The 57,671-nt window shown below is 35.8% G+C and carries 58 protein-coding genes and 1 pseudogene (2 of these 59 running past the window's edge); 11 read left to right on the forward strand and 48 right to left on the reverse strand.

Going from position 1 to position 57,671, the window contains the following annotated elements; genetic code table 11:
* On the forward strand, nucleotides 1-173 hold the 3' end of the coding sequence (locus tag LN736_RS00800; RefSeq protein WP_150357279.1) for a hypothetical protein. Its footprint begins 1,087 nt before the window's first position; only the last 173 of its 1,260 coding nucleotides appear in the window; its start codon lies off the left edge, out of view; its stop codon occupies nucleotides 171-173.
* 72 nt (nucleotides 174-245) lie between these two features.
* Here LN736_RS00800 and LN736_RS00805 read toward each other — a convergent pair whose 3' ends face one another.
* The 10 genes from LN736_RS00805 to LN736_RS00850 form a co-directional block, all read right to left on the reverse strand.
* Complete coding sequence (locus LN736_RS00805; protein WP_229980443.1) at nucleotides 246-2,804, reverse strand: Ryanodine receptor Ryr; 2,559 nt, start codon at nucleotides 2,802-2,804, stop codon at nucleotides 246-248.
* Between the two features lie 88 nt (nucleotides 2,805-2,892).
* On the reverse strand, nucleotides 2,893-4,041 hold the full coding sequence (locus LN736_RS00810) for a restriction endonuclease subunit S (protein WP_150357277.1): 1,149 nt from the start codon (nucleotides 4,039-4,041) through the stop codon (nucleotides 2,893-2,895).
* Between the two features lie 108 nt (nucleotides 4,042-4,149).
* On the reverse strand, nucleotides 4,150-4,806 hold the full coding sequence (locus tag LN736_RS00815) for a potassium channel family protein (RefSeq protein WP_150357276.1): 657 nt from the start codon (nucleotides 4,804-4,806) through the stop codon (nucleotides 4,150-4,152).
* A gap of 24 nt (nucleotides 4,807-4,830) precedes the next feature.
* Nucleotides 4,831-6,186, reverse strand: coding sequence for a TrkH family potassium uptake protein (locus LN736_RS00820; protein ID WP_150357275.1), 1,356 nt, complete (start codon nucleotides 6,184-6,186; stop codon nucleotides 4,831-4,833).
* 216 nt (nucleotides 6,187-6,402) lie between these two features.
* Complete coding sequence (locus LN736_RS00825) at nucleotides 6,403-6,591, reverse strand: hypothetical protein (protein ID WP_150357274.1); 189 nt, start codon at nucleotides 6,589-6,591, stop codon at nucleotides 6,403-6,405.
* A 571-nt stretch (nucleotides 6,592-7,162) separates the two neighbouring features.
* Nucleotides 7,163-7,735, reverse strand: a complete 573-nt coding sequence (pdxT, locus tag LN736_RS00830) for a pyridoxal 5'-phosphate synthase glutaminase subunit PdxT (RefSeq protein ID WP_229980747.1) — start codon at nucleotides 7,733-7,735, stop codon at nucleotides 7,163-7,165.
* Nucleotide 7,736: 1 nt separating this feature from the next.
* On the reverse strand, nucleotides 7,737-8,606 hold the full coding sequence (pdxS, locus tag LN736_RS00835; protein WP_179977934.1) for a pyridoxal 5'-phosphate synthase lyase subunit PdxS: 870 nt from the start codon (nucleotides 8,604-8,606) through the stop codon (nucleotides 7,737-7,739).
* A 202-nt stretch (nucleotides 8,607-8,808) separates the two neighbouring features.
* Nucleotides 8,809-9,258, reverse strand: a complete 450-nt coding sequence (locus LN736_RS00840; RefSeq protein ID WP_150357272.1) for a pyridoxamine 5'-phosphate oxidase family protein — start codon at nucleotides 9,256-9,258, stop codon at nucleotides 8,809-8,811.
* A gap of 132 nt (nucleotides 9,259-9,390) precedes the next feature.
* Complete coding sequence (locus LN736_RS00845) at nucleotides 9,391-10,203, reverse strand: glycosyltransferase family 8 protein (protein ID WP_229980445.1); 813 nt, start codon at nucleotides 10,201-10,203, stop codon at nucleotides 9,391-9,393.
* A 217-nt stretch (nucleotides 10,204-10,420) separates the two neighbouring features.
* On the reverse strand, nucleotides 10,421-11,338 hold the full coding sequence (locus LN736_RS00850; RefSeq protein WP_150356852.1) for a choline kinase family protein: 918 nt from the start codon (nucleotides 11,336-11,338) through the stop codon (nucleotides 10,421-10,423).
* Between the two features lie 730 nt (nucleotides 11,339-12,068).
* Here LN736_RS00850 and LN736_RS00855 point away from each other — a divergent pair.
* The 3 genes from LN736_RS00855 to LN736_RS00865 all read left to right on the forward strand — a co-directional run bounded on the left by LN736_RS00855 (nucleotide 12,069) and on the right by LN736_RS00865 (nucleotide 16,336).
* The gene (locus LN736_RS00855; RefSeq protein WP_150356853.1) at nucleotides 12,069-13,259 is read left to right on the forward strand and encodes a histidine kinase; all 1,191 of its coding nucleotides are present in this window, start codon (nucleotides 12,069-12,071) and stop codon (nucleotides 13,257-13,259) included.
* A 5-nt stretch (nucleotides 13,260-13,264) separates the two neighbouring features.
* Nucleotides 13,265-14,035: a response regulator transcription factor gene (locus LN736_RS00860; RefSeq protein ID WP_229980447.1), complete on the forward strand. Its 771-nt coding sequence runs from the start codon at nucleotides 13,265-13,267 to the stop codon at nucleotides 14,033-14,035.
* A 192-nt stretch (nucleotides 14,036-14,227) separates the two neighbouring features.
* On the forward strand, nucleotides 14,228-16,336 hold the full coding sequence (locus tag LN736_RS00865; protein ID WP_150356855.1) for a methyl-accepting chemotaxis protein: 2,109 nt from the start codon (nucleotides 14,228-14,230) through the stop codon (nucleotides 16,334-16,336).
* A gap of 96 nt (nucleotides 16,337-16,432) precedes the next feature.
* Here LN736_RS00865 and LN736_RS00870 read toward each other — a convergent pair whose 3' ends face one another.
* The 25 genes from LN736_RS00870 to LN736_RS00990 form a co-directional block, all read right to left on the reverse strand.
* Nucleotides 16,433-16,756 (reverse strand): DMT family transporter, encoded by a 324-nt coding sequence (locus LN736_RS00870; RefSeq protein WP_150356884.1) that lies wholly within the window; start codon nucleotides 16,754-16,756, stop codon nucleotides 16,433-16,435.
* Nucleotides 16,757-16,952: 196 nt separating this feature from the next.
* Nucleotides 16,953-17,249 (reverse strand): BMC domain-containing protein, encoded by a 297-nt coding sequence (locus LN736_RS00875; RefSeq protein WP_150356856.1) that lies wholly within the window; start codon nucleotides 17,247-17,249, stop codon nucleotides 16,953-16,955.
* Nucleotides 17,250-17,288: 39 nt separating this feature from the next.
* Nucleotides 17,289-17,582: an ethanolamine utilization microcompartment protein EutM gene (gene eutM, locus LN736_RS00880; RefSeq protein WP_150356857.1), complete on the reverse strand. Its 294-nt coding sequence runs from the start codon at nucleotides 17,580-17,582 to the stop codon at nucleotides 17,289-17,291.
* 26 nt (nucleotides 17,583-17,608) lie between these two features.
* Nucleotides 17,609-18,262, reverse strand: a complete 654-nt coding sequence (locus tag LN736_RS00885; RefSeq protein ID WP_150356858.1) for a phosphate propanoyltransferase — start codon at nucleotides 18,260-18,262, stop codon at nucleotides 17,609-17,611.
* Nucleotide 18,263: 1 nt separating this feature from the next.
* Nucleotides 18,264-19,856: an acetaldehyde dehydrogenase (acetylating) gene (locus LN736_RS00890; RefSeq protein WP_150356859.1), complete on the reverse strand. Its 1,593-nt coding sequence runs from the start codon at nucleotides 19,854-19,856 to the stop codon at nucleotides 18,264-18,266.
* Nucleotides 19,857-19,918: 62 nt separating this feature from the next.
* Nucleotides 19,919-20,593, reverse strand: a complete 675-nt coding sequence (locus LN736_RS00895; protein WP_229980449.1) for a BMC domain-containing protein — start codon at nucleotides 20,591-20,593, stop codon at nucleotides 19,919-19,921.
* Nucleotides 20,594-20,614: 21 nt separating this feature from the next.
* Entirely contained in the window at nucleotides 20,615-21,325 is a 711-nt protein-coding gene (locus LN736_RS00900; RefSeq protein ID WP_150356861.1) for a cupin domain-containing protein, read from the reverse strand.
* Between the two features lie 71 nt (nucleotides 21,326-21,396).
* A complete protein-coding gene (locus LN736_RS00905) occupies nucleotides 21,397-21,945 on the reverse strand; it encodes a BMC domain-containing protein (RefSeq protein ID WP_150356862.1) in 549 nt (182 codons plus the stop codon).
* 1 nt (nucleotide 21,946) lies between these two features.
* A complete protein-coding gene (locus LN736_RS00910; RefSeq protein WP_150356863.1) occupies nucleotides 21,947-23,275 on the reverse strand; it encodes a 4Fe-4S dicluster domain-containing protein in 1,329 nt (442 codons plus the stop codon).
* Nucleotides 23,276-23,292: 17 nt separating this feature from the next.
* On the reverse strand, nucleotides 23,293-23,556 hold the full coding sequence (locus LN736_RS00915; RefSeq protein ID WP_150356864.1) for a EutN/CcmL family microcompartment protein: 264 nt from the start codon (nucleotides 23,554-23,556) through the stop codon (nucleotides 23,293-23,295).
* A complete protein-coding gene (locus tag LN736_RS00920; RefSeq protein ID WP_150356865.1) occupies nucleotides 23,550-23,858 on the reverse strand; it encodes a BMC domain-containing protein in 309 nt (102 codons plus the stop codon). Before LN736_RS00920 ends, LN736_RS00915 begins: the two co-directional genes overlap by 7 nt.
* Before the next feature lie 16 nt (nucleotides 23,859-23,874).
* The gene (eutJ, locus tag LN736_RS00925) at nucleotides 23,875-24,717 is read right to left on the reverse strand and encodes an ethanolamine utilization protein EutJ (protein ID WP_150356866.1); all 843 of its coding nucleotides are present in this window, start codon (nucleotides 24,715-24,717) and stop codon (nucleotides 23,875-23,877) included.
* Entirely contained in the window at nucleotides 24,699-25,382 is a 684-nt protein-coding gene (locus LN736_RS00930) for an ethanolamine utilization protein (protein ID WP_229980451.1), read from the reverse strand. The genes eutJ and LN736_RS00930 overlap by 19 nt, the downstream gene beginning before the upstream one ends.
* 12 nt (nucleotides 25,383-25,394) lie before the next feature.
* The gene (locus LN736_RS00935) at nucleotides 25,395-25,838 is read right to left on the reverse strand and encodes a EutP/PduV family microcompartment system protein (protein ID WP_150356868.1); all 444 of its coding nucleotides are present in this window, start codon (nucleotides 25,836-25,838) and stop codon (nucleotides 25,395-25,397) included.
* Nucleotides 25,839-25,899: 61 nt separating this feature from the next.
* Nucleotides 25,900-26,850: a choline TMA-lyase-activating enzyme gene (gene cutD / locus LN736_RS00940; RefSeq protein ID WP_150356869.1), complete on the reverse strand. Its 951-nt coding sequence runs from the start codon at nucleotides 26,848-26,850 to the stop codon at nucleotides 25,900-25,902.
* 131 nt (nucleotides 26,851-26,981) lie between these two features.
* Complete coding sequence (gene cutC, locus LN736_RS00945) at nucleotides 26,982-29,531, reverse strand: choline trimethylamine-lyase (RefSeq protein ID WP_150356870.1); 2,550 nt, start codon at nucleotides 29,529-29,531, stop codon at nucleotides 26,982-26,984.
* Nucleotides 29,532-29,616: 85 nt separating this feature from the next.
* Nucleotides 29,617-31,107, reverse strand: a complete 1,491-nt coding sequence (locus tag LN736_RS00950) for an aldehyde dehydrogenase family protein (RefSeq protein ID WP_150356871.1) — start codon at nucleotides 31,105-31,107, stop codon at nucleotides 29,617-29,619.
* 86 nt (nucleotides 31,108-31,193) lie between these two features.
* Nucleotides 31,194-31,499, reverse strand: a complete 306-nt coding sequence (locus tag LN736_RS00955) for a BMC domain-containing protein (RefSeq protein ID WP_150356872.1) — start codon at nucleotides 31,497-31,499, stop codon at nucleotides 31,194-31,196.
* 27 nt (nucleotides 31,500-31,526) lie between these two features.
* The gene (locus LN736_RS00960; protein ID WP_150356873.1) at nucleotides 31,527-31,823 is read right to left on the reverse strand and encodes a BMC domain-containing protein; all 297 of its coding nucleotides are present in this window, start codon (nucleotides 31,821-31,823) and stop codon (nucleotides 31,527-31,529) included.
* Between the two features lie 31 nt (nucleotides 31,824-31,854).
* Nucleotides 31,855-32,124 carry a hypothetical protein gene (locus LN736_RS00965; RefSeq protein WP_150356874.1) on the reverse strand — a complete coding sequence of 90 codons (270 nt, stop codon included), beginning with the start codon at nucleotides 32,122-32,124 and terminating at the stop codon, nucleotides 31,855-31,857.
* A gap of 1 nt (nucleotide 32,125) precedes the next feature.
* Nucleotides 32,126-33,217, reverse strand: a complete 1,092-nt coding sequence (locus tag LN736_RS00970; RefSeq protein ID WP_150356875.1) for a hypothetical protein — start codon at nucleotides 33,215-33,217, stop codon at nucleotides 32,126-32,128.
* Nucleotides 33,218-33,507: 290 nt separating this feature from the next.
* On the reverse strand, nucleotides 33,508-34,707 hold the full coding sequence (locus LN736_RS00975; protein ID WP_150356876.1) for an FprA family A-type flavoprotein: 1,200 nt from the start codon (nucleotides 34,705-34,707) through the stop codon (nucleotides 33,508-33,510).
* 37 nt (nucleotides 34,708-34,744) lie between these two features.
* The gene (locus LN736_RS00980) at nucleotides 34,745-36,652 is read right to left on the reverse strand and encodes an acyl-CoA dehydrogenase family protein (RefSeq protein WP_150356877.1); all 1,908 of its coding nucleotides are present in this window, start codon (nucleotides 36,650-36,652) and stop codon (nucleotides 34,745-34,747) included.
* A 340-nt stretch (nucleotides 36,653-36,992) separates the two neighbouring features.
* Entirely contained in the window at nucleotides 36,993-38,192 is a 1,200-nt protein-coding gene (locus tag LN736_RS00985; RefSeq protein WP_150356878.1) for an FprA family A-type flavoprotein, read from the reverse strand.
* Nucleotides 38,193-38,582: 390 nt separating this feature from the next.
* On the reverse strand, nucleotides 38,583-39,209 hold the full coding sequence (locus tag LN736_RS00990; protein WP_150356879.1) for a flavodoxin family protein: 627 nt from the start codon (nucleotides 39,207-39,209) through the stop codon (nucleotides 38,583-38,585).
* A gap of 216 nt (nucleotides 39,210-39,425) precedes the next feature.
* Here LN736_RS00990 and LN736_RS00995 point away from each other — a divergent pair, with 216 nt between their 5' ends.
* On the forward strand, nucleotides 39,426-39,845 hold the full coding sequence (locus LN736_RS00995; protein ID WP_150356880.1) for a MerR family transcriptional regulator: 420 nt from the start codon (nucleotides 39,426-39,428) through the stop codon (nucleotides 39,843-39,845).
* A 23-nt stretch (nucleotides 39,846-39,868) separates the two neighbouring features.
* Here the strand turns inward: LN736_RS00995 and LN736_RS01000 are convergent, their stop codons facing one another.
* Nucleotides 39,869-40,594: a DUF1287 domain-containing protein gene (locus LN736_RS01000; RefSeq protein WP_150356881.1), complete on the reverse strand. Its 726-nt coding sequence runs from the start codon at nucleotides 40,592-40,594 to the stop codon at nucleotides 39,869-39,871.
* Nucleotides 40,591-40,965 (reverse strand): MerR family transcriptional regulator, encoded by a 375-nt coding sequence (locus LN736_RS01005; RefSeq protein ID WP_179977938.1) that lies wholly within the window; start codon nucleotides 40,963-40,965, stop codon nucleotides 40,591-40,593. Before LN736_RS01005 ends, LN736_RS01000 begins: the two co-directional genes overlap by 4 nt.
* 81 nt (nucleotides 40,966-41,046) lie before the next feature.
* Here LN736_RS01005 and LN736_RS01010 point away from each other — a divergent pair, with 81 nt between their 5' ends.
* On the forward strand, nucleotides 41,047-41,421 hold the full coding sequence (locus LN736_RS01010) for a carboxymuconolactone decarboxylase family protein (protein ID WP_179977939.1): 375 nt from the start codon (nucleotides 41,047-41,049) through the stop codon (nucleotides 41,419-41,421).
* 65 nt (nucleotides 41,422-41,486) lie between these two features.
* Here LN736_RS01010 and LN736_RS01015 read toward each other — a convergent pair whose 3' ends face one another.
* The 4 genes from LN736_RS01015 to LN736_RS01030 all read right to left on the reverse strand — a co-directional run bounded on the left by LN736_RS01015 (nucleotide 41,487) and on the right by LN736_RS01030 (nucleotide 46,184).
* A complete protein-coding gene (locus LN736_RS01015) occupies nucleotides 41,487-43,016 on the reverse strand; it encodes a methyl-accepting chemotaxis protein (protein WP_229980453.1) in 1,530 nt (509 codons plus the stop codon).
* Between the two features lie 561 nt (nucleotides 43,017-43,577).
* On the reverse strand, nucleotides 43,578-44,426 hold the full coding sequence (locus tag LN736_RS01020; protein ID WP_179977941.1) for a DUF1129 family protein: 849 nt from the start codon (nucleotides 44,424-44,426) through the stop codon (nucleotides 43,578-43,580).
* The gene (locus LN736_RS01025; protein ID WP_179977942.1) at nucleotides 44,419-44,757 is read right to left on the reverse strand and encodes a PadR family transcriptional regulator; all 339 of its coding nucleotides are present in this window, start codon (nucleotides 44,755-44,757) and stop codon (nucleotides 44,419-44,421) included. The genes LN736_RS01020 and LN736_RS01025 overlap by 8 nt, the downstream gene beginning before the upstream one ends.
* A 185-nt stretch (nucleotides 44,758-44,942) precedes the next feature.
* Complete coding sequence (locus LN736_RS01030; protein WP_229980455.1) at nucleotides 44,943-46,184, reverse strand: APC family permease; 1,242 nt, start codon at nucleotides 46,182-46,184, stop codon at nucleotides 44,943-44,945.
* Between the two features lie 224 nt (nucleotides 46,185-46,408).
* On the opposite strand from LN736_RS01030, the gene LN736_RS01035 reads away from it, so the two are divergent.
* Nucleotides 46,409-47,284 carry a LysR family transcriptional regulator gene (locus tag LN736_RS01035; RefSeq protein ID WP_229980457.1) on the forward strand — a complete coding sequence of 292 codons (876 nt, stop codon included), beginning with the start codon at nucleotides 46,409-46,411 and terminating at the stop codon, nucleotides 47,282-47,284.
* Nucleotides 47,285-47,381: 97 nt separating this feature from the next.
* Here the strand turns inward: LN736_RS01035 and fumC are convergent, their stop codons facing one another.
* Nucleotides 47,382-48,746: a class II fumarate hydratase gene (gene fumC / locus LN736_RS01040; protein WP_229980459.1), complete on the reverse strand. Its 1,365-nt coding sequence runs from the start codon at nucleotides 48,744-48,746 to the stop codon at nucleotides 47,382-47,384.
* Nucleotides 48,747-49,353: 607 nt separating this feature from the next.
* Here fumC and LN736_RS01045 point away from each other — a divergent pair.
* Nucleotides 49,354-50,274: a carbon-nitrogen hydrolase family protein gene (locus LN736_RS01045; RefSeq protein ID WP_229980461.1), complete on the forward strand. Its 921-nt coding sequence runs from the start codon at nucleotides 49,354-49,356 to the stop codon at nucleotides 50,272-50,274.
* Nucleotides 50,275-50,507: 233 nt separating this feature from the next.
* Here the strand turns inward: LN736_RS01045 and LN736_RS01050 are convergent.
* Both LN736_RS01050 and LN736_RS01055 read right to left on the reverse strand, forming a co-directional pair.
* Nucleotides 50,508-50,738: pseudogene (locus LN736_RS01050) on the reverse strand (hypothetical protein); the annotation flags it as partial.
* Between the two features lie 33 nt (nucleotides 50,739-50,771).
* Entirely contained in the window at nucleotides 50,772-50,975 is a 204-nt protein-coding gene (locus tag LN736_RS01055; protein WP_150356578.1) for a helix-turn-helix transcriptional regulator, read from the reverse strand.
* Between the two features lie 118 nt (nucleotides 50,976-51,093).
* Here LN736_RS01055 and LN736_RS18870 point away from each other — a divergent pair, with 118 nt between their 5' ends.
* From LN736_RS18870 to LN736_RS01065, 3 genes are all read left to right on the forward strand, one after another.
* Entirely contained in the window at nucleotides 51,094-51,228 is a 135-nt protein-coding gene (locus tag LN736_RS18870; protein WP_268253718.1) for a hypothetical protein, read from the forward strand.
* Between the two features lie 291 nt (nucleotides 51,229-51,519).
* The gene (locus tag LN736_RS01060) at nucleotides 51,520-51,939 is read left to right on the forward strand and encodes a winged helix-turn-helix transcriptional regulator (RefSeq protein ID WP_150356577.1); all 420 of its coding nucleotides are present in this window, start codon (nucleotides 51,520-51,522) and stop codon (nucleotides 51,937-51,939) included.
* Nucleotides 51,940-52,148: 209 nt separating this feature from the next.
* Nucleotides 52,149-54,116 (forward strand): NAD(P)/FAD-dependent oxidoreductase, encoded by a 1,968-nt coding sequence (locus LN736_RS01065; RefSeq protein ID WP_229980463.1) that lies wholly within the window; start codon nucleotides 52,149-52,151, stop codon nucleotides 54,114-54,116.
* Nucleotides 54,117-54,618: 502 nt separating this feature from the next.
* On the opposite strand, the gene LN736_RS01070 is transcribed toward LN736_RS01065, so the two are convergent.
* The 4 genes in view from LN736_RS01070 to nadB are tightly spaced (at most 54 nt apart) and all read right to left on the reverse strand, a layout consistent with a single transcriptional unit that may run on beyond the window.
* Nucleotides 54,619-55,656: an alpha/beta fold hydrolase gene (locus tag LN736_RS01070; protein ID WP_229980465.1), complete on the reverse strand. Its 1,038-nt coding sequence runs from the start codon at nucleotides 55,654-55,656 to the stop codon at nucleotides 54,619-54,621.
* Nucleotides 55,657-55,664: 8 nt separating this feature from the next.
* A complete protein-coding gene (locus tag LN736_RS01075; protein WP_229980467.1) occupies nucleotides 55,665-56,129 on the reverse strand; it encodes a pyridoxamine 5'-phosphate oxidase family protein in 465 nt (154 codons plus the stop codon).
* Between the two features lie 54 nt (nucleotides 56,130-56,183).
* Nucleotides 56,184-57,014 carry a carboxylating nicotinate-nucleotide diphosphorylase gene (gene nadC, locus LN736_RS01080; protein ID WP_229980469.1) on the reverse strand — a complete coding sequence of 277 codons (831 nt, stop codon included), beginning with the start codon at nucleotides 57,012-57,014 and terminating at the stop codon, nucleotides 56,184-56,186.
* A 5-nt stretch (nucleotides 57,015-57,019) separates the two neighbouring features.
* Nucleotides 57,020-57,671 carry the end of an L-aspartate oxidase gene (nadB, locus tag LN736_RS01085; protein ID WP_229980471.1) on the reverse strand. It continues 917 nt past the right edge of the window, so the window shows 652 of its 1,569 coding nt (coding positions 918-1,569); the start codon falls outside the window, past its right edge; it ends in the stop codon at nucleotides 57,020-57,022.

Consider the following 57,671-nt stretch of genomic DNA (forward strand, 5'->3'; position numbering starts at 1 on the left):
TGAACCACGATATCAACTCAGTGGCAAGTCATATGGTAATTGAACAGCATCAGAGACAGAAAGGCGAGGACTACCGTGACGAATCCCAACCCAATCCAGTGCCGGATCTGTCAGACAGAAAACAGGACAATACCAGCATAGCAAGAACAAATAAATCCATGTCAATGGCTTAATTAAAAAAACAACATGCAGGTAACATCTTAAAAAATATTTCCTGCATGTTGTTTTATATTTATATTCTGCTGCTACTGATGTATGAATTTAAGTTGAGCTTCACAATAACAGGCAAATTTAAGCCTCTCTATTTTAAAATTTGCATCTGCAAATATCCTGGGCCAGCATTTAACATACTCTATTATTTTATTCTTTTCATCTTTCTCCAATTCATCCCAGGACACCATTGAAGAATTGGCATTTCCTTTTTCAGAGAGTCTATATTCATACTCACATTTTCCCAAAATATTCAACTCTTTTTCCGTAAAATCAATAATTTTTGGTTTTTCACTTTCAGACATTGAAATCAAATCATAATAAACTTTATAGAGCATATCAGGTATGTGCCTTGCATAATCTCTAATAGAATCTTTTTGTTCTTCACTTAGATTTTTCCAACATTCATCAGATTTCATGACAATTTCATCTTTGTCATAGTAAATCATCACATGGCTGTAATTAAGTGCCCTGGAAATCTGATCAATTTTCTCATTGAAAAATTCGTCTTTCATTAAATAACGGAAAAATTCATCCTCATCCACATGCAGCTTCAATTGATCCCTGGAAGGCAGATAGGATTGTTCCCATTTCTTTGCACTACTCAACCTGCTCATCTCCAATATAGCTTCCATAGATCTTGACTCATGTTTGTACCTGCCGACTTTTAAAAGTGCCCTCAACACACCCTTGTCTATCTGAACCTCCTGCCTTTCATTTATAAGATGCGGTGCCTTGCGTTCCAAAAGAGATCTCAGCAGCATCGCTCTGCGAATAATAAACAACTGATCTCCCTCATTAGTTTGATTTGGTCCTAAAATATTTACATATCCCCTCAATCTGCTCACAAAATCAGGGCCTTTTGCATTTTGAAATTCCTTAAAAAATTCTCCATATTCAGCCCTGTCCTTAATATCTTCTCCACAAAATTCCTCAAATGTACTGCTTGTACCCCCTGCAAATACAAAGATGGCCTTTCCGATAGGATGGATTGAATTGTCCTCTCTGAATATACCATCCTGCATAGGTGCCAGAAAATATTTCAGCCATCCCAGTTTTCTTTCAAAAGTAGAATCAAATTCATCAAAAAATACCAGAGGAATTTTACCTATCAAAGAAACATCTCTTATTTTATGAAAACTTATAATGAGATCCGATAATGTCCTAAACTGAGATAAATTAAAATCCAATTTTTCAATTAAGTTTGGAGCCACACACGAGGCAACTTCTGTTACTCCAAAAGATTTTCCGGAACCAGGTGTTCCAAATACAGCAATAGAAAGAGGACGAACTGAATTTTTAGAAAGAACATATTCAGACATGAGGTTTTTAATACTCTTATAAGCTTCAAATTCATCCCTGTCAACAGTTTTCAACTTTCCAAATTGCGCTATTGGTATATATTTAAGAGCACTTTCCTCCCCTTTTTTAACAATATTGTAAGCTATTTCTGCTAGATTGGTAGAACTTTTATCCTTAATAATATACCAGCATGACTGACATTTAGAATTATTTGAATTGGGCACTTCAATATCCTGTATGTATTCTTTATATATAAAATCATTTTCTCCTTCACTGAAAATTGAAGGATTAGGGAAAATGCTTTCCACAATATTTTTACCGAATCCATACATAAAGTATTTTTGTGTAGCTACAATCCCCTCTCGTATACCGTCGTCAACGGATTCATCAATGGATTTATTATTAAGTTTTCCCAAAACCAAAGACTTGGTCAATCCAGCAACAAAACAGGAAGTAAGTCCATACATTTTACCCTGAGCCTCCTTTATTAAATCCCCCTCAAAGGCATAGGTTAAAAAATAAAGTTGTGACCTAGGTTCTCCATTATTTCTATAGTATATAGCACCTTCTAAACCCAATGGTATAACCAGGCGGCTACATTTTGATAAAAAGGCAAGAATTGGATTATTTTTTATTTGCCAGACAAAATCAAGTGCCGTCTTTTCCCAGGAAAGATTTTTACTTATGTTAACCTCTTTGGAGCGCAGATCCTCTCCATTTATAACTATTAAAGTATTTTCCATATGAAACTGCTCCAAATGTTTCCAAAGTTTAGTTGAGTTAGAAGGGTTGTCCATTTTATATACAATCATCGGATGTTTATTATGCTCTTTTAAAGCTAAAGGCCAAAATTTTTCATTGTTGTTAAATCCATTGTTTTCATCATCCAATATAATTAGATCCGCATTTTCATTATCATCTATAATGGGAAACAATTTTGGATCTTTAAAAGGCATTTCTGTAAAACCCAAAAACTCTTTCACTCTGTATACTCTATTCCCATCTTTATCCTTGGATATTGCAGGGAAAAGGCTTAATCGTATAGTAGAATTAAGAATTCCCTCCGGCAAATTCCCCTTATCATAATCCATTTTAGGAGAAATAACATTGGCTCCTGTAGATAAAGTTACAAATTTAGCTAGAAGCAGGGCTTCTCCCTCACTTAATCTGCTGCATATATGTGGATACTGATGCCAATTTAAATCACTGATGTGCTCGTCGTTAATTTGCCAAAATAACAAGTTTACACATACATCACCAGATACAATGACATTAAAATCCTTGATTTCCACAGCTACAATCCCTTCTTTCTATTTATTGATATTTATTTTAACAGCTTCTTGATATTAGAATCTATGATACAATTTTAGAGCACTTTTCCTAATTAAACAGTTTTCCATCAAAAGCTCTTTGTATCAGTGAATTAAAGCTTTCCTGCAGTTCTTTCAGACTTCGCTGCAGCTTTTTTTTCTGATTTTCTATATTTCTCACTATTGTTGTAAACTTATTTTGTAGTTCTATTGGTGGAAGAGGCAATTTCAAGTTGTTGATGATTTTAAGATTTAAAAATGTTTGCGCTCCACCTATGCAATACTTATTTACAATGTAGTCTTTTAAATAGTTTAATTCATATTCTATAAATATAGAATTTACCCTATTCCTATTTAATTTCAACAAAGCCACATTTTTCATGCTAAATTCTTCATGTAATGGATTAAAAGCGGCATTTCCCGCACCAGAACCTATATTAGTGTATAAAACATCACCATATTCTGGATTACATCTCTTATATATTTCTCGATGATCTTCCTCAGAAACAAATTCTAAATCAGATAAATCTAATTTAAAAGCTTTTACATTCTTACCGGTAATAAATTTAACTCCCTTTGCAACTCTTTTTGGAGCATTGTGGGTTCCATCGGTGATTTTATTACAAATATCCTTTAAGCTGATCTTCTCCCATTTATATTCGTTAAATTTCAAATCTCCAAACATATTGTAAAAAACACTCTTTATCAGCTCCTCCAGAAGCTCTATCTGAGTTTTCCTTTTATTCACTAACTCCTGAATTTTGCTTAATACCTTCACTATTTTAAGCTGGGAATCCATATTTAATATCGGTATCAACTGTTCTCCTATAATTCGATGCCCTAGATGTTTTTGAACTCCGCCTTTCATCCGATGTTGAATCATACGTTGAAATCTATTTGACGATAAATAATAAAATAGATAATCCCTGTTTAACAGTTTTTCATTAAAGTCTATCCTAAATAAATTATTACTCAACACTCCATGCTTCCCTCTAAATACAACCCCGGGTGATCCCGTATTAGCCATAACCAGATCCCTATTATCCACTACCTTTTCCGGATATACGTCTTCAACATACTTCTTTTTACTGGTTTTCTTAAAATCTGCAATATATAAATACCTAATATATCCTTGAACTTTACTGTCAATCTGCTTACTTTTAGGTATCTGTACTCCCTGCGTTATAGAACATATTTTCTTAAATTTAGTAAACTTCATAATTAATTACCTCTTACGTTTTAAAAACATATAAATCATGCGGCTAATTCAGAATATTTATCAAATTTATATATATAAAAAGTCAAATATCCCTCAGTACAGTAATAATTAAATAATATCCTCTAGTTTTTCAATCTCTTTCTCTTTTCCAATAGCTACAATTATATCTTTTCTCATAAATACGAAATCTGATGTAGGTAATACGCTTATATCGTCTCCCCTCTTTATAACTATAATATTCACTCCATATTTAGCCCTTATATCCAAATTACCCAGGCTTTTACCAACCCATTCTTCCGCACATAGTATTTCGGCTACCCTGTACTCAGGAGACAATTCTATAAAATCTAATATATTATTTGATACAAGATTATGAGCAACTCTTATAGCTGTATCTTTTTCAGGTAACACAACTTTATCAGCTCCTATTTTATAGAGGATTTTTACATGTAATTCAGTACTTGCTTTAGCAAGTACAAATTTCATACCCATTTCTTTCAACAATAGTGTGACTATAACACTGCTTTGAATATCAGTACCTATCCCTATTACAGCCACATCAAAACTATTTATACCAAGTGCTTTTAGATTTTCCTCTTCAGTTGCATCCGCGCAGACCGCCTGTGTCACATATGGGGCTATATCCTGAACATTTTCTTCTCGCAAATCCACTGCCAATACATCATTTCCAAGTTCATAGAGGGTTTTTGCTATTGACTTTCCGAATCTCCCCAGTCCCACAATTAAATATTGTTTTCTTTTCACAAAATCACCTCAAATCTTAAAATTTTATCCAATCAATATTTTACCTTCAGGGTACTTTATAGATTTAGGTATTTTTCTGTTTACCATGGATAATATTATTGTAAGTCCTCCTAGTCTTCCAAAAAACATACTTATGACTATAATAATTTTACCTATAATGCTTAAATTAGGTGTAATTCCCAAACTCAACCCTGCAGTTCCAAAAGCTGACACACATTCAAAAAATATAGCTTCTAAAGATTGCTCACTCTCGGTTACACCCAATATCATGGAAAAAATCAATATCAATATCATATAAATTACCAATATTACAATGGCTTTATATACAAGATCTTTTTTTATGGTTTTTTTATAAATTTCAGTTTCCCGTCTGCCCATTATTACGGATACAGCTGTCATTATAATTAAAGCTGCAGTAGTTGTTTTTATTCCCCCTGCTGTAGAACCCGGAGCTCCACCTATAAACATGAATACAATTGTTAAAAGTTTACTGCTCTCGCTCATGTCAGAAATAGAAATTGAATTAAAACCTGCAGTTCTTAAAGAAACCGAAGCAAAAAATGAAGATAACATCTTGTCCCCTAAAGTCATATTTTTCATAGTCGCAGGATTGTTAAATTCAAACAGAAGAAAAAATATGGTTCCCAAAATCAAAAGTACAATAGCCATTGTTATACAAACTTTTGAATGCAGTGATATTCTTCTTACATCCCTAAAGCTCTTTAAATTATATATCTCCTGCCATACATAAAACCCAAGCCCCCCAATCATAATTAAAACGCTTATAGTAAGTATTACCATTTCATTATTATAATAGGGAACTAAACTCTTGCCTTTCCCCACTAGATCTATTCCCGCATTGCAAAATGCTGAAATAGAGTGAAAAATCGAATAAAAAAGGCCTTTGCGAAATCCAAATTGTGGAACAAACTGAAACGACAAAATAGCCGCACCTATAGATTCCACTGAAAAAGTAAATATCAATATGTATTTAGACATTTTTACAAGTCCCTGTATATTAAATGAGTTAAGCGATTCATGAATCAATAGTCTTTCTTTTAAAGTTATTTTTCTTCCTGAAACCAGTGCAATAAGCGTCGAAAATGCCATAAATCCTAGTCCACCTACCTGGATCAGAATTAAAATAACAGTCTTTCCAAAATAACTCCAATGTGTTCCTGTATCCACCGTTACAAGTCCAGTTACACAGGTGGCTGATGTAGCTACAAATAATGAATCTATAAAATTCGTATGAATATGATTTTGAGATGATATAGGAAGCCATAATAAGATAGTACCTATAAAAATTATAATCAAAAAACCCCATATTAAAATCTGAAGTTCATTTATCTTGAATAATTTTTTATTTCTAAATTTCATTAAAAATCACCCTTTATCACCTCTAAATACGACATATAATTCCATATTTTTTAAATTTTACTGTCTCAAACTTATTTACTGTCATTATATTATAACCCTATTTTTTTATTTCTCCTATGTTTTTCAGTAAAAACCATTTCCTCTTTATAATAATATTTATTCTATTTTAAATCATAAATTTCTATATAAACTACTTGAGTTCTCGATAATATCTTGTCAACTTATTCCCTTATCATAAATAATCAATGCCGTATAATCATTTTGTGCATGGGCATATTTTATATCGATTACCACCTTGCCCTTTAGATCAATTTCAAGAGTATCTTTAATTTTACTCTCTAGATTCTCCAATGTGTTTTCATGTAATCCTTTAATTCCAATAGCATTACTTCTGTATGTTGACATATTTAACCATTCCCCCTATTGACTTTTTGTAGTCACTCTTTATTCAATATTTCTACAACAGGGACTGGCATCCTTTAACTTTCGTTCACCATTATTTGACTTATTTATATGTTTTTCTCACGCAAAATAAGCACCCCACATGACGGATGCTCATTTTGGTATTATACTTTCAAGGATGACACTTTTTTATTTTTCGCTAAGGGTATTTCCTTAGGACATATATAATTATACATAGTATTTATTACAACTTAATGCTATATTTATAAACTTTCTGTAAACATTATGAAAATAATCTTCTATTTAGCAATAATACATTTCATTGGTTATATTATTGGTGTTCATTTATCCTTAAATTACCAGAATAATAATTTGAACTTTGCATATTCTATTCATGTAAGGATATCAATGTGTTCTGAGTTATTAAAATATTGAAGTTTCCTATAAACTTAGGATATTTGTAATTGAATACATTGAATGCTTAATTTATGCTGGGGATAATAAATCCCCAGTATTTAAATACTGAAGGCATAATAGGAATGCAAAATTCCAAGCTCATAAATTGAATTTTATTTCAGCCATTACTGCACATATTGACAAAATATCTGTGAAATTGAAGATTATCTGTTAATTCAGGATGGAAGGAAGTGGCCAGCATATTATCCTGTCTTACAGCTACAATATTTTCATCAACTTTGCACAATACATCCACATCATTTCCTACTTTGGTGATATAAGGAGCCCTTACGAAAATCAAAGGTACTTCACCATTATAAACTTTATTTATCCTCTCATAGGTTAAAAAGCTGTTAATCTGACTTCCATAGGCATTTCTTTTAACAGTTATGTCCATTACCTGCAGGTGATTTTTTTTATCATTTTCAATATTTTTTGCAAGAAGTATCATACCTGCGCAGGTTCCCCACACCGGAAAACCATTCATTATTTTTTCTTTAAGCTTGTAAAAAATATCCGTTTCCCTTAATAGTCTTCCAATAGTCGTACTTTCTCCACCTGGAAGAATAATTCCCTGTAATCCATCTAATTCTTTAGGCTTTCTTACTTCAACCGTTTCACAGTGAAGGGCTTTTAAGTGATGAATATGCTCTATTACCCCACCCTGAAGTGCAAGTACCCCTATTTTCATCTTACCAGCCTCTTTCTTCAAATCTGCTGTCCAATTCACTGCAGTTTATACCCACCATTGGTTCCCCGAGATCTTCAGATACTTCAGCAATGCACTTGGGATCATTATAATTTGTTGTTGCCATAACTATTGCCTTAGCTCTTTTTTCCGGATTTCCCGATTTAAATATTCCCGAACCCACAAACACCCCTTCAGCTCCTAGTTTCATCATAAGTGCTGCATCGGCAGGCGTAGCTATTCCACCCGCAGCAAAATTAACTACGGGAAGCTTTCCATTTTTCCAAACAAATTCTAATAAGTCAAAAGGAGCCCCAAATTCCTTAGCTAATGTCATCAACTCCTCCTTTGACGAATTTTTAACTCTTCCTATATCATCCATTATGCTTCTCATGTGAGTAACAGCTTGAACTACATCTCCAGTACCAGCTTCTCCTTTTGTCCTTATCATAGCCGCACCTTCGCCAATTCTTCTTAAAGCCTCCCCTAAATTCCTTGCACCGCATACAAAAGGAACGCTAAATCTTTTTTTATCTATATGATATCTATTGTCTGCAGGGGTTAGTACTTCACTTTCATCTATAAAATCAATTCCTATAGCCTCCAGTATCTCAGCCTCAACAAAATGTCCTATTCTAACCTTGGCCATAACCGGTATGGATACCGATGCTTTTATCTTCTTTATCATTTTGGGGTCGGACATTCTTGCAACTCCACCCTGTGTCCTTATATCCGCAGGTACCTTCTCAAGTGCCATAACCGCACATGCCCCTGACGTTTCAGCAATTATAGCTTGTTCGGCATTCACCACATCCATAATCACTCCGCCTTTAAGCATTTGAGCCAAATTTTTATTAAGTTCATACTTTGCCATAAATAAAACAACTCCTCACTTACTTTTTGAAGTTAATTATAATATGTACACCGTATAATTCAAATGTATCGTCACAATTTGGAAAACACTTTATTTATCCCTTTATAAGTTAAAAATAGAGTGCTGTAAAATTATTTTAAAGAACAGTTTTGCAGTACTCCACTTTGAATTTGATGTTTTTGTCTGATATTAAACATTCTGTTTACACTAATTCTTTTACTTCCTTTGGATCTTTAGTATAATCAGCCATCTTCACAAATTTTGTCTTTATCCTGTATATGACGGAATCTCCAATATTACCTTTATCTACATTTTCCTTTAATACCGGATACCTGACACTTATTCCATCCACTGCGCTCTTAAAGTCATCATCGCTCTGAAGTACTTCCGATGCCTCTCCAGTTACAGAAACACTTTTAAAGGTATTATAGGATTGATTCTCATTTTGGAAATAAAAAGTAACTATTGGATTTTTCTTTATATGGCTGACCTTATTTGATTTTCTCCCCGTTTCAAAATACAGATTGGCTCTGGCATTTGAAAATGCTCCCATAACTCTCGCATATGGTGCACCGTCCTCACCTACGGTAATCAGCAATCCTGTCCTGGATTGTTCTATATATTTGATGGCCTCGTCTAATACTTTACTCATATGTAAAATCCTCCTTTTTTTATAATTATAGTTCAACAACTTTAATTTTACTATTTTTATTTTAATCACTTAGTATATATATTATATCTTCTCTATCCTTAAACAATAGCATGAACAATTTAAAATATTTTTTTATGTGTGAGATAATGCCATTTTTTCATAATGTTTATACAGTGAATAAAATTCACCTACATAATTTTTTTGCCAGGGCTTTTTCTTTCCACAAAAATGAATTATGGAAGTATTATTAATTACATAATCCATATCAATATTACCTTTACTTAAAATTTTATTATATTTATAATATCTAGGATCATAATTAAATAATATTTCATCAAATTTTTTTATATATTTGGAATACAGTGCATTAATTATATCCTGATCCGGCAAAATTAATTTATTTTTATTTTTCTTCACAAAATCATAAATCTCTTTTTCTTTTACAATTTCTCTTTGCAGATCAATATTCATTAAAAGAACCCCGGAATTATAATATGTTTCGATTTGATAAGGTTTTAATCGCAACTTATTGATTTCTTTAACTGTCAATATATTATGACATGCTGCAGCATAAAGATATTTAGAAATACAAATATCATATAATTTTCTTATTGGATTTATAACCAGAATATCGGGATCAAGATATAATATTTTATCCACATTTAAAGGTAGAAACTCAAATGCCAATAATCTATAGTACATTTCTTTAGTATAATACATAGTCAAAGGTGAATCTTTAAAATGTTCATTCTCCACTTTTATTATAAAAAGCTTATGGTTTTCCTTTTTTACAAATTTATTTACATTATAAATCTCATCTTCTTCCATATTTGAATACATCATATAAATATAAAATCTTTCTTCAGGATTATTCATAAATAAAGATTTCAGCATAACCTTTAATGGTTTTAAATAATTTGAATCCAGTGTAACAAGAATATTCATTTATATTTTCTCCTCACATATAATTAATTGAACTTCTACATTATTCTCATACTTATGAATTACCCACAATCAATAAATATTAAACAAAAATAACTCCAACCCCAAAAAAGTTAGAGTCATTATCCTTTCTATAACTAATAGTCATAAAAATATGATAATCAATATACTTACTTATTTTATCATAGTAAGCATAAAAATTTCAATGTTTCCTTCTCTATTAACATTTCTTTACCATATCAGCAATGGAATAATCTGATGAAACTGTTATTGTCTTGACATTTCTTTGAAAACGCTCATACCTAAAACAGCAGTAATCGAGAAAATCATCACCGCTGTAGTGCCTAATCATGGCCCATACCATCCACAGCAAATCCTGTGCCATCATATAGCATTTTATTTTTAATATTTCTGAAGGCATGGGAAACTTACCATAATAGTCTAAAAGGAGATATTTAATTGCATCTTCAGTTAGTCTGGATTCAAGAATATACGCAGCTACATCCCAACTCGGATCATTCATCCCGGAATATTCCCAATCTACAAGGTAGGTTCTTCCTTTATTATCCACCACAAAGTTTTCGGGCACCGTATCATTGTGACAGGGGACAGAAATTGTATTTTTAATATTCTTTTGCATAAAATCCAGCAGTCGTTTTTTTAATGCAGCATAGTCGAAGAAAAAATCTCCATTAAGTTCTTTAATAATATGCTCATATTTGTTTAACTCTTTTTCCCAATTAAAAGAATTGGGAAAATGTTTTTGGCTGGAGTGAATCTTTTTCATAAGAGCAGAAACAGCTTTTATATTAGCTGAAGAGCAAGGATCTATTTGGGCAATATTTTTACTATTTTCAATATATACACTGATTTTAATCCCACTTACCTCATCAAAATAAATGCACTCAGAGCTCAGGCCTAGCTCTGAAACAATTTTATTATTAAGCTTTTCAATTTTTCGGTCAATCATTAAATTGGTCATACCGCCTGGCTGCCGGACAACATACTCTGTTCCATTTATATTCATAATATAGTTGTAATTAGTAAGTCCACCTGCAAAACGAGTTTTGTCAAATATTATACTGTCGTCACTAAAAACAAGACGCAGTTTTTTTTGTACTAATTCTTCCATTTCCATAAATAATCCACCACACATATTCAATCTATTGTTTTGTTAATTAAGAAGACATAAGCAACCAAATAAATGCGCCAATTTATAATTTCCTGAAATCCATTACAAGGATCATTATAACAATAATATGCCTAAAAATCAACATATTACCTTATATGTCTCTTCTAGCTGATACCAGTATATAGAAGTCAGAAATCTAGAATTATATAGACATAGTTCTAGATTCCATTACAAATATTCCATTACAATAACTTCTATTGTAATAGTTCCACTTTTCAAAATAAAAGTGGATATTATTCAAAAAAAACGATATTATACAATATAATATTTTAACTAGATACAATAATACTAATAATATACATTAATTCTACAATAAATCAGTTATCTTATATGGTATCATAAATGATGGTAATTATTAAAGTTCAGTAGAAAATAGGAGAGGAAATCATGGAAGGTAAGTTTAAACTGAAATCCAATATTTATTTTAATAAGCAATCCATACAGCTTTTAGAACAAATTGAGGAACTTATATATATTTGTAGAAAATGCTATTTATAAAATGTTCAAAATCACAGAAAATAACTTATAAAATATTAACTTTGGTTTCTTTTTGACGAAACTCAAAGAGTAAGGTAAATTACTAGTTTACTTTCATATTCTTATGTATTACAATGAAGTTTAGATAATTTCTTCCTTCACGTACAATTATAAGGTCATAAGAGGTGCATTTACAGGTATGAATAAAACTAATAATCCACTTGAAAAATTAATATCCTCAAATTTATACGATCGTTATAGTGGTATTTTATCCTTATCAGATATTCCTCTGTTTCTGGCAGATACAAATGGTAATATTTTGCTTGAATTTATTCCATCTCCTGATTTTTGTACACATGTATGTCAGGAAAAGGGCGGAGAAGTATGCCCTGACTACAGATGTCGATTAAATCCCAAGGGCGAGGGTAGATTTGTATGTCGATATGGCCTTGAAAATATACTTTTTCCCATCAGAGTAGAAAATGAAACCTTAGGATACGTAGCCGGTATGCAGGTATATTTGAAGGATAATGAATATAAAAAATACATGATTAATATAAATCCCTCCAAAGAGAGCAAAGCTGAAGAATTAGAATTTGTTGCTAAATCGATTTCCTCACTGAAAACCGTGGAATCCAATAAAATTAAAATACATGAACGTTTATGCGGTCAAATTGCTAAAAATATTTCTCTTGACTTATCTGAAAATATAAGTTATTTTCATCAAGATGTGAAAAGGTTATCAATTGAAAAAGAGATACTGGAAAAAAAGATCATTGATCTAGAGGCAAAAAACATGTCTTTAGCAGTTAATCCTCATTTTTTGTTTAATACTTTAAACTGCATCGCCCGTGTGGCTTATTTTGAGCATTCTCACACAACAGAAAAACTCATTTATTGCCTTTCTGACTTGCTGCGATACAACTTAAAACAGGAAAACCAACTTCACACTATTGGCGCTGAAATCAATAATATTGAAAAATACCTGTATATTCAGAAAGTGAGATTTAAAAACCGCCTTGAATACAGCATAGATATTCCTGAAAATATTAAATCTTACACAATTCCCAATATGGTTATCCAGCCAATTGTTGAAAACTCCTTAATCCACGGAATTACACCAAAACGAGAAGGAGGTAAAATAATTATTTGTGCAGAGGAATGTAAAAGGGAAATTATTATTTCCATTATGGATAACGGAAATGGCTTTCCAAAGGACATTTTGCTAAACATGAAAAAATTTGAAAATAAATCGGGTTTAGGGCTTTGGAATACAGACAAACGCTTAAAACAATACTATGGGAAACAGTACGGATTGGAAATTGTAAAGTCTGATTATAGTGGTAGTACCGTTACTATCACAATTCCTACCCAGCCTATTGTGAGGTGATAGCAATGAGCGTGGTTTTGATTGTAGAAGATGAAATGCTTGAGCAAGAATTTCTTAGATCAGTTATGCTTGAAGAGCTTTTTCCAGAAGATAAGCTGCTGACCTGCGAAAGCGGAATACAGGCCATCAATCTAGCAAAGCAATATCAACCCAATGTTATCATAATGGATATAATGATTCCTGAATTGGACGGTTTAAGTGCCATTGAGAGAATCAGAAAATTTTTACCCAATGTATTTATTACAATTTTGTCCGCCTATTCGGACTTTTCCTATGCACAAAGAGCAATCAGGCTGCAAGTTTTCGAGTACTTGTTGAAACCTGTAAAACCCAATGTTATCAAACAGGTTTTCCGAAAAATGCTGGACTCAGCAAACGATTGTGATGCATTGACAGAAGAAAATCCTGACGAAAATATTAAAGATTCTAGAGGAAGTCAACGATACTTTATAGAGGAATCCATAAAATATATTAAAGAACATTATAGAGAAAAAATCACTTTGAAAATGGTTGCTTCTAGAGTATTTTTAAGTCCCAAGTATTTCAGTCGTGTTTTTAAGAAGGAAATGGGGGTTTCATTTTCAAATTATATAATCAATTTAAAAATTCAACATGCCTGTAGATTGTTAGAGACAACCAATTATCCCGCTTATCGCATTTCAATAGAATGTGGTTTTTCAGATCCTTCTTATTTTAACAGGGTATTTTGTACACAGATGAATATGACTCCTCAATCCTACAGAAAATATACACGTATGTCAGCACAGAGAGATTGAAAGTTATGAAATTATTGCAACATAGTATAAAATCTTTAAAGTACTAATTATTATAAATCTTTTATCGAACTCTAACATAAAATCGCTAGGGTTCTTTATTTATACAAATTATACCAACTATTTTAGCTAATAAAAATGGTTATTTTTATATACTAATATATGATTTAAAAACGTAAAAGGGGGATAAAATTTATGTTACAAAAAATGAGTTTAAAAGTAAAAATTAGCACTATAATTGGACTATTGCTGATACTAACTTTCGCAGCTACGTTTTCTATATTATTAGTCAGGTTATATAATAGCAGTATATCACAAGCTAAAACTCTCTCAGAGGAAATGTCAAAATCCTATGCATCCCAGGTTGACAGTCATTTTATAACACTTGAAACAATAGGTGATACATTCAAAGATTCAATAAACAGTCAGATAAAAAAAGGTGTTAAGAATAGAGATATTATCATTGATATGCAAAAAAATATATTGAATAAATATCCTAATATTTATGGAATAACAGTGGCTTTTGAACCAAATGCCTTTGACGGCAAGGATTCTTCCTATGCAGGAAAACCGGGATACGGCGAAAAGGGATTGTTTATACCCTATGTAACCAGAAGCAACGGCTCTTTTCATATTGAACCGGCATATAATTCTGAAACTGAGATGACCTGGTATAATACTCCTAAAAGAAGTAAACGAGTATTTGTGACGGAACCAACTGTATATAAAGTTAATGGCAATAATATCTCCATGGCATCTTTGGTAGTACCTATTTTAGATGAAAATAAAAATTTTCGAGGAGTTGTATCCATAGATTACAGACTTGAAACATTTCAAAATATTGTAGATCAAATAAAACCCATGGGAGGATATGCTCAACTTTTATCGAAAAATGGTATATATGTAGCAAATGGGGCCAATAAGAAGTTGATAATGACTGATGCAAAGAAAAGTGGTAGTGACTGGAATAATGTTGTAAGCCAAACATCTGCAGGCAAACAGATTCAAGCCATAGGAAAATCAATTTCAACAGGAGAGGACGTCTTCAGAGTAGCATACCCGGTAAAAATAAGTGACTATGATATGAATTGGAGTCTATGCATTGATATTCCCATGGCAAATATTTTAAAGGATTTCTATGCTCAATTAAGAGAAATAATACTTATGGCCTGTATTGGACTTGCCGCTATAATCCTGGTAACAGTATTAATTGTAGGTTATATGACCAAAGGACTTAAATATACGGAAGATCAATTGGATTTATTGGCACAGGGAGATCTCAGTAAGGAAATTAATTCTAAGTTTTCAAAATCCAAAGATGAAATTGGAAATATGATAAATTCTATGTGGAAAATGCAAAAATCAATTAAGAATATAGTAAAAGGCGTGAAAGACAATTCTTTAAATGTAGATCATTCAATAAGCAATGTGGAAAAAAGTATAGGTACCCTAAACTCAAAGATTGGTGATGTATCTGCAACTACAGAGGAACTCTCTGCCGGAATGGAAGAAACTGCGGCATCCTCTCAAGAAATGAACAACTCGGCATCTGAAATAAAGAAAACCGTTGAAAGCATGTCATCAGCAATCGAAAGCGGATTAAAATCTGCAGAAAAAATAAATACAAGAGCTGATGCTCTGAAATCCTCTGCAATTCAATCTCAACAGAATGTACATGACATGAGTTCAGATATGAATAAAAAATTACAACTGGCACTTGAAAAGTCAAAAGCTGTGGAGCAAATAAACTCATTGACAGATGAAATATTGGAGATAACCTCACAGACAAATTTACTTGCACTAAATGCATCTATCGAAGCAGCACGTGCAGGAGAAGCTGGAAAAGGATTTTCCGTTGTAGCAGATGAAATCAGAAAGCTAGCCGATTCATCTCAGAACATGGTCATCCAAATTCAAAATACCAATAAGGATGTAGTTCAATCCGTAGATGCACTTAGAAATAGTTCAAGAGATATAATGAAATTTATCGAAAAACAAGTGGTGCCTGATTATACTAATTTAGTTAAAACAGGAGAACAGTACAGCAAAGATTCTTCTGAAATCAAAAAATTGATTGATGATTTCAATAAAATATCTGAAAAATTACTTTCATCTATTTCTGATATAGTAAAATCCGTGGGAGAGGTATCTGCAGCATCGGAAGAAGGTGCACAGGGAACTACAAGCATAGCACAGATGTCTTCAGAAGTAGCTGAATTAAGCAATAACGTATTGAATCAGACAGCAGAATCAAAATCAAGCTCTGAAAAATTGAAAAACATGATTTCCATATTCAAGCTATAACAAGCTATAAAAAGAGAAAATGTACTTAAAATTTAATTTACACAAAGTAAATACAGATGGCTACCCTAATATGGTAGCCATCTGTACTAACATTTTTTAATGATTTACACCGCTTAAATTTAAGCCTACTATTCCAGTGATAATTAAAATTATAGATATTACTTTACCCATGTTAATTTCCTCTTTAAAAAACATTATTCCAATAACTGATATTACTGTAATTCCTACCCCTGACCATATTGCATATGCAATACTTACATCTATTTTCTTTAAAGCCAATGAAAATACACTGTAGCATAAAAAATATGCAACAAACATACCTATGGATGGAAATAACCTCGTTAATCCATTGGAAATTTTCATTAACGAAGTACCTATTAGCTCCAACGTTATTGCTAAAAATAGAAAAAACCAGTGCATCATAGCCTCCCTTTATAAATTTTATAGTACCAATTACATTTGAAAAAAGAACGTATCCCGATTTGATTTACATGGATCCAGATACGTTCTCTAAACAAACTATCATTTTGATTTTAGCATCTATCATAAGATGATAGCATATTATATCTTATTTTAAAGTCATCTTCATATGTCTTTTCAAATATCAAATTTTTGTCTACTCTTCATTTCCTTCAGAAATTTTAGGAAGAATAGATTCAACCTCAACATGCGGACGTGGAATAACATGAACTGAAATCAGTTCTTCACCAACACGCTGTGCTGCTGCTGCACCAGCATCAGTAGCTGCCTTTACAGCACCTACATCTCCTCTTACCATCACTGTTACAAGACCACCTCCAACATGTTCCTTACCAATTAAATGGACATTTGCCGCCTTAACCATTGCATCTGCTGCTTCAATACAACCTATTAAACCTTTTGTTTCAATCATTCCCAATGCATCATGTTGCATTTTTTTCTCCCTCCTAAAACCTTATTTATGATCTACAATTTATTTTTCATCTTCCTTTTCAATTTTAGGAAGAATACTTTCAACTTCCACATGCGGACGTGGAATAACATGAACTGAAATCAACTCACCAACACGCTGTGCTGCTGCTGCACCAGCATCAGTAGCTGCCTTTACAGCACCTACATCTCCTCTTACCATCACTGTTACAAGACCGCCTCCAACATGTTCCTTACCAATCAAATAAACATTAGCTGCTTTAACCATAGCATCTGCTGCTTCAATAGAACCTACCAAACCCCTCGTTTCGATCATTCCCAATGCATCATATTTCATTTTTTTTCTCCTTTCTTCCTAATACCTTATTTTATTATTGTAATTTTCGATACATTATTAAGATTCATGGCATTTGCTTCTTCTGTATCAACATGACATTCTAAAGCCGAAGCATCATTTGCCCTAATAACTACATTATTGTAAATACCACCTCGCGGCCCATCAACCTGAATGCTTACTATTTGCCCATCATGAACATCAAAATGCTGTGCATCTCCAGGTGTCATATGGATGTGACGCTGTGCAACAATCAATCCTTCTTTTATCTGAATGGATCCCTTTGGTCCAACTATAGTAATTCCAGATGTTCCGTGTAAATCACCTGACATTCTAATCTGTGGAACTGTCCCCAATTTAAAAGAATCTCCCTTTAGAACTTCCACCTGTGTCTTACTGCGTATTGGGCCAAGAATCCTAATCTTTTCAATGGCACCCTTTGGGCCGCAGATAGTCACAGTCTCCTTACACGCAAATTGTCCTGGTTGTGTTAGATCCTTAACTCTAGTCAACTGATATCCTTCTCCAAATAAGGTGTTAAAATCTACCTGTGAAAGGTGAACATGACGATTCGAAATTCCGATTGGAATTTTATACTCATCCTCTCTCCTACCTTCAGAAGGCATATTATCTTTGACAGTCTCCAGTAAAAGCTTGAGGACAGCTTCATACTTGTTGTCCATTTTAATTAGCTCCCTTCATCGCAGCTATTAATTCACTTACCAGCTTAGTAAGCTTTTCATTGTCAGTTGAATCAGAATTTGTACTATAACATTCCTTATCATAATTAGCTTTATTCTGGCAAGTACTCTTTGCAACATAGGAGGCAGGACTCGTAGCATAGCATCCTAAATCCCGCTGATTCCCACAGCTGCCAGAAAGTTCAGGATGATTGAACGTCGGATCATCTGAAGCCAATGTGCTGCAGTTTTTAATACCATATGCAACCCTCTTGATATTAATCAAATGCATCGGACTGACATTTTCAGAAACAGAACTTCCTCCCCATGTACCACAGCCTAATGTAAAGGAAGGCAATAACCCTGTACTTGCACCAGTGCCGCCCTGACTTCCACCGGTATTAACCAGAATACGGGATGCTGGCTTTTTAGCAAACTTCATTACCATATCTCTATCATTTGTATGGATGTTCATAGTATGACCAAGGCCATTTTGAAGCAATCTAATACTTAAATCACATGCTTCATGCCAATCTTTAACTGTATAAAAAGCAAGTACTGTTGTCAATTTTTCATAAGAAAGCGGATAACCGTCACCAACACCCTGTTGTTCTCCAAGTAAAACTTTTGTTCCCTCTGGAATTGAAATACCTGCAGCAGAGGCAATGACCTGTGGTGATCTTCCAACAAATTTTGCACTCATACTGTGGCCGCCATTTTTAAAAAGTAGATTACAAACTTTTTTGGTTTCTTCAGCTGTCATAAAATATCCACCCTGTTTTTTGAATTCAGTTACTATAGCATCATGATTGCACTCTTCAGCAATTACAGACTGTTCAGATGCACAGATAGTACCATAATCAAAGCTCTTACTAGCAATAACATCCCTAACCGCTTCGTGAACATCAGCTGTTTTCTCAATATAAGCTGGAGAATTACCAGCACCGACGCCCAATGCAGGCTTTCCAGAACTATAAGCAGCTTTTACCATCCCCGGTCCTCCAGTTGCAATTATCATGGAAACCTCTTTGCATTTCATCAACTCGTTCGTAGCATTCATAGACGGTGTTAAAATGCTGCCTATAATATTCGCAGGAGCACCTGCTTCTACTGCTGCATTACACATGAGACTAACAGCTTTTGTTGTACATTTTATTGCAGCAGGATGTGGTGAAAATACAATGGCATTACGTGATTTAATTGCTATCATTGATTTGAAAATAGCGGTGGATGTTGGATTTGTAGAAGGAACTATACCCATTACTAGGCCAACAGGTTCTGCAATATCAATTACCTTATCAACCGGATTTTCTTTGATTACACCAATTGTCTTCATATTTTTAATAGAATTATATACACAAGTAGAAGCCATATGGTTTTTATAAGTCTTATCTTCAACCTTTCCAAAACCGGTTTCTTCTACAGCCATTTTGGCTAAACAAACTGCATTTTCCTCTGCCACTTTAACCATATTGCGCAGAATTTTATCGATTTGCTCTTCAGTATAATTAGCAATTTGATCTGCTGCAATTTTTCCTAGACGTGCAAGATTTCTCGCTTCTTGTACAGAACGTAAATCATAATCAATATTTTCCAATTGTGATCCCTCCATTATTTTTCATAAAACTTTTATTATTTATTTTAATTTCTGCAACTGTGTTAACTATGCCCATAATACTTTCCAAACTCTGCAATCAGCAGCTTTTTACTTGCTCTAGAAATTTCCCTTCCTCTAATGCCAAAGTTTTCATATTTGCGTGCTAGATTTCTAAGTTCTACCACCTTATATTTGCTTAAAATCTCAATGGCTTTCTCAGGGCCACATTCAAATACTATCTTGTCTACAGCTTCCTTATTGTGCTTTTTACTCAAACCTTCTTTCAACAAAACTGTTGTTTCTTTTGGCATGGATTCCCTATTATTTGTCTCCTTTACTCCTAAATCTTCAATTGTTACTGTTTCTTTAACCTCAACAGGAACCTCTACAATGTTTTCCACTTCTTCTTTTAATTCGGCTTCTGCTGAAGCAGTAACTAAAATATCTTCACTTTTCGCTGGTACTGATGATACAATTATCTTGTCTAAATACTCATGTGGACGTGGAATTACATGTTGTGAAATCAGTAATGTGTTATTTATCAATTTAACTGCAGCTGCACCAGCTTCTACAGCTACTTTTGCTGCAGCTACATCACCAGTTACAGCAATCGAAACAAGGCCTCCTCCTACATATGTCTTCTCCAAAATATTCACATATGCTGCCTTGAGCATGGCATCTACAGCCACAATAGCTGCAACGAGTCCTTTCGTTTCGATTAATCCAAGTGCTTGCATCACTTAGTCCCCCTCTTAGTTCTAGCTTACAAGATCAGCCCAGTTGGCTGGATATGTAACATAGAATAACTTGACCTTGTCAGGAGATCCCCATATAACTTTGGATCCCGACGGAACATAGAGTACGTCACCCGGGTGTACAGTGAATGTCTTCCCATTAAGAGTAATTGTCAATGTACCTTCGATAACATAATCAATCTCCTCATAAGTCAGTTTCCAGTCAAAACTAGAATGATCAATTGTTAAAAATCCGGCACTCATAGAAGAATCATCTTTACTGATCAATTCCTGATAACATACTTTGGCATTTGGATTCCCAGTATCAAAGGTATCAAATTTTACTGAGTTTCCACGGACTAACTTCAAACCGCTACAATCACTTTCAGCAACATATGGTTTATTGGAAACTGAATCAAGTACACCTTTTAAAAGACCCTTATCCATCATGACCTTGAGCACTTTATAGATCATATCACTGCTAATTCCACTCTCACAATTTTTTAGAGGTTCAGGAGCTTTCTCCACAGAAGAGTTCTTCGTTTCGCAGGAACTTTTTGTTTCACAAGGCTCCTTTGTTTTGCAAACTTGAGTTTCTGTAGAAAACTCTATTCCACGAGCTCTGGCTGCATCCTTAGCCGATGGAGTAATAATCGTATTACAGTCAATATAAACTGTCTTTTGACCTTGCTTTTCCGCATCGTCAACATCTTTGACACAAATTAATTTTTTCATTCCTCCACATCCTTTCATTCATTGATATAATCATTGAAAACATCCTCCCATATATAAAAGCTTTTACATATTTAAAGTAAAGATGCCACCAGTATATCAGAGGGTGAAGGTATTACCTCTGCATTTACTAATAAACCTTTTTCCTCTGCAATAGCTTTTCCGGCCCCAATACCAGCTTCAACTGCAGCCACGTCACCAGTAAAAGTAAAGAATGACTTACCACCTAATCCATTTCCCAGGCGAAGCTCTAATGGCTGTAACTCTGCAGCTTTAAGGATTGCATCAGCTGCAGCAATCATTGTTGACAGAGAAAAAGACTCCATAATTCCCAAGGCTTGAATTTCATCTGGTACAGTTGCACCTGTTATTGCTGGAAACACTGCCGGACTTACATTTGGTATAACAATAGAATCAACTAAAAATTCTCCTGCCAGCCTTTCACCAATATCTACTGAATCTTTTACTGCTGCAACATCCCCGTCAACAATAGCAATATATTTGCCAGGACAGGTAGAACCTGCCGTAACTATTTCCACATGAGAAATTTTTACCATCTGATCTGCTGCATATATACCACGTGCAATGCTTGTAAATTCTACCATTCCTATTGCTTTCAACATATCATTCCCTCCTTATCACAATAAAACCATTTTCACTTTCGATAACCTTTCCTGAAATACTTGCATGAACGGCGGCACCTAGGCTATCTTCAGGAATTTTACCAACTTGCTGTCCCACCTGTACATAATCGCCAGGATTGACAATTGGAACTGCAGGCGCTCCTACATGCTGCCTCATCGCAATATGTACTAATTCAGGTTCCATATTAACTTCTGTCATAGGAGCCGGTCTATCAAAATTATTCAAACCTAACCTTGCAATAAGACGCTTACTTGGAATCAAACGATATTCACGACTTTTTCTGGCAGCAAATTGCGACTTAATCGGTTTATACCTTATATTCTGCTCCGCCAGTTTCCCCTTAAAATATAGATTTGCAGATTTGGGATAAAGCCCTGCGGGACATGAAAACAATTCACATAAATTACACTGACAGCACAGCTGTGCAATCTTCTGACCCTCAACATCATCTAATGCATAATTCAAAGCCCTCATTATCTTGTGCGGCTGCATATTATGTCCAAGAAGATAACGAGGACACATATCCGTACACATACGGCACTGTTCACAGGAAGATCTATTTACTCTTCTTGCCTGTTCTATATTAACGGATTTCCTTCGGATTAGAGAATGTTGCTTTTTCAAAATTACAAATCCCTTATTCTTCTTTGTAACATATCCATCTATATTATCCATGACAGGTCCCATCATAGGGCCGCCATCAATAACTGCATAATCATCAAAATTTTCTATACCACTCAGTTTTAACACATCTATAATAGGTGTGCCTACCGGTACTTTTACAGTCAATCGTTTGGGAATATCCCCTGCAACTGTAATATATTTCTCCGTAACCGGTTCTCCAAGATTAGCGTGATAAATATTCAATGCTGTTTCTGTATTAACTACCACACATCCAACTTTAATTGGGATACCCGTTTCTGGAACAACTCTACCTGTCAGCTCATAAACCAAAACCTGTTCATCACCTGCTGGATAAATATCTGGAAGTTCTTTGACTTCAATAAAATCACTTACTTGAAGTGCCTTGATCCTATTACGAAGTATGGAAATTACTTCTTTATGCTTTCCTTTAATACCTATAAGGCCCTTGGCAGCACCCACTAACTTTCCAGCTGCTTCAAACCCCTTAATTATCTCATCGGGAAACAGTTTCATCAGCTGCTGATCTACCCGCAGCAGCGGTTCACATTCAGCTCCATTAAGAAGTATATACTCTGCCTTTGATGTTAGCTTTGCATGGGTAGGAAACCCTGCACCGCCTGCACCGATAACGCCAGCTTCTCTCACCATATCAAGAAGACTCATCCTTACACCTCCTGAATTTATTCAAAATTGCAGTCTTCATCAATTATTCCGACAACAGCCGCATCAATTGGAATATCATCATTCCCCAGCATCCTTCGAGCTGATGAACCCGTACATACAATAACCCTATCTCCAATACCAGCACTGATGATATCTGCAACAATTAAACGCTTGCCAGCATCACTGCCGCCAATTACCTCTGCCAACATGAACTTCAGTCCATTAAGCGACTCTGCCTTTCTTGTTGCCCATATATTGTCAATCAATCTTGCCGTTAACATAAATCCTTCCCCTTTTTGAAATTGCGTTTAATCTCTCGAATTGCTGATTCAACAGATGCTGTATCGCCAAAAATTGCAATCATTATCATATTTTGAGGACAACTGCCTCTAATATCTTCTACCGTAACATCAACTGCCTTTTCGGCAATATCAGCTGCACAAATCATCTCTATCATTTTTCCCTGTACAAGGCCAACTGCATCAATGCGAATTGAATCTTTACTAATACCACTGGCCCCTGAGCGCCGCATAAGCATGTCTACAGCACCTTTTGAAGGAGATTTAATAATTCGGAACTCCATACACAACCATCTCCTATTACATACCTTCCTGTCTACAGCTAAGTGCTATACCCAAGGGAGTCACAAACATTGGATTATGTGGTTTATGAGTAAAAATCCCCGTCTGCTTTTCTATAATTTTTTCAATACCTGTCAAGCAGCATGTCCCTCCTACCAGGGATATTTCCTGTACATCATAACCTTTGATGTGATGGTTAATAATAGACGAAATTTTTTCAACTACTGGCTTTAATACCGGCAGCAGTTCCTTATGATTTTCAGAATTACGTTTGTAAAGTTCCGCTTTCTCAAAAGGCATGTTGTATGCACCGGATACGACCAGAGAAAGTTGAGTACCACCTGTGGGTTCATCAGCAATGTACACAACTTTTCCATCCTTAAGAATCGAAATTCCCGTGGTTCCACCGCCAATATCTACCACTGCACCATTCTTGATTTTGAGTACTTTATTGGCAGCTGTAGGTTCATCAAGCACGTTAGTCAATTCAAAGCCAGCAGCCTGAACCACATTTCTAACTGCCCCCGAATCCAGTTCATCTGTTCCAGGTGGAATGGCTGCAGCACCATAAATCAATTCTGTACCCAATTTTTCCTCGATTCCCCGTTTCATTTCCCTGACAATATTAATTGCACCAATATAATCTACAACCATACCATCGCGAACTACATCAGCATATCTATAATCGCCTGCTACCGGCCTATAGTTTTCATCTAGAACTGCTAAAACAACACAGGCAGTTCCTAAATCAACTCCCGTATAATAAACAGACGATTTATCCACAATAGGATGTTTTACTACATGTTCAAAATCATCTACAAGCTTATCGCAAAATTTAAAAGTCAATTTTTTCTCTGACATTTTTTACCTCCAAAAATAGAACAAATCCTTTGGGACAAGGCATTGATAATCTGATTAACTTTCCCAATAATATCTTTATACAGCAATTCATTTCCATCATCACTGTCTTCATAAGCTTCTAAAACAACCGGTTCAATTTCCCTAAGGGCACAGCGCAGCCTATGCAAGATTATAATATCCCTGCCATTTTTCAACTGCACATGGAAATCAGTAATCTCAAAACAATCATCTAAATCATTAGAAAAATTATCAGCATTTATTCCCATACATTCCTTAAGGCAAAGATCTTCAATGGGGCTTTTACTATCCAGAGCATTCTTAATTTTAGTAAATTGTTTACCCAGATCAATAATGCTCTGTGCCAAAAAGACATCTCTGCTTAAAAATTCTTCCTCTGTGATAAAAAATAATGCCTCTACTGACTTCATTCTGCTGCGGAGTTTCTTTTTTTTCCAATCATCTTGTTTTTTTGGCAGCTCAGATAGATGCCTTTTATTTACATCATTTTTTTTTGCATAAGAACCATTGTCAAATTTATTTATTCCCCTATCTGCCAAAAATTGACGTGCTCCCGGCGTAAGCCTTGTCCCCGGTTCAATCTTATAATCTGTAAAAGGTTCTTTTCTATATAAATCCCTCAAATCAATTTCGGTAATAAATTTCATTTCAATCCCCCTTTACTTCTTTTTAAAAAATAAATACTCTTTTAAAGCATCAATACCTATCCTACTAGGGACACTGATTTTATAGTAAGGTTCTACAATTCCTATCTGTTTTAACTGTTTAAAGCAGAATTCTTCATTTTCTGCCATCAAATCGACTTTGGTAATTACACCAACTACAGGACATCTAAATGCTTTGGCAAAACCAGGGGAATACACATTAACACACCTTGACTGGTCAATTAACATCAAAACATGCGATGCATCCTGGGCAGCTGCAATTATATGCTTGTACATCCATGTATTTTCAATATAAGAACCTGGAACATCTATAGTATTTTTCCCATAAATAATATCCTGTGCTTTTCTCAATGGACCCCTATAGTCATTCAACGCATTTGCCAAGGTGGTCTTCCCACAATTCGTGGGTCCGATTATCATTATTCTCTTCCTTTTCATGTTCTTGTAATAGGAGCGGTTGTAAATTTCATCTCCATTTATTTTTTATTTCAACAACTCATCAATGCTTTATAACTGCAACCGGGAATTCATATTTTTTAATCCAACTCTCAATTCTGTCCAATTCATCACTACTCAAGCTTGGATCGCCCTTTATTGGATACTCTCTACCCAGCTGTACATACTTATTTACCCCTAATTTGTGATAGGGAAGCAGATCTATACCTTTAAAATTCTTATAATCGCGGAAAGGCATCAAAAAATCAATTACACTCTCAATTTCATTTTGACTATCATTTATACCTTTCAATAAAGGCATTCTGACCTTTACATTGTACCTGCGATGAAGAAGTTCTTTTAGGTTATTTAAAATCCGCTCATTGTGAACTCCCGTAAGCTGATAGTGTCGTTCAGAATCGATATGCTTTATATCAAAAAGAAACAAATCCAAAAATTCAGCAATTTTAAGCATTGATTCCAGTTTTGCATAGCCGCAGGTTTCAATAGCAGTATTGATTCCCTCCTGCTTACATGCCATAAGCAGACTTGCAGCAAATTCCCACTGCATGGTTACCTCGCCGCCTCCCAGCGTGACACCCCCGCCTGAAACATCATAAAATCTTCTATCTTCCTCAATGATTTCCATAAGTTCGGAAACAGTTTTTACTTCTCCCATAACAGATAATGCAGACTGAGGACATACATTCTCACACTTACGACATCCCAGACAATCAATACTATGATTGACCTCATGCTTCAATTTTTCTGAAATGGTATGTATTCCAACTGGACACACCGAAACACAGGCACCACAATCAATACAAGAATTTCTTTTAAACATAACTTGATATTTTCGTTCCAGTCCTTCAGGATTCGCACACCATCTGCAGCGCAGTGGACATCCCTTGAAAAACACCAGTGTTCTTACTCCCGGCCCATCATACATATTGTATTTTTGCACATTGAAAATGAACGCTTTTCTTTCAGTTATTGCTCCCTTCCTATCACTCATACCAACCATTCTCCTGTTTGACTCATTTTAATATTCAACTGAACAATTTAACTACACCCATCCTCTCTGTCACAGTTCGTAGAAAGACATGGGAACAGATAAATCAATTTAAATCCAACGGTATACTACACTTAAAAATGTGTCAGCATAGTCCTACTTATAATCTCATCTTGAACATCTTTGCACAGCTCAACGAAAAATGCACTGTAACCTGCTACACGGACAATTAAATCACGATACTGTTCAGGATGTTTTTGTGCTTCAACTAACGTTTTATTATCCAGGTAATTGAACTGCATCTGTCCATTACCAAAAAGACATGCAGTACGCAAAAGCGTGATAATGCCCTCCTCACCCTCCGGTGTATCAAGCAGCCCTGCCATAAGCTTAAAGTTATGGACCATACCTATATTCATGTTGTCACAGGACATTTTGGAAACAGATTTGATAATAGCAGTTGGTCCCTTATAATCTGCACCCTGTGATGGGCTGATGCCATCGGACAATGGCGTCCAGGCTTTACGTCCACTGGCAGATGCACCTGTCATTTGTCCAAACGGTGTATTATTGGATATGGATAAAGTTCCATGACTCAGGACAGAGTACAGTGTCTTATACTTGCGGTGTTCCATTTCCGTAAAGTTGATCAAATCCGCAGCAATCAGATCTACATAATCATCATCATTGCCGTACTTAGGAGCTTTCATACAATCGTTTCTAACCTGTTCGTATCCTACAAAATCAGCTTTCAGCGCTTCATTTAACTGCTGTAGTGTATATTTTTTATCATCAAATACCAGCTTTTTGATAGCGGCCATAGAATCTGTATAAGTAGCCAAGCCAGTCCATACAACGCCAGGTCCAAAGTTGTACATAGCACCACCGGCAGAAACATCTTTACCATGCTCCATACAGCCTTCATACATGATAGACATCAATGGCTTTGGAGCTAGATCTCTGTGGACACGTTGAGAAATAACTGTAGCAACATCAGTCCACTTCGTAATATATTTGATCTCTTCCTTAACAGCTTTGTCGAATTCTTCATAATTCTTAAACCTGTTCAACTCTCCCATATCAGGACAAACCTGCTTGCCATACCACAGAGGAACACCGTGGTTTAGAACCAATTCAATACAAATAGGCCACTGGGTGTAAGAAGTAGAAGTCCACTGATACAGCCGACCGGCCTTTTGAGGCTCTACACATCCCATTATGCAGTAGTCCCTGGCATCTTCTATGGATACTCCCTTTGCCAGCATCATCTTAATATGTGTATCATCAAAATGACAAGCTGGGAATCCTATACCTGCACGAATAACATCTACAATTTTTTTCAAATACTTTCTAGGCGACTTGTTGTGAATACGGCATGCCAGAGACGGCTGATAAACCTTGACATGGCGGACAGCATCCATCAGCAGGTAAGTCAAATCATTTGTAGCATCAAGGCCATCACGGGTAACACCGCCTACACACATATTGACAAATGGCTGATAGCCTGCAAAGAACTTGGAGCTGCTTTCACTGGTAATCCACATCATTTCAGACATTTTTATAAGCATACAGCCCGCGAGCTCAAATGCCTGAAAACTATTCATACGTCCCTGCTCCATATCTGCTTTGTAAAATGGATACATATACTGATCCACACGTCCAATAGACATTCCAGTCTGATTTTCTTCAACTACCAACAGTGATTCAATAGTCCATACAGATTGAATTGCTTCCCAGAAAGTACGGGGTTTGTGTGCGGGTACCCATGCATTGACTTCAGAAATCTTCTGCAGTTCCTCTTTACGTTTAGGATCCATTTCCTTTACAGCCAGTTCAGCCGCATAATCAGACATACGCTTAGCATAAATCATAACCCCTTCAGTAGTGTCGATAACGGATTTGTAAAAATAGATCTTGTCAATGTCCTCCGGATTTTCATAATCCAGTTTTTTTAAATGCTCCTTCGCTTCTTCCTGAATATCCTTCATACCCTTTTTCATCAGGATCACATCGTATCCAGGATTTGAATCGCCGCCGCCATTGACTGCATGGTAAGAACAATCTGAAACAAAGGATTCACCTGAAAGTTCCCATACTCCCGCTTCACGATACTGATCTTCACAGTATTCATCAACGGATTTACCCTTCCAGAAAGGGAAAAGCTCTTCACGCATAATCTTTTTATCTTCTTCGGAAATATAAAATGGATCTTGAGGGCGTGTTCCAATGGTATCAATTTCGTCCGCCAGCCATCTCCAGGATATGTCGGGAGAAAAGGCTCCTGCACGAGGTGCTCCACAAGGTGCTCCTACAATAAGTTCATTATCTTGAATTACAAGTGGTGCAGTTTCACAACAGTGGCGGAAGCATTTGGCACGCAGTAAAATTTTAGGCATACCAGGATTTTCTTTGGCAATTTTAGTTATTGCTCTGGCACGATATGTGGTTATGGAAGGTTTTTGCTTCAAATAATTTTCCTTAAGTTTTTTCAAACGCCCTGTCATTCCATTGGGGACTCCCTTATCATCGCTACAACATGTTTGAGAATTAGAAGCAGAACTTTCATCTTCTTTTGTGATTTCTTTCGAAACACCCTCAAATATTTTCAATAAAGCAACTTGTTCATTTGCAGACATATTTTTAGTTGCTTCTGCAAATTTACTTGAAAATTCACGAATATCCAAAATACTTACCTCTCTTCTTTTATAATTATTTCAGATTCAGTTATCTGATTTTTCCATCTGTAGTTTATATACATCTGTCTATGCATTACTTAATCTCTTCTATAGCTTTTTTTAAAATGTGCTGAAGCATCTGTACATCCTCCGGATTATAATCCAGGGGTCTTGCTTCATTACCCATACAGGTTTTTCCTTCTGGTATCACTCTGCCAGTAACTTCTCCTACTTTTCTTACACCATAACCGACTTTGCGGATATAGATGAGATTCATCGGTGAAACATTATCAGAAGTCATGCCCTTACCCATGGATCCGCTGCCCAGAGTCAAAGCAGGAAACAAATTAGTTGTAACACCCATGCTGCCAAAGGAAGCAGGCGTATTAACAAGTATCCTTCCCACCGGCTTTTTCAATGCAAACTGTCTAATTACTTCTTCATTTTTTGAGTGTATAACAAGAGTATGTCCATGTCTTTCGCTGAGAAGCAGTTCAATACATTTTTCACAGGCATGCATCCAATCATCCTCAATATAATAAGCTAGTACAGGACAAAGTTTTTCTCTTGAATAAGGGTTGTTCTCGGAAACATATTTCTGTTCCGAGATCAATACCTTCACACTACTTGGAACACAAAAGCCTGCCTTCTTAGCTAATTTTTGTGCTGATTTTCCTACTATTTCTGTATCCATACTCCCATCGTATCTAAAAAAAATAGAACCAAGTTTTTGTGTTTCTTCTTCTGTCATAAAATACCCGCCGTTATTCTGAAATTCATGCTTAACATCAGCTGCAATACAGCTATCCACAACAACTGATTGTTCTGCCGCAGACACTATTCCATTGTCAAAAGTCTTGCTGGCAATAATATCTCTCACCGCCTGTTTAATATCAGCTGTACGCTCAATAAACGCCGGCCCATTGCCGGTTCCTCCGTAGATAACAGGCTTTCCTGATGTATAAGCTGCCTTAAGCATTTTGGAAACGCCCGTATCCATAATCAATGACGTTGACTCATGATTCATCAATGCAATCGTCCCGCTGTGCGTCACAGTATGCAAATAGGCAAGTGCACCTTCCGGCAATCCATAACCCTCTGCTGCACGAATCATAATATCAAGCGTTTTACAAATTGTTTTTTTTGCTCTGGGGTGCGGAGAAAAAATAATTGCATTACCAGACTTGATTGCAATTAAAGCCTTGTAAATAGTGGTAGAAACTGGGCTAGTCGCGGGACATAATGCAATAATTACACCCATCGGCACCCCTACATCCATGGTCTTGTTCTGTTTATCCTCACCAATAATTCCCACACAACGCATTCCTCTAAGCCTAGCTGGCAGGCACTTACTGACAAATCGATTTTTTACATATTTATCCTGCCATTTACCATAATCAGTTTCATCTTGGGACATCACGGCAAGTTCACAGGCATGCTTTCCTATTTCTTCCGCTATACGCTCAACAATCTCATCCAGTTTTTCCTGAGGAAAAGCTGCCAGAAGTTTTTGTGCATCTCTTGCATTTTCCACAAGAATTCTAGATTCTTGTATGGAGAGCAAATCATTGTCAATAATATTCATTTCTGACTCTCCCTTTCATCATTTATTGACCAAATATCTTAATTTTGTGCCTTCTACATTTCATATAATGCAGCTATATCTTCCGCCTATTGAGGAAGCAAATTTTCAAGTGAATAACGTGCAATAATTTTTTCAAGATCTGGATGGGGACTTGCAATAACAACTGAACTATAGACTTCGGCATCCATATTTTCTACAGCTTTTACACCGGCCTCTACAGCTGTCTTACATGCCCCTACGTCTCCACGAACCAGCACGGAGATATAACCGGAAGCTACATTTTCATAACCAATCAATTCAACATCTGCAGCTTTACACATTGCATCTGCAGCTTCCAAAACAAAAACCAAACCGAATGTTTCTATTAGACCTAAAGCTATGCATTTATCCATCTGTATTCCCTTTCCCTCATTTTATTTTTATGCATCCACATCATGTACCGAAACAATATCCCCAACACCCTTAATGGGCCGCGGCATAACATTGTGTGCTGTCAATTTGCCTATTGCAGCGGCAGCGGCAGCTCCAGCTTCCACAGATGCTTTAACAGCAGCAACATCACCTTTTATCATAATTGTGACAAGAGTAGAGCCTATATTTTCATAGGATATGAGCTCAACATCAGCAGCTTTCAACATCTTATCTGCTGCTTCAACTGCAGGAACCATACCTATCGTTTCAACAAGCCCCAATGCTTCTTCTCCGTAATACCTCACTTCATAAACCCCCTCTTTCTATATCAAATTATCAACCCTTAATATATTTATTAATTGTAGCTGCACCCTCTTCAGGTGCTCTATAGTAAACTTTCAAAATACCTTCTTTGTCCATTTCAAATCTCGTTTCTTCAAGGAGTCCATTGGCTTCAGCAGTCATTAGTGCAAAGACTACAGCCTTCTTTTTAAGTGCTTTAAAATTGCCATACTCACTTTTTAAAGCCTCAATAACGTCTTCTGCACAAGCTTCTTTAACTGTCGTAAAATATTTTAAAATAGCATAGTTAAGCGGTTTTTTCATACTACTTAACCTCCTTTTTTCTGAATAAATCCATTGGGTTCATGGATATTACCAAAATACCAAATATCATCAATATAGCGGCAATCCAGGCAATAGGAGGTAATCCCCAACCTTCCATACCGCCAAATACACCAAGCACTATCCAGCAGCAGAAAGGTCCCCAAAATGAATAAGTACCATTACAAGCCATGCCAAGAGCAGCACCGCACATACTGTTGCCTCTATACCAGCACATGTATGATGCAAATGCACAAAGACCACTTAAGGCAAACCAAATCATGGCAGATCCGCTTGAAAAAGCCTGGCCAGCAAGATTAGCTGAAAGTTTAATATTACCTGCCATTGCAGCAAAAATAGGAAGCAATATAATCAAATTTGAGATACCTGATGTCACCTGACGAATAGTAATACCAATTTCACAGTCAATCATAGATGTACCATAACCAGCAACACAACCCTCAAATCCCCATCCAAGAGCAGCGATAAAAGCAATGCAAACACCTAAGAATGCACCCTTTGGTGCACTTCCGCCAATACTTGTGCTGCCAATCATAAAACTGGCAATAACACAAATAGCAATGCCCAGCATCATGCGTTTGTTTAATTCTTGTTTAAACAAAATTCTGCCTAAAATAGCACCAATAGCTGGACAAAGGGCAGTAATAGGAATGACAATTGAACCTGCCATTTGAAGGCCTACAACATAAGCCGTACTGGAAATAGGACCTCCTATAAGAGCAGCTAATATCATCACACGACCTGGAGTAGTGTTAAGACACCTAAAAAAATCCCCTATTTTACCTTTAATACTTGCATAAAGCAATGCCCAAACAGCACTGCAGGAATCATTCACTGCACTGCCAAGTGCACCTAGTAGATATGTAATGACGAAAGCAGATAAGCCTGCTGTATTAGCACCATACCAATCGCTCCAGATCCCCTTTGACATACCCAATGTTAAAAATGCTGAATAGAATCCATACATGACAGCTGAAAATAAAGCAATTGATATGCCTTTTTTAAAAAATTGTGATGATAGTTTCTTCTTGGCAGCAATTGCACGTACATTAGCCGCTTCTGTAACTTCGCACATAAATAAAACTCCCCTCTTTTAGAACTAAACTTTAGCGAAAACGTTTTTTCTTTTTAATGATATATTATATATTAATATTAACTTAATACATCAGCTTCTTCATGGCATAAAGTACAATATTTTACTGCATAATATCCTCTAGTTTTTTTGAATTTTTGTACTATATCTACTTTTTTGTATTAATAACATTTTTTTATCCCGGTATGCAGACATAAAAAATGCACCTTCAAATGTTATCTTATTATTTAACATTTGAGGTGCACTGTAAAATCACTGATATTTTTCTAAAATCATTTCATTGACTTGATAATACTGTCAGCAAGTTCATCCATTGAACCGGCATCGTCCTCTTTCATTCTGGAACTCAATGATATTTCATTATCCAAAATAGTCATCTCTTTCATCTCTTCCAGAAGTTTATGCATCAATTTACCCGACTGAGGAGCCCAAGAACCATTTTCTATAAGGGCAAAAGTACGCTTTTGAAGATTCAACGCCTTCATATGCATCAGGTAATCAAGCATTGGCGGATAAATTTTCAGATTGTAGGTTACACACGCAAGAACCACATGGCTGTATTTAAATGTCTCGGAAATTAAATAGGATACATGGGTTTTTGAAACATCATACATAACCACATTATTCATTCCCTTTTCCACTAATCTGGTTGCCAGATTATTTGCAGCAGATTCCGTATTGCCATACATCGTCGCATAAACTATCATCACACCTTTTTCTTCCGGTTCATAACGGCTCCATTTATCATATTTCTCAAGAAAATATCCCAGATTACTGCGCCATACCGGACCATGCAGTGGACAAATAGTTTTAATATCCAGCTTGCTGGCTTTCTTCAAAAGTGCCTGAACATGAGGTCCATACTTACCTACAATATTTGTATAATATCTCCTGGCATCATCAATCCAGTCCCTGTCAAAGTCCGTTTCATCATCAAACAGCTTTCCACCCAATGCGCCAAAGCTGCCAAATGCATCGGCAGAGAACAATACACCATTTGTAGCATCATAGGTAACCATGACTTCCGGCCAATGTACCATCGGGGCAGTTACAAACACCACTTTATGTTTTCCAAAGGACTTAGTGTCGCCTTCTTTAACTTTTTCCACTTTTTCATCTAAATTGAATCCAAACTGATTCATAAACATAAAAGCTTTTTCAGTGCATATAATCTTTACATCAGGATAGCGGAGAAGTATCTCTTCAATGCAGGCCGCATGATCCGGTTCCACGTGATTGATTACCATGTAATCTAAAGTTCTATTTTTAAGAACTGCTTTTATATTTTCAAGAAACTGGCGGCAGACTGCCCAATCCACTGTATCAAAGAGCACAGTCTTCTCATCCAAAAGCACATAGGAGTTATAGGAAACTCCCCTTGGAATTGGATGAATATTTTCAAATAAGGCAAGACGATTATCGTTCCCTCCAACCCAATAAAGATCTTCATCTACTTTTCTAACACAATACATGTATTTAATCCTCCCTATTTTGTTTATTAATTATAATTTAGCATTCTATAAATGCACCTTTTTCTTCACCACAAGCAGGACAAGTCCATTCCTCCGGTATATTTTCAAAAAGCGTTCCCGGGTTTATTTCACCCTCAGGGTCACCCACAGCTGGGTCATATTCGTAACCGCAGCCATTACAAACATAATGTTTCCAGTTTGGAACAACTTTCTTAGGAACTGCTCTCTTCATCTTCTTCATTGGCGGTGCCTCCTTTTTAGGCTGTCCATTATCCAGTGCAGCAGTAAGCAATGGCACAATTTCTACTAAGTCTCCGACTATACCATAATCAGCATTTTTAAAGATTTTGGCATTAGGATCTATATTTATGGCAACAATTGTAGAAGCATCCACTATGCCCTTTAAATGCTGACCCGCACCGGAAATACCGCAGGCAATATACAAATTTCCCTTGAATTTTTGACCGGACATACCAACAAAACGATTCAGTGGTACATACTTAAGGGTTTCAGCTACTGGACGTGAAGAACCTATAGCCGCACCTGCTTGTACTGCTAAATCTTCTATAAGCTTCATATTTTCTCTTTTACCTACACCCATGCCTATACTTACTACTCTTTCTGCTTTATTTATAGGAGTATCTATTGGAATTCCAACTGTAAAATCATATCCATCTTCCTTAAGAGCTTTTACGAGTGCATCAACTTTTTCCTTGGAAGTTCCCTTGTTAAAAACAATTTTCTTACGATAACCCGTAGCTGGTCCATGCTGAGAAGTTTTAATTCCAGATTGGCCTTTAGGAGCTTTACCAACAATATGAGCGGCAATAACCACACGCTGAATCTCATTGGTTCCTTCATATATAGTACAGATTTTGGCGTCTCTATAGGCGCGTTCAACCTCCATTCCTTTCATATAACCGCTTCCTCCAAATATTTGAAGGGCATCATTGACAATCTCAAGTGAAGCATCCGAAGCGTATTGTTTTGCCATAGCAGCCTCCACACTGTAACGTTCATGGTTTCCCTTCAGCTCTGCCGCACTGTAAATAAGCAGTCTGGAAGCTCTAAGCTTCGTAGCCATATCCGCCAGTTTAAAAGCAATGACCTGCTGTCGACAGATTGGTTTCCCAAACTGTATTCTTTCTTTCGAGTACTCTAAGGCATTCTCATATGCTCCCTGTGCTATGCCGAGAGCTTGGGCTGCAATACCAATACGGCCTCCATCCAGAGTAGACATAGCGATCTTAAAGCCTTCACCCTCCTTACCTAAAAGATTTTCTTTAGGTACTTTTACATTATTAAAAACAAGTTCTGCAGTAGCTGAGGATCGAATACCCATCTTATCATAATGTTTTCCAAAACTAAAGCCTTCCCAGCCTTTCTCCACAATAAATGCACTTATACCGTGAGTACCTATATTTGGAGTAGTAACTGCAAAAACTATATAAACATCAGCTTTTCCTGCATTGGTTATAAATATCTTTTCACCATTTAAAATGTAGTGATCACCTTCCAATACAGCAGTAGTCTCTGTGCCGCCAGCATCACTACCTGCATTTTCCTCAGTCAAACCAAATGCACCAAGCTTTTCACCTTTAGCCAGCGGGACTAAGTATTTTTGCTTTTGTTCTTCAGTTCCATAGGCGGCAATTGGATATGTGCCCAAGGATGTATGGGCAGAAAGAATTACACCTACCCCGCCATCAATTCTTGACAACTCTTCTACAGCTATAGCATAACTGATTACATCCAATCCAGCTCCTCCATATTCTTTTGGATATGGAATACCCATAATTCCCATATCCGTCATTTTATGAACAATTTCATCTGGAAATTGATTCTCTTGATCCAGTGTGAATGCTATAGGTTTAACTTCCTCTTCAGCAAATTTTCTGATTTTCATTCTCAAATTTTCATGTTGTTCAGTAGTTTTAAAAAACATTTATGCCCCTCCCTTTTATTAAATAATATTACTTTAGTATCAATCTAAAACCTATACACTAATTATAGCCCTCAGCATTTTTCCTAACAATCTTAATTTTGACTCATTTTTCTCATAAATCTCCATTAAAATGGCAATAAATTTTATTCTACCTATCTGACACTTTTTATCTTCCTATTCCTTTTATTTTTAGAGTTTTGATATTATTTAAAAAAAATTGTTCATTAATAATTGTTCTGCAATAAATTTTATTTAAAACTACAGAAAATATTTCATAATTAAAATATTGATAATTTTTTCGCAATAATTTTCTTAATTGCACATTGATGTTCTTCTAAGATCATTTCATTGACCTGATAATACTGTCAGCAAGCTCATCCATTGAACCAGCATCATCCTCTTTCATTTTGGATCTCAATGACATCTCATCATCTAAAACAGTCATTTCCTTCATTTCATTTAAAAATTCCCGCATCAATTTACCCGACTGAGGAGCCCAGGAACCATTTTCTATAAGGGCAAAAGTACGCTTCTGAAGATTCAACGCCTTCATATGTTCCAGATAATCAAGCATTGGGGGGTAAATTTTCATGTTGTAGGTTACACACGCAAGAACCACATGGCTGTATTTAAATGTTTCGGAAATCAAATAGGATACATGGGTTTTTGAAACATCGTACATAACCACATTATTTATTCCCTTTTCCACTAATCTGGCTGCCAGATTATTTGCAGCGGACTCTGTATTGCCGTACATTGACGCATAAACTATCATTACACCTTTTTCTTCAGGTTCATAGCGGCTCCACTTATCATACTTTTCAAGAAAATATCCCAGATTGCTGCGCCATACCGGACCATGCAGCGGGCAAATAGTCTTAATATCCAACTTGCTGGTTTTCTTCAAAAGTGCCTGAACATTAAAACCATATTTGCCTACGATATTTGTATAATATCTTCTTGCGTCTTCAATCCAATCTCTGTCAAAGTTCACTTCATCATTAAATAATTTTCCACCTAGTGCTCCAAAGGTACCAAATGCATCGGCAGAAAATAATACACCATTTGTGGTATCATAGGTAACCATGACTTCCGGCCAATGTACCATCGGAGCAGTTACAAACATAACCTTGTGTTTTCCAAAGGATTTGGTGTCTCCCTCTTTAACCTCTTCTACTTTTCTGTCTGCAACAAAACCAAACTGCCTCATAAATACAGCAGCTTTTTTAGTACATATAATCTTTACATCAGGATAGCGGAGAATAACCTCTTCAATGCAAGCTGCATGATCCGGTTCCACGTGATTGACTACCATGTAATCTAAAGTCCTGTCTTTAAGAACTGCCTCTATGTTTTCAAGGAACTGGCGGCAAACCGCCCAATCCACTGTATCAAAGAGTACAGTTTTCTCATCCAAAAGCATATAGGAGTTATAGGAAATTCCTTCAGGAATTGGATGAACATTTTCAAATAGGGCAAGGCGATTATCATTTCCACCAACCCAATAGATATCTTTGTCTACTTTTCTAACACAATACATGTATCTAATCCTCCCTGTTATGTTTATTGATCAAAAGGCCACTGCTACCACGCCCAATCTTTTCAAAGTGTGGATGTGATAAGCACTATTGTGCCCCCTGGATACTTTGCTAAAATATAAAGTTCAAAGTGTAAATTTCAAAGAACAAATGATGTAAAATGCAGGACTTCCAAATACACTTTTTTTTCGTATATTGTATCTTTTTTACTATTAATTTTAGTATACTATAAAATACAAGCAAATTGAACTAAAGTAATAGAATTTTCACCTTTATGTTGTGATCCTTAAAATCATTGACCTAATTAAAAACAAAACAGCAGGCTCAATTTATCCCGCTGTTTGTCATTAATCTGTACTTCTATTTTATTACCAACTATATCCTTTCATAATTTACCTAATAAAATTTGTCATGATATGATCTTCATCATCAGGTGGAGAAAATTTCTCCTTTCCATCATGAATTACTTTGAGAAGCCATGCCATGGCCCTTGCGTTTTTGCGAAGTGTCTGTATTCCCTCGCCATCCTGCATAACCTCACCTTTATTCATACCATAGGCTGAGGTCCAATATTGAGATGGTGGTAAAATTGTTTCCGCCAGATTGAGATAGTTATTTAACTGATGTACTACATCCACACCTCCTGCACGCCTTACCACAGAAATAGAAGTTGCCACTTTAAATTTAAAATAACCTGAACTTGTAAAGAATACTCTATCCAAAAAAGATTTCATGGTTCCTGCAATTCCGGCATAATAGGTAGGTGATGCCAGAATAAATCCATCTGCCTCTCTCATTTTCTCTGCTGCTTCATTGACAATATCATCTTTAAAAACACATCTGTTTTTCTCGGAAGTTACACAGTATCCACATGCTGTACATCCATGGATATTTAAATGTCCAATCTGAATAATCTCAACATCTATATTTTGATTTCGCAATTCATCTGCCATTACCTTTAAAGCTTGACTTGTATTTCCATCCTTCCGCGGACTTCCGTTAATTGCTATAACTTTCATAATCTATAACCTTCTTTCAAATATTCATTACTATAACTATAAACCTTTTAGATAGCTGTAAGTCAATAGTATATAACAAAAAATTTATTTATCCGAAGACTGCCATTTGCTAATACCCCCACTCCTTAAAAGGAGATAATGCCTTTCTTGCATTTGCCTTAGAGTTAACTGTAAGATGTATAATAATAAGATAAAACATGATTTGAGGTGATTAATTTGGAATACACTATTTCCCAGGCAGCCAAAAAAATGAACTTAACCACATATACACTAAGATATTATGATCGGGAAGGATTGCTGCCTTCCATCAGAAGAAACAAATGGGGAAACCGTATTTTCACTCAGGATGACCTGGAAATGCTTTCTATAGTCTGTTGTTTGAAAAATACGGGAATGAGCATAAAAGATATAAAACAGTTTACAGACTGGCAGAATCAGGGGAATTATACACTACATGCCCGCAATGACATGCTCCTAAGGCACAGAGAAAATGTGCTAAAGCAAATAGACTCTTTAAAGAAAAATCTACGTTTAATTGACCATAAACTCAGCTATTATCATGATGCCTGCAGTGCTTATGATTCTGACCTGCCTGTTCCCCACTGCTGCGGTTATTCAAAAAAAGATCTGGATTAAAATAGTCCTCTTTCTCACATAACTTATTTAGGAAATCTAAAATGACCTGTTATTCTAGGCATCCAGTACATGATTTCATTACCTTCTCTGGCATAGGGCGGTGCACTGTGTATTATATATGGAATACCGTCTGCCCTTCTCTTGTCGGAAACTACAGCTATGTGTTCGCTATTGTCAAAAGTCAGGATATCGCCCGGCTGCCACTGTTTCAGATTTTCAAAATCATTGGGTTTCAGCTGAGTAGTGATACTGGCTGCATGGTTCTTAAAATAAATATAGAGAACGGACACCCTCCTAAAATCTATATTCGGATCAATTCTTTTAAGAACACCTGCATAATTACTAGGATTATTTTTTATGTCCTCATCCACCATATCCTTAAGATTATACCCTGCATTCTTAAAAGCCCTCCAGACCAGGTCAGTACACACACCTTCATTTTCCGAAGGGTATCCGCCTACATAATACCCGCTTTTATATTTTACTTTTTTACGGGCTTCTTTTCTTGCTCCAAGAAGTATATCTTCCTGATCCCTTATGCCATCTCCGTCTTTATCCGAATTCTCAAATACTATTGTTTTCTTTAGTTTTTCATCAATTGTATCATGCTTTTTTTCATCAACCGTATTTTTGCTCTGTACCTTTGCTGTATTTTTATCGTGAAATATATTTCTATGTGTAAAAAGTTCAAACCCTGCAGCAGTCAAACAAATCAAACACAAAAACACTATAAAAAACTTTTTCCTCATTTATTGACCTCTTGCTCCTTAATCTTTTTCTTATAAATACCAATTTTTTGTTTCATATGCAATATATTGTCTTCTATATTATTTTTTTGCTCATATAATCTGTTCATTTGCTTTTCCAATAATTCCAGACGCTCTTTTAAAGTACTATCACCTTTATACCTTAACTCAGAGTAATGTTGAATTTGTTTAATTGGCATATTCGTTTCTTTTAACCTAAATATAAAATTGAGCCATGATATATCTCTTTCACAATATATCCGCCTATTGATTTTATCTCGCACCGGATGAATCAAACCAATTTTTTCATAATAGCGTAATGTGTCTATGCTCAATCCCATCTTTTTAGAAAATTCTCCAATATGATAATTCAAAATATATTCATCTCCCTATTGACATAGAGTTAACTCCAGCATGTATTATAATGTTATCAAATATAAGGAGGCAATGCAATCATGAAAAGTCGTTATGAATTAGGAGTAAACAAGTTAAAAGAAGTTGATGGAACAGGAGGCACAGAAGTAGTAGAATCACTTAAAGATATTGCCCCGGATCTGGGAAAATATATTATTGAGTTTGCTTTTGGCGATATTTACACCAGGCCACCACTGGATTTAAAGCAGAGAGAACTGGTCACCTTATCAGCACTTACTGCACTAGGTGGATGTGAAGAACAGCTGAAAGTCCACATCAACGGAGCATTGAATGTTGGAATATCAAATGAAAAAATAATTGAAGTTTTTATACAGTGTATACCATATTTAGGTTTTCCAAAAGTGTTAAATGCCGTTTCAGTTGCAAAAGATGTTTTCCTAAGTAGAAATTTATAAAATAATTATTGAGCACCGTACTATTCATACCTGAATTCTACGGTGCTGTTGCTTCCATGATATTTCTATATGTCAATTTTAAAATCTGCCCCTATAACTCCAACTATACTGTCCTTCAAATCACGTATAGGCATGGAAACTGTAACACAGGGGTTAGAATTGATGGCAGATATATAAACATCTGAAATGTATTTGCTGCCTTCCATGGCTTTTCTAAACCACAGCCTTTTGCCGGCATTTGCTATTCCATTGGGAGGATTGGAATAAATAAATTTTCCATTTATGTAGTTTGTCCAAATTGCTTCCAGATTTGAATGAGTTTCCAGGAATTCAGAGAGTATCTTCTTGTGCAGGGATTGTTCCAATTTCAAAAGTTCACGATTTGAAAGAAGATCTTTCTCAATATTCTCAATAATATCAGAACATTTGGATTTCACTACATCTGTATTGAGTTTATAAACATTGTCTTCAATTTTTTTAGAAAACTCATCCAAAGATGATAATGCCTCAAGCAAAAATCCTTTCATTTTCTGCAGATCCTGTATACTGTCATTTTGATTTTTGACAGAACTGTGCATTGTATTTACACTTGAATTGATATCATTAAAGTTCTGCTGTATTTCATTAAAATTTGAATTTATATTTTCTACAGAATTGTATTCTTTGTCGGTAAAATCCAATATTTTATTCACTGAAGTCAAGATATTCTGTACTGAACCATTCATTTTATTCAATATATTTCCTATATTTTCGGAATAAGCCACGCTTTTCTTGACATTTTCCATATTTGGAACTGCTGTCCGAATGACAATTTCAATCTGATTTTCGATTTTCTCTATAAGTCCCGCTATTTGTGAAACAGAGCTTTTGCTGTTTTCAGCCAGTACGGATATCTCTTTCGCAACTACACTAAACCCTTTCCCATACTCACCTGCCCGTGCAGCTTCAATAGAAGCATTTAAAGCCAGCATCGTAGTTTGTTCTGATATGCTGCGTACCGTATTTAGTATAGTGGATATTTTCAGCGAAATATCCTTCAGTTCATTAATTCTCTCCACTGTTTTGTCAGTAGATGTCTTTATCTCCTTAACACTGGCAACTATCTTCATTATATCTTCTGCACCATTTGTTATAATCTGCTGCGATTTATCCAGTGTCGAAGAAATATCATTTGAAGTGCTTTTTACATTTTCAAACAGTTTCATCACTTTTTTCATGTCATCCAGCATACCATTTACCCTACTGCAGCATACGTCATTTATTTCAGATAATTTTTCTGCTTCATTGTATAAAACTCCAGTAGATTGAGATGTATCCTCTATAGTTAGAGAAAGACTGTCTGATACAGAGTATATTTTGCTGAACAATGCCTCAAATTTAAAATCGTTTTTAATTGATTTCTTTCTGATGGAATCAATCATATTCATACATTTATTCTTTTCATGATTCATATCCATTTTCAAATAATATTTATCACTAAGCAGTCCGTTCAGTGCTCTTTCAATGGTCCCATTCTCTTTTCTTCTAATATACGAGAAAGCCAACCAACAGAGCAGAACACCAATAACCAGTCCCGCAAAAAAATAAATCAACACAATCATCTCCTCTAATATTACAAACATATTATTTTAATCAATTTCAAAATTTTAATTAATTTTTTGCTATTTTAATAATAATAGTAATAACTATTTACGTTATTGTCAATAAAAATTTCTTTCTGAGTCACTTGATAAGAGTGTTGATACTTATATATAATATTAAAGAAGGAATATTTAGGATGTCATCCCTGTATTCCTCAAGCCTTAAAATTATGACAAAATACATTATAGATAGATTTCTCCCTTATACAGGCCATTCTCCAGAGTATGTAAAGCTAACAGGAAAATAAACATACATAAAATGAGTTAAGAAAATCATAGTGCAGTTAATGTGCAATTGGGGAAATATTGAAATTATTATTAAAGTAGACACCTTACAATCAGGTGCCTACTTTAATATTTACTCTTGAGGTACATAATATTTTTATCTCGCTAAGGTTTTATCCCTTAGGACAAATATTATATACAATATTTGTTAAATATCAATGACATATTTGTAAATTTTATGGAAATAATCACCAGATCATAATTTCTTCCATAAATCTAACGGTAAGATGACTATTCTCTCTTTTCTCTAAGGCACAAATAAGTCAATACCCAGAAAAGAATGAACCCAACCCCAGTCAACACTGCTGCTGTAATTTTACCATCACCGCTTGACATCCAGTTTTCCGTCACGGGCAGCCTTGAAGCAATTCCAATAAGACCTAAGATCCATATGAAAGGCAGAAAAGGCCACCACATCCTTCCATCCTGCTTACTTCGGATAAATGCCAGAATAACACTGCCAATAAGCAAAATGGATATTATGAAAATTCCCAGAGAATTTGACAAATGTACAGTCAGCAGTGGTGGAATAAATATTTCAATCAATATAAATGAACCAATCATCAAAGAGAAGATGAGCCATGTAAACAGAAAGGAAGCAACCTTTCCTCTAATAACTTTTGTATAAATACTCTTGTGTATTATAAAAAATACAATTCCTACAAATAAAAAGCTCAGCAGGCCGTATATAATCAATACGAGAAGGTTTATTCCCTTATCCGGAGATGCCAATGCACTCAGCAGTTCAAAAAAGGAGCTTATGCCAAAAACCAGACCTACCAATTTCAATGTTTCTTTCCTGCTGGATTTACCAAGGTTCTGAATCAATTCATCCGCCGCCAGCTGGGGCCTTTTCCCAAAAAATTCTTCAGCAGATTGTCCATCCTCCTGGGCAGAAATTATATCCTGCAAAATCTGCAGTAATAAGTTTTCTATCTCATAATCGTCATAAAATAATCCGGCACTGCGGAGGTATACCAGAAGCTGTTCATAATACTCTCTATTCTCCTCCCTCAATTTTTCGCGTAACTGATTATTTTGTTCAACAATTTTGTTTACAGAATTATTTTGTTTATTCATCCAATTTTCCCCCTTTCAAACATATCAGATTATCAACTTTACACACCAAATCCTTCCATTGTTCAATAAAATCCCCGCAGTGGGTTTTTCCTTCCGGAGTTATACAATAATACCTCCTGTCAGGACCTTCCGGGGAAGGTTTTATTACACTGGAAAGATAACCTTGCTTTTCTAGCTTCTGCAGCAGCGGATATACGGTACCGGCAACTATTTCCTTAAATCCGTGTTTTCTTAACAGCTGAATCATCTCATACCCGTATACCTCATTTTCTAAAACAATCAAAAGCACGCATCCTTCAAGTACGCCTTTCAAGAGCTGAGTTTGCTTCAAATTATCCCTCCTGACCTCATCTATTATGCAATACATATTAGTGTCGATATTATTATACAATAATACATCTATTATGTAAAGCATAATAGATGTATTATATTGTCTCAATGAATGGATATTATGATCAAACACATCAGAAGCATTGGATATTCAATAGGTGCACCAATATAATCTAGAATCCTCAACTATACATTATGTGCGGTAATTTCCTCATTATTTTTAACTCTTCTATTATTATATACAGATAAAAGTATTACTGAAATCAAAAGTAAAAGACTCCATAAAGCTGCTTTAAACAACAATAGTACAAATGATATGATGAGTATGGAAATTGCAATTTTTAGTTTGATACCGTGCAGTAACTTGAATCCGGCAGCCAATCCGATTATTGCATTGGACAGGAAAAATACATTGGCACAGGTTATAATTTTATCCATATTTATAAGGTTTGCAGCAGACAGGGATAAAACTGCAAAATGTATGCATACAAGTGTTATGATAGCTTTAGTCGGGCTTTCATATCTGTTCATATATGACAGATATGCAGGCAGCTTATTGTTTGCTGCGCGCTGTGCACTCATTCTTGAAACTCCTCCAACTACCATAAGATAGGTGCACATACACAGTCCTGACGCAGCAATGGTGATTACAGGTAAAGAAAATGAACCAAACAGAGGTGTCATGATTGCCAGTATATCGTGATTACCGGCAGATACATTTTGTATGGAAAGGGCAACAATAATATACAAGCTGATAATGACTATTAAGCTCACAGTCATTGCTTCAATAAGCGTTTTTTTAGGATTTTTTATATCTTCAATATAGTTGCCTACAACTTCCCATCCTATGATTGCCCAAAATAAAAGCAAGAGAGTATATCCGAATTTGGAGATGGAAAAGGATGTCTGGTATACATGTATATCTGAAGCAAAAATCAACGTATACATACTTCCGCAAAACAATAATACTGCCGTAAATCCTGTTAAAACCAAGGTGAATTTTCCAAGAGCCTTTACACCATACATAAGAACCAGGGCACATATGATTTCCATTCCAAATGCAATGATCTCCACTTTTATATTTGAAAACAGACTAAAGTTTTTTAAAAAGTCTGCAGCTGTAATCAAAACTGCCGTAGGGCCAAAACAAACTGCGGCTGTGAGAAAATTTGAAGTCAGTTCTCGAAAAAAACCTCCAAAGGCATTTCCAACTGCAATTGCAACGCCTTCATTTCCAGGACTTTTCAGACTCAAGAATATAAAAACATAGGCAAATATAATGCCAAGCAGCATTATAATAATCCAGGCAGCTATCGCCCACCCCCCAACCAGCTTGTAGGCAATTGGCGGCAGCAGTATTATTCCTGATCCCAGTACCGAGCCTGCTATGAGGCCGGAAAGTGTTATTGTTCCAATATTTTTACTCATATTTTACATTTAGTGACAGGATGTAATAATAAAAATCAAGCCTTCACTAAACTTCACCTCCTATTTTTTCTTCAATCTTATTGCAGCCAGCTGTACTTTTTAAAAAATTTAATTAAAAAATTATTGAATTTTCGATAGATTTATATTATCATAAGATTAACTATTAATAAAATTGAATTATTTGAAAATACAATTCGATTTTGTTGAAGTTAAGGAGGTATACCATGGAGTTTAGAAATCTGATAACATTTTCGGAAATTGCCCATTTGAAAAGTTACACCAGAGCAGCAGAGGAATTGGGATATGCTCAGTCTACTATTACAACCCAGATTAAGCTTTTAGAGGAGGAGCTTGGTGTAAAATTGTTTGAAAAAATCGGAAGGAAAATACATCTTACTTTAAAAGGCGAAGTATTTCTCAAATATGCAGAAAATATAATAAGTCTTACAGAGGAAGCCAGAGAAGCAGTGGGCGGCGTAGATATTCCCCGTGGAATTTTAAGAATAGGAATTGTGGAGTCCCTGTGTACTATGAGGCTTCCAGAACTGCTTAAAAATTATCATATGAAATACCCTGAAGTGGAAATCATAATTAAAGTGGGAGTCTGCTCAGATTTGAGAAGTATGCTCAAAAACAATATAGTTGATCTGGCATTTATACTGGATAAAACAACTGCTGATCCAGATTTGATATGCTGTGTATCCTACAATGAACCCATGATATTTTTGACCTCTCCTGTAAATAGACTTGCCGGCAAAAAACAAGTTACAATGGAAGATATTAAAGATGAGCCTTTGATTGTAACGGAAAAGGGCTGCAGCTACAGAAATATCTTTGAGAAAATGTTTCAAAAATCAGGTCTGAAGCCCAATATAGCCTTGGAAGTCGGAAGTGTTGAAGCAATCAAAAGTTTTACCATGAGTAATCTGGGAATAACCCTGCTTCCCGTTATGACTGTAGAGAAAGAACTAAAAAGTAGACAGCTTGTTGGGTTTGATTTGGACGGATGTGAATTCAATATGGCCACACAAATACTATATCACAAGAACAAGTGTGTGACAGCTGCAATGAGGGCTTTTATATCAGAGGCCAGGGGCTAGAATTTCAAGAGAGGACTTATTTTGAATGTTAGATAAAAAAATATTACCTTGAGGAAAAGTATCCCATTCCTCAAGGCAATACATTCCCAGCAGATATTTAAACCATATTCTCTGGCTTGATAATATGGTCAAACTGTTCTTCTGTTAAATATCCCAGTTCTGCAGCTGCATCCTTCAAACGGATTCCTTTTTTATGGGCAAGCTTTGCAATCTCAGCAGATTTATCATAACCGATGTATGGATTAAGTGCAGTTACAAGCATCAAGGATTTATCCAGGTTTTCCTTCATTTTGTTCACATTAGGTTTTATTCCCGCTGCACAATTATTGTTAAAGGATATAATTACATCTGACAACAGCCTGACAGATTGTAAAAAGTTATATATGCACATGGGCATAAACACATTCAGCTGGAAATTTCCCTGTGAAGCACCAAAAGAAATTGCAGTATCGTTTGCCATCACCTGGCAGGCTACCATGGTAACAGCTTCGCACTGTGTCGGATTTACCTTTCCCGGCATTATAGAGCTTCCAGGTTCATTTTCAGGAATGGTTATCTCCCCAAGACCACACCTGGGACCGCTGGCATACCATCTGACATCGTTGGCAATTTTCATCAAATCCGCTGCCAGAGATTTCATGGCACCATGGGCATAGACCAGATCATCCCTGCTGGTTAAAGCATGAAACTTATTTTCAGCAGTGACAAAATTTGTGCCAAGATAATTGCTTATTTCCTCTGCTGCAATTTTACCAAAATCAGGAGGTGCATTGAGCCCAGTTCCCACAGCCGTTCCTCCCAGCGCCAATTCTCTCAGGCCTTCTATAGATTGTTTTATATTTTTCTCTCCCTTGATGAGCATCTGCTTCCATCCGCTTATTTCCTGAGAAAATGCTATGGGGACAGCATCCTGCAGATGGGTCCTTCCCGTCTTTATAACCCCCCTGTTTTCTGTTTCAAGATGCTCCATGGTACCTTTCAGTATATCTACTGCTGGAAGTAATTTATTCTCTATTTCCACTACGGCAGCTATATGCATGGCCGTTGGAAAGGTGTCATTTGAGCTTTGGGACATGTTTACATCATCATTGGGATGAATAAGCTTTTTACCCAATATCTGATTTGCCCGGTTGGCAATAACTTCATTTACATTCATGTTGCTCTGTGTCCCGCTGCCTGTCTGCCAGACCACCAGTGGAAAATTATCATCCAATTTGCCTTCATAAATTTCATCACAAACCTGTTGAATTACCTTCATTTTTTCATCATCAAGCTTGCCCAGCCTGTTATTTGCCTTTGCAGCTCCTTTTTTTAAAATACTGAATGCCCTGATCACCTCTATAGGCATCTTTTCTGTACCAATTTTAAAATTTTCAAAACTCCTCTGGGTTTGGGCACCCCATAATTTATCGGATAGGACTTTCACTTCTCCCATTGTGTCCTTTTCTATTCTATACTCCATAAAATACCTCCTGTTTATTTTTTATTAAATACAAAATGTACTGATTCGTAAAATAGAAACAGTGCGAATTATTTTTTTTTACAAATATTTTTGCATATATTTATATATAATTGAGTTAAACAAGCTCCTATTACTCCAAGTATAAAGTTATTAATTATATTATTTTTTAGTTTAACAATATCAAACCCTATAGTAAAAATCAAAAAGAATATTAAGAATATAATTAAAAAGTTGATTACTTGAAATAACTTACTACTTTTCATGTATCATCGCTCCCATTATTCATGATAATTCACCATTATGAATTACTCCCGCAAATAAATTTTTTCAGCTCCTTCAATGAAAATACCAGACTTATTTGCACTATAAAAGATTCGAGTTTTATTAATTGATACTGCAATTATACTATAGTATAATCAAAACATAAATCCTATCAAGTGATTCTTAGGTTCAGATGGAGTTTGCTTATAAGGAATACTTTTCTCCACCTGAACCCTAGCGGAACTTATCCAGACGCGTAGCAGTGCTTATCTCCCACTTTGAGAAGCTGGGAGTATTAGCAATGGTAGTGTTCGGATAAAAATATAGAGGAGGTTATGAAGTTATTATGAAAGATTTAAAAAAGAACTGTAAAGTTGCCCTTATACAGGCATCACCTGTTCTGTTTAATAAAAATGCAACTATCGACAAAGTTGTTCAGGAAATTCTTAAAGCTGGAAAACAAGGTGCCGATGTCATTGTATTTCCCGAATCCTTTGTTCCCTGCTATCCCTATGGAATGACTTTTGGCTTCACTGTAGGCAGCCGTATGGAAGAAGGCAGAAAGGACTGGAAAGTCTATTATGACAATTCCGTCATTGTACCAAGTGCCGACACAGACCGCATTGCCAGGGCAGCTGGTAAGGCACATGCCTATGTAAGTCTTGGCATTACAGAAAGGGATATCAATAATTGTACCCTCTATTGCACTAATCTGTTTTTCTCACCGGAGGGAAAGCTTGTGGACAGACATCGTAAATTAAAGCCAACCGGTGCGGAGCGCTTCATATGGGGTGACGGTAATAAAGGTGCCTTTCCCATCATCGATACTCCCTGGGGAAACATGGGCAGTTTAATCTGCTGGGAAAACTATATGCCTTTGGCACGTACAGCTCTTTATATGAAAGGAGTTACACTCTATCTTGCACCCAACACAAACAACAATGAAGAATGGCAGACTACAATACGCCATATAGCAATAGAAGGACACTGTTATGTAATTAATGTCAATCAATATGTAACAAAAGATATGTATCCTGATATTTTCCACTGTCCGAATGAAATGGCAAATTTGCCAGAAGCTGTTCTTACCGGCGGCAGCTGTATTGTGGATCCATTTGGGCACTATGTCAATGAACCTGTATGGGACAAAGAAGAAATCATTTACGCAGACATCGATATGAATCAGGTTCCGCTCAGCCGAATGGAATTTGATGGGACAGGTCATTATTCACGTCCAGATGTCTTGGAACTTGTTGTTCATGAATAACTTTTCCACAGGTCCAGAAATAATATAAGCATAGTGCTAAAATCGGTGCAGAAAAGCAAAATAAAACAGGCTCTACAATTTTTCAAAAGTCAGGGGGTGCACTGAGTCCTACCCATATAATCATCACTCTCAGTGCCAATTCCCTTAAAACTTCTATAGATTTTTTATATTTTCCTTTCTATCTTTCAATTACCTGCTTCTATTTGCCTATGAGAAAAATCTTTTCCAGAAAGCTAAAGATCATCTGGTTTGCTGATTTCCCTGCGGTGCTGAAGGTGAATACCTATATGTCCTATTTCCAAAATCACTGTGGAAATAAAAAGCCACATTACTTTACCATATACAGCAAGCAGCAAAAACGCAACAACAGGCAGTGTGGCACTTGCTGCAGGAATACCGAAAAAGCTGCTGTAAAAGTCGCCCAATGTCTTTTTGCTTTTAAAATATCTAACCCACCAGCAGTCCAATTACAGTCATGATATGATAAATGCTATTTTTCATTTTCCATCCTCCTCATAAATAAAAATATCTTCAATATTCATGTTAAAATATCTTGCTATTTTAAAGGCCAGTATTATCGACGGGTTATATCTGCCGTTTTCAAGAGAACCTATTGTCTGCCTCGATACTTCAAGAGCCGCCGCCAGATCTTCCTGTTTCAAATCATGCTGCTTTCGTATTTCTTCCAATCGATTTTTCACATTTTAATCCTCCTTATGGAAAGCAAGCTTTCCATATATCAAGTATATCAGATGGTGATAACTTAATCTATGGATACTTTAAAAATATATAAATTGTAAAATAAGAAATGGTGTATTTATGAAAAATGATATGAAAATCAACAGATATCTGAAAAAAGCAGAAGAGGCTTTTGAACAGAACAACCTGATTAAAGCGCTGAATCTATACAAGAGGGTTGATGAGGGACTTGAAAGAGTAAGACAATTGAGATAATATACAAGCAGCAGCTGTATTGTGGATCCGTTCGATCACTATGTCAATGAATCTGTATGAAACAAAGAAGAAATTATTTATGCAGACATTAATATGGATCAGGTTCCACTTAACCTTATGAAAAAGGCATTTTCCTTTTGCGACATATTAAATTAACCATTTAAGTTTTGAATAATAAAAATATCAATGTACCATCTGGGATAATAAGTACTATAATTAAAAAAGTGACAATTTTAGATTTCATATATTTTCATGTTATTTAATTTATTATCAGGAGAGGAGGGAAATAATATGACTGAAAAATATGGGGTTTATAATTTTGAGAATGACCCTTATAATTATGTTATAAAAACTTTTTGCAATAAATGGAAAACATATATTATAAGAGGTATATCCTATGATGGAACCACTCGGTTTAGCAGGTTTACAAAACAACTTCCTATATCTGAAAAAGTTCTCACGACAACGCTAAAGCAACTAGAAGCTGATGGGATAATCCAACGCACCGTTTACCCTGAAGTACCTGTTAGAGTCGAGTACAGTCTTACAGATATAGGAAAAAGCATACTGCCAATTTTAGATATACTTTATGATTGGGGATGGAAACGTATGAAAAACTTAGGAATTGAAATAGACCCTCTTGGTGAAATGTGGCATGGATATCGTGAGAAAGATAATTCAATAATGGACAATCCATTCAAAAAAAAATAATTTTTCAGATAAAAAGAAGCTGCATGCATTTAGACAATCGCATGTAGTTTTTTTATATATATGTCAAAAAGAAAGTAACTTTAATTTTTGTATATTACTGCAAATATTTTCTGCTTTCCGAAAAATTGTATGTACTTCACAGCCATATTTAATTGTCCTATACTAAAATTATACTTGATTATAAAAAAACAGTAGAAAGGAGTTTATTTATGAATACGTTTCCTCATATGTTCTCACCTTATACTATCAAAGGTGTAAAATTTAAGAACCGGGTATTTGCTTCACCCATTACGACTAATCGTATTGTAGACCATGGATACCCTACCCCTGAAGGCATTGATGCTTTTGAAACCAAAGCAAGGGGAGGCTTTGCTGAAGTTACAATCACCGAATCTTTTATAGATAACGAATACTCTGCCCGCCATGAACACGGTTTAAACGTTTATTCCAAAAATATGACCACATTCCACATGGAGAGTATAATGACACTTACTGAGGCAATAAAAGCTCATGGAGCTGTTGCCTCCATCCAATTAAATCATATTGGTGCAATCAATCATCCAGATACAATTATCAATCATAATAATCCCATTGGTCCTTCTTCATTTATACGCAAGGATGGAGTTCAAGTAGATGAAATGACCGTAGAAATGATAAAACATGTAGCTAATAATTATGCTGAAGCAAGTTGGAATTGCAAAGCACTTGGCTTCGACATGGTTATGCTGCACGGCGGCCATGGATGGCTATTATCTCAGTTTATCTCTCCCCGTATGAATCATAGAACAGATGAGTACGGTGGCAGCATGGAAAATCGTGCTCGCTTTCCCATTATGGTTTGTAAAAAAATTCGTGAGCTCTGCGGTGATGATTTTCTGATTGAATACCGTGTTTCCGGTTCCGAACGTATTGAAGGCGGCATGACGCTTAACGACTGCATTGAATTCTGCAAGATCATTCAAGATTATGTTGATATCATACATGTTACTAGCGGTGTTTACCATTCTCACGTAGAGACAAAGGCTTTCTCCTCCATGTATGACAAACATGGCTGCAATTTGGATCTTGCTGCTGCCGTTAAAGCTGCTGTACATGTTCCTGTTGTAGCTGTAGGCGGATTCAATGATCCACAACAGGTTGAGGATGCAATTACTTCTGGCAAATGTGATTTTGTAGCACTAGGTCGCCAGCAATTTGCAGACCCTGAATTCTGCAACAAGGCACAAACTGGACGTGCAGATCAAATCGCTCCTTGCCTGCGTTGTTCTTGTTTTAATCCTCTGCCTCCAAATCCAAATGAGCGTCCGATTCCTGAATTATGGCACTGTACAGTAAATCCCTGGTCATCACGAGAGTTACGCTGGAGACAAGCCCCCCTTCCAAAGGGAAGACGCAAGGTGCTGATCATCGGTGGTGGCGTTTCTGGAATGTATGCTGCATTAACAGCAGCCGAGCGCGGTCACAATGTAACCCTATGTGAAAAAACATCAAAACTAGGCGGCTTATTGTGGTTTACCGATGTAGATACTCACAAAGAATCTTTAAAACGCTTTCGTGATTCCCTTGTAGCTCGCTGTAAATATGTTGGCGTTAATATTATGTTAAATACAACTGTTACTCCCAAACTAATTGAAGGCATGAAGCCTGACGCAGCCATTTGCGCAGTCGGCTCTCATCCTTTTATTCCACCCATTAAAGGAATTGAAAATGCAACACATGCTATAGAAATCTATAAAAACTTATCTTTATTAGGCAAGAAAGTTGTTTTAATCGGAGGTGGTGCAATCGGATGTGAGTCCGGTTTCTTCTTTGCAGAACATTGTGGCTGCCACGTACATATTCTTGAAATGAGAGATGACGTATGTAAAGATTCAAATGACTCTCAGCGTCGTGCTTTAATTCCAAGAATGAAAAAAGTGGGCATGACATGGGATTGCAATGTATCAGTTAAAGAAATCATCAACAATGGTGTAAAATTTATGGATAAGAATCAAAATGAGCATTTCATTGATGCGGATAACATTATATATGCCTGTGGTAACCGTTCCAATGATGAGATTGTAAAATCTTTGGAAAACATCGTTCCATGGTTTATAGTTACTGGAGATGCCAAAAAAGCCCGTACAGTAAAAGAGGCAACTTATGAAGGCTTTTGTGCTGCTATGGACATCCTTTAGATATAATAGATTACTGACAGAGTTTTACATGAATTTTTTTGTCATTGATTCACATTAATTAACTACCTAAATTACAGGTTTTCTTATAATTATTATTTCGCTCTTAGATTAATATAGTAATGTAAAAACTTTTCTACATTACTATATTAATCTAAAAAATATTGCATAATTTTCTGCTAATTTTTCATTCCAACAAGGCATATCCATTTCCCGTTCTGACTTTCATCATCTCATAATTTTTCCCAATGAAATCCATCTTGAGAATCATTTTTCCACCCAATCCCCTGGGCTTGCATGTATTCTAAAATAATTTATCAAACGTTTCATTCTTCCCTCAAAAAAGCATTTTTCATATGCCATAATAATATCTCATCATTTTTAGCATGAATAAAAGGCCTTTCAGCCATATAATTGCTGGAGACCTTCTCTTATTTTTACCTAAAAATATTTTACTTACTCTCAATAAGTTGATCATACTTAATACTTTTTTTACAATAAAAAACTATTTTATTTTATTTAAAAAATCTACCATGATCTGAATAAATTTATCTGGTTTTTCGAAATGAATATCATGACCGGATTTTATCTTTACCATTTCATTTCCCTTGAGCAGACTATGTACATTTCTGGCATCTTGGTCACTGTTGGCTGCATAAAGCACTCCATCCTTTCCATATAATGTATTTGCCTTAATATATACTGAGGGGCAATTTATCTTAGATAAAATTTTCTCCTGATTAATTCCTTTAAACCAGGAACCTGTATAAAACGTTTCCGAAAAATCCAAATCAAAGTCATCTATATAAAGGGTACCGTGAATCCATTTATATGGTACATACCATAATTTCAGAGGTTCTCCACTATGCTTTTCTCTATAGTTTCTCGTACTTCTTGCTATAATGGATCTCAAATTTCCAAATAGTCCCCAAATATAACTATTTTCCATATAATACACTACATAATCTTTAATTTCTGTTTGACTTTTAAAATTATGTACTGTTTCAAAATTCTCCCGCCAAACAAAAGTGTTTTTCATCTCTTCCGGTTCCACACTAAAAAATGGCGGATCCTCCAGAACTACTCCCAATACATTTTCCGGTGAATTGGCTGCAATCCACGCTGCCAAAATTCCTCCGGAGGAGTGACCTGATATTACAACCGGCTTTCCAATAACATCTTCAATAAACAGAGCAAAATCCTGCCCCATAGCAGCTCCTGTATATTTTGAGGAATCATGACTGGATTTCCCATGTCCATGACAATCAACAGCGTACACGTGATAATACTTAGCTAATGCCGGGAGTACTCTTGAATAATCCTCCCACTTCATAGACTGCCCATGTATCAACAAAAGAGCCGGGCCATTATCTGGTCCTTCAGCATAATTTAGGACAGTTCCATCATCAAGTGTTGCTTGTTTTTCTCTATAACCGGCACTGTATGTTTGCCGCAGTGGTTTTTCATCATAATGCATGTTCCTATAAGCGTAAATGCTGGCAGCAATTGCTGCAGCAGCAACAATTACAACTATAACGATCAAAAATATATTCATCTCCTTGCTTTTCCGCAAATATGTTCGATATTTATTTTTATCACTTTCACTTTTGAATTTGCCTTTTTCAGGTACTCTCTGCCTTTTTCCACATATCCTTTTGAATACTTTTCCAGTATTTTCAGCATGGCCGCATTTTTTTCATCATCGAAAATTTCTTCTGCCCTTCCAAATATAATTACACTTTCATAATTGGTAGTGAATTTATCCGGCAGAACATAATTTTTTCCGACTACACAAAAAGAAACTCTGTCGTCATTTACTATATTATCCAATTTATGTCCCCGTTCAGCACTGTGAAAATATATGGAATTATCGGCATATACATAATTTAACGGTACTCCATAAGCATATCCATCTTCACCCACTGTAGATAAAACACCATATTCGCAGCTATTTAATATTTCTATAACTTCAGTATGCCCAATTTCTCTGTCTTTTCTTCTCAAATCTCTAAACATAATTATTCCTCCATATCATCGGGATATAATTTTAATTTTACACCATTTTATCTTTTAAATAAATCTCAAACTTATGTCCAGAGCTTTTACCGAATGTGTAAGGGCACCTATTGATATTATATCCACTCCTGCAGCAGCAATATTCCGCACATTTTCTTCAGTAACATTTCCTGAAGCTTCCAGAACAAATCTTCCATTTATAAATTTTACAGCCTTTTTCATCTCATCCACGTCCATATTGTCCAGCATTATCACATCCGCTTCGGTATCAGCTGCTTCCTTAAGCTGCTGCAGGTTTTCCACTTCCACTTCTACCTTGACAGTAAAGGGCAGGCTGTTCTTTATTTTTTCAACAGCTTTCTTTATGGAACCCACTGCCTTTATGTGATTGTCCTTTATCATCACATAATCTGAAAGATTCAGCCTGTGGTTATATCCTCCTCCCACTTTAACCGAATACTTGTCCAGCATCCTGAATCCCGGGAGTGTCTTTCTGGTATCCACTATTTTAACATCATAGTCCTTTACAAGTTCCACCATTCTTCTGGTTTTGGTTGCAATGCCGGACATCCTCTGCATTATGTTTAGGGCAACTCTCTCCCCCTTCAGTATGGATCTGGAACTGCCCCTTATCTCCGCAATGACACTGCCTTTTTCAAATCTGTCACCGTCTTTTATTTTTGCAGCAAATACTATGCTGTCATCCAAAATTTCAAATACCCTTTCCGCCACAGCAATACCTGCAGCAACACCGGATTCTTTTGAAATAAACCTGCCCTGTGAAATCTGGTCCTCAGGTATCAAATTATCAGTGGTTACATCTCCATAATCTATATCCTCCAGAAGTGCCTCCTCTATCAATTTGTCAACCATTAAAAAATTCAAGCAAATCACCTCAAAACCTTATTGTGTTCAGAATAATTTTCAACATAGTTGCTTCCTATGGAAGCTTTGGACTCAAGAATTGAAATCACAATACTTCTGGCCACCTGATACATATTATATGTCTCCACGGCTTCCACACTTTCAAGACTTGAAGCCTCCATCTTAGAGAGCTTGTCCTCAATAATATTCAATGCCCCTTTAAGATCATCTGTATTTCTTATTATTCCAGCATGTTTTTCCATAAGGACTTTTAAAGATCTTTTAAACTGGTCAAAATCAACTTCTTTATTTTTTTCATCCAGGTTGTCTTCATTTTTCAATTCCGGCAGGCTGCATACTTCTCCGCATGAAATTTTTCCATAGATATCCTCTGCAGCTCTTTTCCCAAATACAAGAGCTTCAAGAAGAGAATTGCTTGCCAGCCTGTTGGCACCATGTACTCCAGTGCAGGCACATTCACCCAGGGCATAAAGTCCTTCCATACTTGTTCTGCCGAAAAGATCCACTTCAATTCCGCCCATGAAATAGTGTTCCGCAGGAGTAACAGGTATATAATCCCTGTACATCTCTATGGAGCTGCTTTCACATTCCCTGTAGATCTGCCTGAACCTGTTCTGGAGAAAATCTTTATCATACATGGTGGCATCCAGATATACA

It is taken from the genome of Clostridium aromativorans, assembly GCF_020908015.1.
Classification (GTDB): Bacteria; Bacillota; Clostridia; order Clostridiales; family Clostridiaceae; genus Clostridium_B; species Clostridium_B aromativorans.

Bases quoted from the DNA above. Each gene is read 5' to 3' on its own strand.
- LN736_RS00810 (WP_150357277.1), bottom strand. From the start codon at position 4,041: ATGAAGTTTACTAAATTTAAGAAAATATGTTCTATAACGCAGGGAGTA.
- LN736_RS00820 (WP_150357275.1), bottom strand. From the start codon at position 6,186: ATGAAATTTAGAAATAAAAAATTATTCAAGATAAATGAACTTCAGATT.
- LN736_RS00825 (WP_150357274.1), bottom strand. From the start codon at position 6,591: ATGTCAACATACAGAAGTAATGCTATTGGAATTAAAGGATTACATGAA.
- pdxT (WP_229980747.1), bottom strand. From the start codon at position 7,735: ATGAAAATAGGGGTACTTGCACTTCAGGGTGGGGTAATAGAGCATATT.
- pdxS (WP_179977934.1), bottom strand. From the start codon at position 8,606: ATGGCAAAGTATGAACTTAATAAAAATTTGGCTCAAATGCTTAAAGGC.
- LN736_RS00840 (WP_150357272.1), bottom strand. From the start codon at position 9,258: ATGAGTAAAGTATTAGACGAGGCCATCAAATATATAGAACAATCCAGG.
- LN736_RS00845 (WP_229980445.1), bottom strand. From the start codon at position 10,203: ATGAATATTCTTGTTACACTGGATTCAAATTATTTAAAACCATTAAAG.
- LN736_RS00850 (WP_150356852.1), bottom strand. From the start codon at position 11,338: ATGGAAATGGAAGAATTAGTACAAAAAAAACTGCGTCTTGTTTTTAGT.
- LN736_RS00855 (WP_150356853.1), top strand. From the start codon at position 12,069: ATGAATAAAACTAATAATCCACTTGAAAAATTAATATCCTCAAATTTA.
- LN736_RS00860 (WP_229980447.1), top strand. From the start codon at position 13,265: ATGAGCGTGGTTTTGATTGTAGAAGATGAAATGCTTGAGCAAGAATTT.
- LN736_RS00865 (WP_150356855.1), top strand. From the start codon at position 14,228: ATGTTACAAAAAATGAGTTTAAAAGTAAAAATTAGCACTATAATTGGA.
- LN736_RS00870 (WP_150356884.1), bottom strand. From the start codon at position 16,756: ATGCACTGGTTTTTTCTATTTTTAGCAATAACGTTGGAGCTAATAGGT.
- LN736_RS00875 (WP_150356856.1), bottom strand. From the start codon at position 17,249: ATGCAACATGATGCATTGGGAATGATTGAAACAAAAGGTTTAATAGGT.
- eutM (WP_150356857.1), bottom strand. From the start codon at position 17,582: ATGAAATATGATGCATTGGGAATGATCGAAACGAGGGGTTTGGTAGGT.
- LN736_RS00885 (WP_150356858.1), bottom strand. From the start codon at position 18,262: ATGGACAACAAGTATGAAGCTGTCCTCAAGCTTTTACTGGAGACTGTC.
- LN736_RS00895 (WP_229980449.1), bottom strand. From the start codon at position 20,593: ATGCAAGCACTTGGATTAATCGAAACGAAAGGACTCGTTGCAGCTATT.
- LN736_RS00900 (WP_150356861.1), bottom strand. From the start codon at position 21,325: ATGAAAAAATTAATTTGTGTCAAAGATGTTGACGATGCGGAAAAGCAA.
- LN736_RS00905 (WP_150356862.1), bottom strand. From the start codon at position 21,945: ATGTTGAAAGCAATAGGAATGGTAGAATTTACAAGCATTGCACGTGGT.
- LN736_RS00910 (WP_150356863.1), bottom strand. From the start codon at position 23,275: ATGAGTCTTCTTGATATGGTGAGAGAAGCTGGCGTTATCGGTGCAGGC.
- LN736_RS00915 (WP_150356864.1), bottom strand. From the start codon at position 23,556: ATGTTAACGGCAAGATTGATTGACAATATATGGGCAACAAGAAAGGCA.
- LN736_RS00920 (WP_150356865.1), bottom strand. From the start codon at position 23,858: ATGGAGTTCCGAATTATTAAATCTCCTTCAAAAGGTGCTGTAGACATG.
- eutJ (WP_150356866.1), bottom strand. From the start codon at position 24,717: ATGTCAGAGAAAAAATTGACTTTTAAATTTTGCGATAAGCTTGTAGAT.
- LN736_RS00930 (WP_229980451.1), bottom strand. From the start codon at position 25,382: ATGAAATTTATTACCGAAATTGATTTGAGGGATTTATATAGAAAAGAA.
- LN736_RS00935 (WP_150356868.1), bottom strand. From the start codon at position 25,838: ATGAAAAGGAAGAGAATAATGATAATCGGACCCACGAATTGTGGGAAG.
- cutD (WP_150356869.1), bottom strand. From the start codon at position 26,850: ATGAGTGATAGGAAGGGAGCAATAACTGAAAGAAAAGCGTTCATTTTC.
- LN736_RS00950 (WP_150356871.1), bottom strand. From the start codon at position 31,107: ATGAATATTATTGACAATGATTTGCTCTCCATACAAGAATCTAGAATT.
- LN736_RS00955 (WP_150356872.1), bottom strand. From the start codon at position 31,499: ATGGATAAATGCATAGCTTTAGGTCTAATAGAAACATTCGGTTTGGTT.
- LN736_RS00965 (WP_150356874.1), bottom strand. From the start codon at position 32,124: ATGAAAAAACCGCTTAACTATGCTATTTTAAAATATTTTACGACAGTT.
- LN736_RS00970 (WP_150356875.1), bottom strand. From the start codon at position 33,217: ATGTGCGAAGTTACAGAAGCGGCTAATGTACGTGCAATTGCTGCCAAG.
- LN736_RS00975 (WP_150356876.1), bottom strand. From the start codon at position 34,707: ATGTATTGTGTTAGAAAAGTAGATGAAGATCTTTATTGGGTTGGAGGG.
- LN736_RS00980 (WP_150356877.1), bottom strand. From the start codon at position 36,652: ATGTTTTTTAAAACTACTGAACAACATGAAAATTTGAGAATGAAAATC.
- LN736_RS00985 (WP_150356878.1), bottom strand. From the start codon at position 38,192: ATGTATTGTGTTAGAAAAGTAGACAAAGATATCTATTGGGTTGGTGGA.
- LN736_RS00990 (WP_150356879.1), bottom strand. From the start codon at position 39,209: ATGAAAGTTATAGCAATTAACGGAAGTCCGCGGAAGGATGGAAATACA.
- LN736_RS01000 (WP_150356881.1), bottom strand. From the start codon at position 40,594: ATGAGGAAAAAGTTTTTTATAGTGTTTTTGTGTTTGATTTGTTTGACT.
- LN736_RS01010 (WP_179977939.1), top strand. From the start codon at position 41,047: ATGAAAAGTCGTTATGAATTAGGAGTAAACAAGTTAAAAGAAGTTGAT.
- LN736_RS01020 (WP_179977941.1), bottom strand. From the start codon at position 44,426: ATGAATAAACAAAATAATTCTGTAAACAAAATTGTTGAACAAAATAAT.
- LN736_RS01030 (WP_229980455.1), bottom strand. From the start codon at position 46,184: ATGAGTAAAAATATTGGAACAATAACACTTTCCGGCCTCATAGCAGGC.
- LN736_RS01035 (WP_229980457.1), top strand. From the start codon at position 46,409: ATGGAGTTTAGAAATCTGATAACATTTTCGGAAATTGCCCATTTGAAA.
- fumC (WP_229980459.1), bottom strand. From the start codon at position 48,746: ATGGAGTATAGAATAGAAAAGGACACAATGGGAGAAGTGAAAGTCCTA.
- LN736_RS01045 (WP_229980461.1), top strand. From the start codon at position 49,354: ATGAAAGATTTAAAAAAGAACTGTAAAGTTGCCCTTATACAGGCATCA.
- LN736_RS18870 (WP_268253718.1), top strand. From the start codon at position 51,094: ATGAAAAATGATATGAAAATCAACAGATATCTGAAAAAAGCAGAAGAG.
- LN736_RS01060 (WP_150356577.1), top strand. From the start codon at position 51,520: ATGACTGAAAAATATGGGGTTTATAATTTTGAGAATGACCCTTATAAT.
- LN736_RS01065 (WP_229980463.1), top strand. From the start codon at position 52,149: ATGAATACGTTTCCTCATATGTTCTCACCTTATACTATCAAAGGTGTA.
- LN736_RS01075 (WP_229980467.1), bottom strand. From the start codon at position 56,129: ATGTTTAGAGATTTGAGAAGAAAAGACAGAGAAATTGGGCATACTGAA.